Source organism: Streptomyces sp. NRRL F-525, from assembly GCF_000716605.1.
In the GTDB taxonomy this organism is placed as follows: domain Bacteria; phylum Actinomycetota; class Actinomycetes; order Streptomycetales; family Streptomycetaceae; genus Streptomyces.
The window spans coordinates 1-57,671 of sequence record NZ_JNXE01000010.1; the positions used below are offsets into that span (position 1 = coordinate 1).

Here is a 57,671-nt window from a genome sequence, read left to right on the forward strand (position 1 = left end):
GTGTATAAGAGACAGCCCCCGTACTCCCCGAGCACCACCGCCAACGCCTCCGACCCCCCACCCCCGGCCTACGAGGCAATCCCCGCAGGCCAGTTCGACCCCCGAGACCTCACCGACTTCCAGCTCGACGAACTCGTGCACCGGATCATCGGCCGCATCACCCGCCTGATCCGCACGGAACTCCGCCTGGACCGCGAACGGATCGGCAAACTCCGCGACCCCCGCCACTGACCGGAACCGGACCCAGAACCAAAACCACACCCCGACGCGACAACAGAAAGGCCCACCCCCGATGTCCCGCCTCGACCCGGGCTCCACCATCTGGTTCACCCTCAGCATCGACGGCGAGAGCCTCGGCTACTTCAACGGGTGCGACGGGCTGTCGTCGACGGTGGAGATCGAGCACCGACAGGAGGGCGGCAACAACGGCTTCGTCTGGCAACTCCCCACCCGTGTCACCTTCTCCACCATCCGGCTGACCCGACCGCTCACCCCGGACACCGCGAAGGTCGCCAAGTGGATCTCCTCCGTGCAGACCGGGATCAAGCGCCCCACCGGCCAGATCGCGGCCCTGCGCGCGGACGGTTCGGAGGTCGCGCACTGGGGGCTGATCGACGTGCTGCCCGTCAGCTGGCAGGGCCCCTCCCTCGACCCGTCCGGACCGGCGGTCGCCACCGAGGTTCTGGAGATCGCGCACCACGGATTCACGGACTGAGCGCGGCGGCGGAGGAAGGGAGAGCAAGACCATGGCCACCACCAGCAGGGGCGCCGGCAAGAGCCTTGTCCGGGCCGGCCTCGCGATACATGAGCCACCCGTCGGGGGCAGCACCACCCCGGGCGGGCTCATCAAGACCTTCGCCTTCGACTTCAACCCCGCGCAACTGTCCCTCACCCGCCGCGCCCAGTGGAAGACGACCCCCGCACAGATCGAACGGGACGGCTCCCTCCCGGAGTTCATGGGTTCGCAGCCGCGCGAGATGGGCGTGGAGATCTTCCTCGACTCCTCCGACGAGCCGACCAGCAACTCCGTACTGAAGAAGGTCGAGTCGCTCCTCGCGTGCTGCGACGTGACCACCAAGTCCATTGCGGCCAAACAGCCTTCACCGCCGTGGGTCGTGTTCCAGTGGGGTTCCTTCTCCACCGCCCGCTTCACCGCCTACGTCTCCTCCGTCGAAGCCGCCTACTCGCTCTTCGGGACCACAGGCGTACCCATCCGCGCCACCTGCCGACTCCAACTGCACGAGATCCCGAGCAACACCAAGGGCCAGAACCCGACTTCGGGCGCGCTCACCGCGCAGCGCGTCCACCGGGTCGTAGCAGGGGACTCCTTGCAGTCGCTGGCCTGGCGGGAGTACGGCGACTCCGCCGCGTGGCGGGCGATCGCCGAGGCCAACGGGATCGACGACCCGACGCGGCTCGCGAACGGTGTCGAACTCGTGCTGCCGTCCGCCGAGGAGGTGCGTTCCTGATGGTGAAGTCCGCGTTCTCGAACGTCGTCGAGGTGAAGATCGGCGGCGCCAAGATCCCTTCCGAGTACGCCCGTTACCTCGTCGACAGCTACGTCGACCAGGGCGTCGGCGTCCCGGCCGCGTTCCGGCTCACCTTCCGGGACCCGTACCGGCTCATCCTCGGCAAGCTCGGTGTCACCTTCGGCACGAAGATCGTCATCGCGCCGGTCGCCGACGGACAGGGCGCCTCCGATCCGCTGCTGACCGGTGAGGTCACGGGACTTGAGGCCGACTACGACGGCACCGGCACCTTCACCGTCGTACGCGGCTACGACTTCGGGCACCGGCTGCTGCGCCAGCGCCGGGTCGCCGCCTACCGCAACCAGAGCGCGTCCGACATCGCCCGCAAACTCGCCGCCCAGGACGGGGTGCCGATCGGGAAGATCACGTCCACGCGGACCGTGTATGAGTTCATCTCCCAGTCCAACGTGACCGATTGGGACTTCCTCGCCCGGCTCGCCGACGAGAACGAGATGGTGATGTCGGTCGACGCGGACGGCAAGTTCCAGTTCGTGGAGCCGAAGCCGTCGTCCGGTGCGCCGTCGCCCGAAACCGACGGCGACAAGAGCCCGTTCGTGCTCCAGGCCGGGCACGACATCCTGCGGCTGCGGGCCGCCGTGACCGCCGCCGACCAGGTCGGCACGGTCGAGGCGCGCGGCTGGGACGTCACCACGAAGAAGAAGCTCACCGCCACCTCGCCCGGGGCCTCCAATCCGTCAATCGGTATCGGGACCACCCCGGGCGCGGCGGCCGGCAAGTTCAAGACGGCCAAGCTGGTCGAGACGGGCACGCCCTACGACAAGCAGAACGAGGTGAAGTTCGCCGCCGCCGCGCTCGCCGACGACGTGACGTCCTCCTTCGCCGAGCTGGAGGTCGTCGCGCGCGGAAATCCCAAACTGCGCCCGGGAGTTCCGGTCGCGCTCGCGGACGTGGGCCCACCCTTCGAGGGCAAGTACACGGCCACCTCCGTACGGCACGTCTTCGGCGACGGCAAGCACTACGAGACCTGGGTGACGGTCAGCGGACGGCAGTGGCGTTCGCTGTACGGGCTCGCCTCGGGCGGCTCGGAGACCGCGCCCCGGCTGCCCGGTGTCGCCAACGCCCTGGTCACGGACGTCAATGACCCGCTGAAGCAGGGGCGGGTGAGGTTGCAGTTCCCCTGGCTCGACGACACATACGTCAGCGACTGGACCCGAACTGTCCAGTGGGGCGGGCTCGGTGGGGGCGGGATCTTCCCCATGGACGTCAACGACGAAGTGCTGGTCGCCTTCGACCGGGGGGCACTTGACCACCCGTTCGTGATCGGCGGGCTCTACAACGGCAAGGACAAACCGACCGTGGTCGGTGACGTTCCGCTGCACGACGCCGTACGGAAGAAGGCGAGCCGGCACACCGTCTCCGACCGGGACGGCAACCGGATGGACCTGCTCAGCCAGAAGACCGGCGGACGTAAGCAAGGCGTCCGACTGGCCTCCGGGGACAAGCAGTTGACCATCACCCTGGACCGCACGAACACCGAGATCGTGGTGGACAGCAAGGGCGCGGTCACCATCAAGGGCAGCCGCGCGGTGTCGGTCGAGGCCGGTACCGATCTCACCCTCAGCGCCCGGCGCAGTCTCACGATCAAGAGCGGCGGCCCGCTGAACATCGAGGGACGCGGGCTGATCAACGTCAAGTCGGCCACCGGAGCGATCACGTTGGACGCGATGGGCGCCCTCAACATGAAGGCGCTCGGCAACGCGATGCTCACCGCGGGCGGGAGCGTGCAGGTCAACTCCATCGGCAACGTGGGCATTCGGGCCATCACCGTGCCGATCATGGGCGTGGTCACCCTCAACGGCCTTGTCCCGGTGGTGCTTCCGGCATGAGCGGCCCAACGGGCAAGGACAAGAGCGGCTCAACGGGCAGGGCCATGCGTGGCCCAACGGGCAAGGAACGGGCGGGTGTTGTCTGATGGCCGAACAATTCGTGGGCTCCGGCTGGTCGTTCCCGCTGCGCATCGGACCGACCGGCGGCATCGCGCTGGTCAGCGGGGAACGCGAGGTCGAGGAGGCGATCCGGCTCGTCCTGTCGACGGCGCCGGGCGAGCGGCCGATGCGGCCCGACTTCGGCTGCGCGATCCACGACCTGGTGTTCGCGCCGGTCAACGAGCAGACGGCGGGCCGGATCCAGCACGAGGTGCACGTCAGCCTCGACCGCTGGGAGCCGCGCATCGAGGTCGACGACGTCGAGGTCACCGCGGGCACCGAGCAGAGCGTGCTGTACATCGACGTCCGCTACTCGATCCGCGGCACCAACAACCCGCGCAGCCTCGTCTTCCCCTTCTACGTCATCCCGTCCCACGACGAGCCGGACACCTCCGGTACGCCCGGCACGGCTGCTGAAAGCGACAACTGACCGATGGCCCTGCCCTCCCCGAACCTCGACGACCGCCGCTTCCAGCAGTTCGTCGACGACGCCAAGCGCTACATCCAGCAGCGCGCCCCGGAGTGGACCGACCACAACGTCTCCGACCCCGGCGTCACCCTCGTCGAGACGGTCGCGCACATGGCCGACCAGATCGTCTACCGCCTCAACCGGGTACCGGACAAGAACCACTTGGCGTTTCTCGACCTGGTCGGCATCACCCTCTTCCCGCCGTCCGCGGCCCGCACCGACGTCACGTTCTGGCTGTCGGCGCCCCAGGAGGAAGCGGTGCAGGTGCCGCTCGGCACCGAGGTCGCGACGATGCGCACCGAGGGCGAGGAGGCGGTCGTCTTCGCCACCGAGCGCGAACTCGCCGTCGTACCCAGCGCGTTGAGGCATCTCGTCGTGCAGCACCGGGGCAAGCAGGTCGTCGACCGCACGCACGACCTGGCCGAGGGCAACCACGTCATGTGCTTCGCCGAGTCGCCCGACCCCGGCGACTCGATGCTGTTCGGGCTGACCGCCGCCGTCCCGCACTGCGCCCTCGCCCTCGAACTCGACAGCCGCGTAGACGGAGTTGGCGTCGACCCGCGCCAACCGCCCCTGGTGTGGGAGGCGTGGACCGCCGACGGCTGGCAGGCGTGCGAGGTGGACCGGGACGGCACCGGTGGCCTCAACCGCCCCGGCGCGGTCGTCCTGCACATCCCCGGTGGCCACACCCTGTCCCGCAACGGGGGCCAGGAAGCAGGCTGGTTGCGCTGCCGCGTCACCGAACCCCACTCCGACCAGCCCTTCTACACCACCTCGCCGACCGTCCGCTCCGCCGAGGCCTTCACCATCGGCGGCACCACCACCGTCGTCCACGCAGACACGGTCTACGACGAGGCCCTCGGGGAGTCCACCGGCCTGCCCGGACAACGCCTGCGGCTCTCCCACACACCGGTCGTCGGCGACGCCGTACCCCTCCTCCTCCAGACCGCCGAGCACGAGGGCTGGACCGACTGGCAGGTCGTCCCGCACTTCGCCGCCTCCGGCCCCGACGACCGCCACATCACCCTGGACGCGGCCACCGGCGAACTCGCCTTCGGACCCGCCGTCCGCGAACCCGACGGCTCCCTGCGCCAGTACGGCATGGTCGCCCCCAAGGGCTCGGTGATCCGCGCCCGCCGTTATCGCACCGGCGGCGGCCGGTCCGGCAACGTGGCACGCGGCGCGGTGCAGATCCTGCGCAGCTCCATCCCGTACGTCTCCGAGGTCGTCAACCGCGAGGCGGCACGCGGGGGAGTGGACGGCGAGACCGTCCAGGAGGCCAAGACTCGCGCACCGATCACCCTGCGCGCACAGGAACGGGCGGTCACCCTCCGGGACTACGAGGAACTCTCCCGCCGGGCCGCCCCCGAGACCGCGCGCATCACCTGCCTGGAGGGCGACGAGGAGGAGCACGGGGCTTACGCCGTACGGGTGTTGGTGGTCCCGCAGGCCGTGCCCGACCCGGGCGGCCGACTGCGCTTCGAGCAACTCGTGCCCGGAGACGCCCTGTTGGAGCGCATCACCCGGCATCTCGACGAACGGCGGCTCATCGGGACCCGGTTGGCGGTCGGGCCACCCTTCTATCAGGGCGTCACCGTCGTCGCCACGGTCCACGCCTTCCGGGGCGTCGACACCGACCGGGTTCGCCGCCAGGCCCACGACGCCCTCTACCGCCACCTCGACCCGCTCACCGGCGGATCGGACGGGAAGGGCTGGCCGTTCGGGCGCCCGGTGCAGTCCGGGGAGGTCTTCGCGGTGCTCCAGCGCGTACCCGGCGTTGAGTTGGTCGACGAGGTCGTCCTCCACCCCGCCGATCCGCTCACCGGCAAGCGCGGCGACCCCACCGACCGCATCGACCTGGAGCGGCCGTCACTGGTGTTCTCCTTCGACCACCGCGTCCGCGTGATCGGAGACGGCGCGTGAACACCATCAACTCCCGGTGGGGAGGCTTGCGTTGAGAGGGTCAGTTGACGGGCTCGGCTCGTCCGCGCCGATCGGCGCCATGCTGCCCGCCGTGTTCGCGGACGACGACCTCGCCCAGCGTTTCGTCGCCGGTCTCGACGAGGTCGTAGCGCCGATCCTGAGTGTGCTGGACTGCCTCGACACGTACTTCCGGCCGTCGCTCGCACCGCTCGACTTCGTTCAGTGGCTGGGGAGTTGGGTCGGTGCCGAGACCGACGGAAGCGAACCGGAGGAGCGGCTGCGGGCCGCCGTAGCCGCGGCGACGTACCTGCACCGCATCCGCGGTACCCGGCGCGGACTGGCCGAGGCCGTCCGGCTCGCGTTCGGGGCCGAACCGGAGATCACCGAGAGCGGCGCCGCCGACTGGAACGCCCGCCCGCTTGGACCGGTCCCAGGCGAGCGCAGCCCCCGGCTCCACGTCCATCTGCAGCTGCCCGCGCCGACCACCCTGGACACGCACCGCCTGGACGCCCTCGTGGCGGCCGCCCGTCCCGCCCATATGCCGTACACGGTCCAGGTGACCGCCACCGTGCTCGCCGAAAGGAACCCCGAGAGATGACGACCACCCAGAGCTGCGCCGAATGCGGAACCCGCGCGGAACCGGGCCAGTCGTTCTGCGACGCCTGCGGTGCCGTCCTGAGCTGGACGGACCGCGCGGGCGCCCGCACCGGGGCCCCGGCCGAGCGCGGCGAGGGCGCCGCCGGTGAACCGGGCTGGGACGCCTTCCCCCAGTCCGACAGCGCGGGCCTGCCCCGCACCCGCCGGGACACACGGGGCACGAACGAGCCGTCAGGGCAAGGGAGTTCGGGTTCGGAAGACCCCGCCGCCCGACTCGACGCCCTGTCCCTGCGCCTGGACGCCCTCGCCGCCGGCGGCTCGTACGACTCGGTCGGCGCGGGCTCCCGGCAGGAGCCGGCGAACGGCGGTTCTACGACCCCTCACGCATCCGGCGCCGCTACGACCCACCCGACCACGGACCCGACGCCCGCGCCCGACGCGCCGTACGCGAACCGCGGCGGCACCGCCCGCACCCCCTCACCGACCGACACCGCCCCCACCCAACCGGTCCCCGCCACCTCCCCGGAACCGGAACCGGGACCGGAACCGGAGTCCGAGGCCGAGCGCGCCCGGCGGCTCCTCGTCCCGGTCTCCGACCCGGAGCCCCGCCAGGCCCCGTCCGTGGCCCCGGTGCTGCCCGGCCGCCCGGTCGCCGCGCGCCCCCAGTCCGTACGGGCACCCGGTGTCGAACCCGGAGCCGCCGGCGGAGTCCCCTGCCCCTGGTGCGCCACGGCGAACCGCCCCGACCGGCACTACTGCGCCCGCTGCGCGATGCCCATGGCCGGAGAGGCGCACGCCCCCGGCCAACTGCCTTGGTGGCGGCGGTTGTTCGCGTTCCGGAACGGCGAGATCCCATGGGCGGGCGACCGGCCCCGGCTGCGCCGCACCTTCGACCGCGTGCTGACCTGGCTCGGTGCCGCGATCGTGCTGACGCTGCTGATCGTGCTGGCCGTCAACATCCCGCGTGCCGTGGACGCGACCAAGGACCACTTCGCCAAGCGGGCCCCCGTCTACCCGGACCGCGTCAGCGCCTCGCGCTCCTTCCCGGGTCACAAGCCGGAGCTGGCCTTCGACCGGCTGAACAACACCTGGTGGGGGCCGGGGGTGAGCCAGGCGGGCCAGGGTCAGTGGCTGGAGGCGCAGTTCGACGAGCCGACGCGGCTGCTCGACCTGATGATCACCCCGGGGGTTTCCACCCGCCCCGACCAGATCGGCCAGTCGGCGCTCCCGCACCGGATCGAGGCGGTGATCACCACGGCCAAGGGCAAGACGATCACCCGCCAGATCACCCTGGACCAGGGGGCGGGAGCCCAGCGCCGCTCCTTCCGCGTCGGCACGGTCACCTCGGTCCGCTTCACCATCGAGTCCGCCTACGGAACCTCCGGGAGCAAGCAAGTGGCCATCGCCGAGATCGAGTTCTTCGGCCCGTCGAACTCGGGCAGCTCCTGACGGGCAGTCAATGAAGCGGCGGGTGCGGTGATTTACGCGTAGTCGGTCGCGGGGACCGTGCCGTAGCGGCTCATCGTCTCGATCGTCGACTCGGTGTTGAACTCCCGGCCGCCCGCGATCATGTCCCGCAGATCGCGGAAGTACTGCACGAACACGTCGGGTGTGAAGGTGTTGACCATCACCGCGGGCTCGTCGCCGGGGTTGGCGAAGGTGTGCGGGGCACCCGGCGGGATCATCGCGAGGGTGCCCGCCGGGGCGATGTGCACGGTCTCGCCGATGGTGAAGTGCACGGTGCCGGAGACCACGTAGAACCCCTCGTCGTGCTGGGCGTGGCGGTGCTGCGGCGGGCCCTGGGTGTGCGGGGCGAGGGTGATCTCGCCGATGCCGAGCCGGTGGCCGGTGGTGCCGCCGTCCTCCAGGATGCGCATCGTGACCGGCCCCAGCTGGATCGACTCGCCGTCGTCCGGACCGACCACGGAAACCTCGTTCATCGCCGACTCCCTTGTGTGTGGCGCCAGTTGTGCGCTCGTCGCGGTGGCGCGCCCTACGGACGCTAGTCGGGCACCTCTCGTTATGCAAGCTCGCTCTTACAATGAGAGCTGAGCGTGATAATGTAGGGGTGACGGACGGCAGCGACGAGCGAATACGGGGAAGTGACGCACCGATGGCGACAGCACAGACGGACACGGGCCGCAGCAACCAGAAGAAGCGCACCCGTACGGCGATCGTCGAGGCGGCACGCGGGCTGATCGGCACGGGCAGCGAGGTGACGATGCCCGAGGTGGCCCGCGTCGCCCTGGTCTCCGAGGCCACCGCCTACCGCTACTTCCCCGACCTCCCGTCGCTGATCGGCGAGGCCCTGGCCGGCGTCTGGCCCGACCCCGTCGACGCGCTCGGCCCGGTCGCCGACTCCCGCGACCCGGTCGAACGGATCGCGTTCGCCTGCGAGTTCCTGCTGCGCGGCACCCTGGCCCGGCAGGGCGGGGTGCGCGCGATGATGGCCGCGACCATCGTCCGCCCCGACACGGCGAACATGCGCCCCGGCATCCGCTTCGGCCTCATCGACCACGCGCTCGCACCCCTGGCGGCCACCCTCGGCGAGACCGACCCGGACGCGTTCACCCAGCTCAAGCGGGGCCTCGCGGTGGTCATGGCCTCGGACGCCCTGTTCACCCTCACCGACCAGTGCGGCCTCACCCCCGACGAGGCGATCACCAGCGCCGTAGCCACCGCGAAGACCTTGACGGAGGCGGCGGTGCGCGCGGCGGAGAGTTAGAGGGGGCCTGCGCGCCGGGCTCTCAACTGTCCTTTGTCTCTACGGCGGTTGGGTCCGTCGCCAGCCAGTGGCCGTCCGTGCTCCAGCCGAGGAGACGGCGGGCGCGGCTTCCGTCCGCCGTGCCGTCGGGGGTGAAGGTGCCGCCGTCCGCGACCAGGCGCAGCCCTGCCAGCGCGGGCGCGAGGCGGGCCGTGACGTGGGCCGGGTGGCGGGCCGCCTCCGCATCCAACTCGTCGAGTACGCGGCGCTGTTCGGCGGGCGGGCAGAGGGACAGATGGAACACCAACTGCCGCCAGGCGTACGCCGCGTCCTTGATCGTGGGGTACGGCCACGGGTTGCGGTGCACCCGGGCCGCCAGCCGGCACACGGTGCCGAAGCAGCGGCGCGCGAGGTCGGCCCAGCCGGGCTCGGGGGCGATGCCGACGCGGTGGACAAGGGTGGCCAGGTTGTGCGTGGTCAGGATCTGGGACTGCTCGATCACCTTGCCGTTGGCCGCGACCCAGGACCCGGACGAGGAACCGGACTTGGACCGGTCCGGAGCCGAGGACGCCGCCGTGGCCCGCTCCGCGCACAGCCGCGCGAACCCCGGGGACGTACGGGGCCTGGCCCGGTCCGCGCGGCCCCGGCCGGCCGACTCGCTCGCTTCGGCGATCGCCAGTTCGCGGATCGCCGCGTAGTCGATGCCGTAGTACCGCTCGTACAGCGAACCGCCGAGCAACTCGCCCGCGATCCCCGCCGCCACAAGGAACTTGGGGCCGAAGGCGTCCATGAAGATGTCGGCGGCCAGCTCCTCCACCAGCGGGGCGCCCAGCTGTGACTGGCGGGCGAGCACGCCGAGTTCGCGCACGAGCGGGTTGGGCAGGATCGTGCCCGGGAACCCGCGCACGGCCAGCTCGCCCAACTGCCGTAGCAGCAGGGCCGCTTCGGCGGATCCGTCGCCGCGCTGCGCGGCCACCGCCCGCACCCAGGGCAGTTCCTCGATCCGGACCTGCCGTTCCAGGTTGAGCAGGAGCAGCGAACGGCGGTTGCGGAACGCGCGGTAGTTCGCGGCCATCAGGGTCCGCAGCGCCGGGTCGTCGTAGCTCCGTGCGGTGGTGACGGCGACCAACCGCGGTACCAGTGCTGCCAGTACCTCGGCCGAGGGGACGACTCCCCGCTCCACGAGGGTGGCTACCGGTGCGCTCAGCGCGCCCTCGATCACCCGCCGTAGCACGGGCGGGAGTTGAGCACCGGCGGGCAGGCCGGTCGCCTGCTCCTCCGGTTCGGAAACAGGGGCGAGTACGGGGGCGAGGTCGGCGAGGCCCGACTCCTGGGGCAGCCCGGCGAGGCGGCCCACCAGCACCTGCGCCAGGGCGTGGTGGGAGGGGAGCGCGGCCTGGGCCCGCTGCACCCGGCGCAGTTCCGTGTGCGGGGCGGAGCCTGGCAGACCGCGTCGCCGCACCATCGACGCGACGGCGTGCCGCAGCAGGCCGAGCCGCCGCGCGTCCAACGCCCGCCCGGCGACGGTCTCTTCCAGCACGCCGCGCAGAATGCCCAGGTTCTCCTTGGGGTTACGGTGCTTCCCGCAGTGGGTGTGCTCGTCGGCCAGCTGCCGGTACCGGCTCAACAGTGCGGAGCCGCGCGCCAACCAGCCGGCATCCGGGACGAGTTCGAGCACCCGACCACCCTCCCCGCCCGCCGTCTCCAGCCAGTGGACGAGCAACTCGTCCCCGAACGGCTGCCATACGGCGAGTGCCTCGCGCTGTGTCTCCACGGCCGCGTTGGGACGCCGCCGGACCAGCCGGTCCACGGTGTCGGAGACGGTACGGCGGTGCAGCGCGTCGGAGGCGTCCGACGCGGGCCGACCGGCCGACGGGCGTGGCAGGAACCGGAGTTGATCCGCGAACGGCTCCAACTCCGCGACCAGGTCCAGCGCGGCGGCCGTCTCCCCGTGCCGTACCAGCCAGGCCATGGTGAGCAGCGCGCCCTCCTCGGGCACGGTCACCTCGTAACGCCCGCTGTTCAACTGCCCCCACAGCCAGGCGAGTCCGGGGTCGGTGAGACAGTGCGCGAACAGCGCCCGCCGGTCCGCGGGCACGCCGAACCGCTCCGCGAGCCGCGTCTCGTACGGCTGGAGCGGGCCGCCCGCGCCCGGGGTGCCCGTGGCGAAGCCGCCGTGCACCGCCTCGGGGGTGACCCAGGCCGGGAGCCCGGCCACCGGGGTGCGCGAACCGATCGACAGCAGGCCGCCGGACATCCCTGCGAGCACGGCGCGCCAGCGCGTCACGCGGCCTTCCGCGCGACGGCGGGTGTCGGCGTCCTCGTGGGTCAGCGCGGTCGTGAAGGCCTTGGCCAACTGACCCTGGGCATAGCCGGGGTTGGCGGTGAGGTGCTGCTGGTCAGCGTCGTCGTTCATAAGCCGACGTGGCAGGTCCTGCCCCTGCGCCCTCCGGGATAAGAGCCCGGTGCTCTGCTGCTGAGCTACACGCCGATGAGCAGGGACGTTAGACGCGGAACGGGCCGTCGTACAAGGGGATTTCGGTCGTAGCCCCTCCCACTCACCGTAACGTCATACTCGGTGCGGTGCGGCTCCGTCCTGCCAGAGGTAGAGGTCGCGCAGCAGGGAGATCTCGGCGCCGTGAGCGATCAGCTCCCTGTTGACGTGCAGGACGATGCCCTCCATGGGAAACCGCTCGGGACCCACCGCGGGCGGATTCTCCAGGTCGGCGTCCGAGAGCTTGCGGACCCCGGCGTAGGCGAATGTCTCGGACTCCATGTCCTGGCCGCCGAAGTGCCATCCGACCCGGTAGCCGAGGCAGCTGACGACGATGTGCGCCAGCCGCCAGGCAATCGTCGTCACCGGTGACGGCACCGGGCCGGGGGACGCGAAGTCCCTCGTCCATTCCCCCGAACCTTCCGACATCGGCGTGTCCGACGTGCCCCGCGGACGGATGTTCCAGCAGCCGCGCACCGGCTCCCAGAAGTACTCCTCATCGGTGAGACCGTCCAGCCGGGGCCGCAGGTTTTTCTGCCAGTACCAGTCCAGCTGGTCCGCGAGCCGCTCGCTTCTCGTCATTTCGGCACACTACAGATGCCGATGGCGAACCTCGGTACAGCCTCGTCGGCGAATGCGCCGCTCGCGGCAAGGTCACAGCACCTTCCGATGGACCAGCGCCGACAGCATCAACGCCCCCGGCAGCAACGGCACCCACACCGTCAGCACCCGGTAGCCGATGACGCTCGCCGTGGCCAGGTCCATGGGGGCGCCGAACGCGACCATCGTGAAGACCGTCGCCGCGTCCACGGGGCCGATCCCGCCGGGTGCGGGCACCGCGCCGACCGCGGTGCTGGCGGCGAGGAACGCGAGGACGACCTGGGGCCAGGACAGCGGCATGCCGAGTGAGGCGCCGACCGAGAAGATCACGGTCGCCTGCAGTACCGGCGCGGCCGCCGCTCCGCCCCACAGGGCGAGGACGCGGCTGGGCATGGTATGCAGCTGGCGTACGTCGGTCAGGGCGGTGCGGAAGCAGCGGAGGACCGGGCGGCGCAGCGGGGGGACGAGGGCCAGGAGCAGGGCGGCCGTGCCGAACGCGATGCCCAGCCCGCCGAAGGCGAGGACCAACGACCAGCCCCGCGGGACGAGTTGGCCGAACCTCAGCATCTCGGGGAAGGTGATGAGGAAGGCGATCAGGACGATGGTCTTCGCGATCGGCCGGACGAGTGAGTACAGGGCGAGCGAGGCGGTGGCGCGGGCGAGGGGGATGCCGCGGCCCTGGAGGAAGCGCAGCGTCACGGCGTGGGCGCCGATGCTGGCCGGCAGCGCGTGGTTGGCGGCGCCCGCGGCGAACTGCGAGGCGATCAGCAGCCCGGTCGGCAGCCGCTCGGGCACCGCACCCTGGCGGACGAGGGCGGCGGTGCCCCAGCCGAGGCAGGTGAAGAAGAACGCGGCGAGCAGCCACCAGGGGTCGGCGGAGGCGAGCCGGGCCGTGCCGTCGTACATGGCACGCCAGTCGACCGCCGCCCACACCGCGATCAGCAGCAGGGGCAGCAGGGTCAGGATCCTGGTGGCGAGGCGCGCGGCGGAGGGGAGGCGGAAGGGGGCGGGGGCGGGAGCGGGGCCGGGGGTGGAGACGGGGAGCGGCCCGGGGATCTCTTCGAGCGGAAGCAGGGACACGTTGCGAAACGTTCCCGTCCGGTATGACGTCGTGGTGTCCGTCAGCGGAAGGGGCGCGGGCGGCTGGGCGACGCGGACGGCGTGAATGGCTTGAAGGGCCCGGGTGAACGCACCGGGCGCACCATCGGCATCATCCGTGACATCGCCCACTTCACCGCCCACTTCACCGCCCACTCCACCACCCCAGATCATTGCCTGAATCAACAATCCATCGGTTTGTTGACTTTAGGTTGAGCGAGCCATTTGAATTCCAGTATGACCCACGCCGAGCGTACGTCCGCCGCCGTCACCGCCCTGCCCGTCGACCTCGACGAGGCGGCCCACCGCTGTCTGGTTGCCGGGTTCGAGGGCGCGACGACCGTGCCGGACCCGCTCAAGCGGCTCATCGACCGCGGCCTCGGCGGCGTCATCCTGTTCACCCGCAATGTCCGCGACGCCGAGCAGGTGCGCCGGCTCACCGACCAACTCCGCTCCATCCGGCCGGACTTGCTCGTGGCCATCGACAACGAGGGCGGCGGAATCGGCCACTTGGTGAGCGCGGACGCCCCGGACGCTCCCGGCTCCTACGCCCTCGGAGTCGTCGACGACCCGGCCCTGACCGCCCGTTGCGCCGACGCGCTCGCGGGTCACCTCGCCACACTGGGCATCACCGCCTCGTACGCACCCGTCGCCGACCTTCAGCACCAACCGCGCAACCCGATCGTGCGCACCCGCTCCTTCGGCGCCGATCCCGCTCTGGCCGCCCGCCATCTGCGCGCCTGGATCACCGCCACCGACGGACGCGGCATCGCCTCCTGTGCCAAGCATTTCCCGGGCCACGGCGGCACAATCACCGACAGCCATCACGGTGTCGCCACGGACCCGCGCCCGTACGACGAACTCCTCGTCGACCTCGCGCCGTTCCGCGCCGCCATCGACGCGGGCGTACCGATGCTGATGAGCGCCCACGTCGTCTTCCCGGCCCTGGACGCCAACCGCCCCGCCACCCTCAGCCGCCGCATCCTCGGCGATCTGCTCCGCCTGGAACTCGGCTTCGACGGCGTCCTCGTCAGCGACGCCCTGGAGATGAAGGCGATAGCCGACGCGTACGGCGAGGCCGCCGGAGCCCGTATCGCCCTCGCCGCCGGAGCGGACCAAGTCATCGTCGCCGTACCGGACTTGGACGTCACCCTGGCGTGCCGGGACGCCGTGCTCGACGCGCTGCACTCGGGCCTGCTGCCCGAGGAGCGGGTGTGGGAGGCCGCCGGTCGCGTACGACGGCTCGCCGAGCGGTACGCGACCCCGCGCCGTACGGTCACCGCCTGGGACGCGGACGCCGGCCTGGAGGCGGCCCGCCGCGCCGTACGCACCCGGACCCTGCCCCCGCCCCTGCGCGGCGCCCACGTCGTCGACCTGTTCCCGGCCCCGCACCCCGCCCTGAACTGGGGCGGCGAGGACCTCCTCACCGAACTCCGCGCGATCGACCCCACGGCCACCGGCACCGCGCTCAACACGGAACCGGCCGACCCCGCCGCCCTCGTCGACGGGATCGTACGGGCGGGCGCGCCGCTGGTCGTCGCCACGTCCGACGCCGGTCTGCACCCCTGGCAGGCCCGGCTGCGCGACACGCTCGCGGCCTGGCGACCCGACGCCGTCCTGGTCGACACGGGGTTGCCGGAGGGCGGCGCCCTCTGCTCCTACGGCCGCGGGCGGGTCAACCTGCGCGCGGTCGCGGAGGTACTCGCGGGCGCCTGACGGTCACGTCGGCCGTACGACTTCCTTGATGCCCCGCGCCGCCAAGTACCCCGCGTCCTCCGCGCGTTCGGCCAGGACGACAGCCGGGCGGACGCCTTCCGTCCGCAGCCGCGTCCACTCCTCGAAGTACGCCCCTCCCGGCCCGGACACCGAGCGGGTGCCCGGGGTGCAGTCCAACACCAGCGCGGTCTCCCGGAGTTGGACGGTGTGCGGCTCCGCGATCGCTTCGGCGAAGGCCTCGGCGATGGGCTTGGGACGGCCCGCCGAGTCGAACAGGCCCAGCGTGTACTCGAGTTCGGGGTAGTCGGCGAGCGAGCGGTCCACGTCGTGCGAGCACCACCAGGTCACGCCCCAGAGGCCCGCGCACTCGGCCGCGTTGCGCACGGTCGCCCGCGCGAACTCCGGGGCGTCGGCCGCCGGGATGTGCGGTTCGGGCGCGCCGGTCTCCTGGACCCAGACCGGGCGGGCCGGGTCGGTGGCGTACGCCTTGGCCAACTCCGTTCCGTACTCGGCGAGATGGAGCACCTGCGGGGAGCGCGGCCCGTAACGGCGGGCACAGTCACCCGAGAACACCCACGGGTGGACGGTGGTCAGATCACCCTTGCGGGCCGAGGCCTCCGGGGTGAACGGGTGGTCGTCGCCGTACCAGGCCGCGTCGTACGCGGAGTGCGTGACCAGGCGATCGGCGGGGAGATTCTCCCGCGCGGCGGCCAGCAGGGTGTCGAGATAGTGGTCCACCTCGGCCACCGTCACCGGGTTGTGCTCCACCAAGTTGTTGAGCTCGTTGCCGAGTTGGAGCCCGATCAGGTTCTGGCGGTCGGCCAGCGCGCTGCCCAGCGTGCGCATCAGCTCCGCCTGGGCGGTGATCGTCTCCGGGTCGGTGAACACGTTGCGGTGGTGCCAGCTGCGGGTCCACTCCGGGTAGAAGTCGAAGCTCGACAGATGGCCCTGGACGCCGTCGACGAGGACGTCGAGGCCCGCCTCGCCCGCCAGGTCGACGAGGTGCACCAACTGATCCACGGCGGTCCGGCGGATCAGCGTGCGGTTGGGCTGGAGCAGCGGCCAGAGATGGAAGATCCGGACGTGGTCCAGGCCGAGCCCGGCTATCTGGGCCAGATCCTCGCGGGCGTGCGCCGGGTCGAAGTCGTGCCAGGAGTGGAACCAGCCGCGGCGCGGCGTGTAGTTGACGCCGAAGCGGAGCGTAGGAATGGGATCCTCCCCAGGTCCGGTCTTGCCCTGTCTGTGTCATCTGTGTCGTCGGCTCTTGTTCCGCGCGAATGTATCAACCACCATAGTCAGTGATGAGCAATGATTTGAACCAAGAATTCACCGGGGACCTCGTCGTCGGCCTCGACGCCGGCGGCACCCGTACCCGCGCCGTCCTCGCCGCCGCCGAGGACGGGCGCGCGTTCGGCGAGGGCGCGGCCGGCCCCGGCAACGCCCTGACCGTCCCGGTCCCGCGCCTCACCGACCACCTGGTCGAGGCGATCGGACAGGCCGTCCCCGAGGAGGCACGCGCCCGTGTTGTCGCCGTGTCCGGCGGCTTCGCCGGCGCCACGGCCGCCTCCACCGAGGACCCGGGACACGTCAACGCCCGCACCGCCCTCACCGCCGCGCTGCGACGCCTCGGCATCCCCGCCGACCGGATCCGCGTCTGCAGCGACATCGAGGCGGCCTTCGCCTCCGCCCCCGGCACCCCGGCCGACGGCCTCGCCCTGGTCGCAGGCACCGGCGCGGTCGCCCTGCGCATCACCGACCGCCGCACCACGACCAGCGTGGACGGCGACGGCTGGCTCCTCGGCGACGACGGCAGCGGCTTCTGGATCGGCCGGAGCGCGGTACGCGCGGCCCTGCGCATGGCGGACGGACGCGGCCCTACGACCGTGCTGGCCGGGTCCGTCGGCCAGGCACTCGGGGTGCCGGACGAGGTCCTGCCCGCCGACGGCGACTGGTCCCGCGCCCGCCGCGAGGCCTACCGCATGCACGTACTCCCCGCCGTGATGGCCGAACTCCCCATCCGCCTCGCCCGGTTCGCCCCACTGGTGGTCGAGGCGGCGGGGGAGAAGGACACCGTGGCGGAAGGCATCCTCGACGAGGCGGCAGACCAACTGGCCGACACGGTAGGGGCGTTGGATCCGGGCCCCGGTGAGCGAATCGTCGCCACCGGCGGTCTGCTCGGCCCCGAAGGCCCGCTGACGACCCTCCTCACCGCCCGCCTCCGCACCCTCGGCCTCGCCCTCGACTGGGTACCCGACGGCTGCCGGGGCGCGGTCGCCCTCGCCCGACTCGCCTACGACGGTGACACCCGATGACCGACCCCACCACCCCCGTCTACCGCGACCCCAACGCCCCTATAGGCACGCGGGTTTCCGACCTCCTCGCCCGGATGACCCTGTGCGAGAAGGTCGGCCAGCTCAACCAGCGGATGTACGGCTGGAATGCCTACCGCGGCACGGCCGAGGGCTACGAACTCACCGACGCCCTCCGCGCCGAGACCGACCGCTTCGCCGGACTCGGCGCGCTCTACGGCCTGTTCCGCGCCGACGCCTGGTCCGGCGTCGACCACTCCAACGGCCCCGGCTCCCAAGACAGCGCCGCCCTGGCCGAGTTGGTGCAACGCCATGTCATCGCGAGCAGCCGACTCGGCATCCCGGCGCTGTTCGTCGAGGAGGTACCGCACGGCCACATGGCCCTGGACGGCACGGTCCTCCCGGTCAACCTGGCCGTCGGCGCCACCTGGGACCCCGACCTGTATGAGCGGGCCGCCGCCCACGCCGCCGCCGAACTCCGTGCCCGTGGCGGCCACCTGGCCCTTGTCTCCGCCCTGGACATCGCCCGCGACCCCCGCTGGGGCCGCACGGAGGAGTGCTTCGGCGAGGATCCGCACCTCGCCGCCCGCCTCACCGAGGCCCTCGTGAGGGGCATGCAGGGCGACATGGCGGCGGGGTCCGCGACCGACCAAGTCCCCGTCGCACACGCGGGGTTCGCGCCGGACAAGGGACCGGTCATCGGAGCCCGCTTCGCTCCCGACAAAGCCCCCGTCGTCCTCAAGCACTTCGCCGGCCAGGGCGCCACAGTCGGCGGCCGCAACTCCGCCGAGTCCGAGCTCGGCCTCCGCGAACTCCACGAGATCCACCTCCCCGCCGCCCGCGCCGGAGTCCGCGCAGGTGCCGCCGCCCTCATGTCGGCGTACAACGAGGTCGACGGCCTGCCCTGCTCCGGCAACCGCGCCCTGCTGACCCAACTCCTGCGCGACAACTGGGGTTTCGAGGGCCTGGTCATGGCCGACGGCCTCGCCGTGGACCGCCTGGCCCGCATCACCGGCGACAAGGTCTCGGCGGGCGCACTCGCCCTCAACGCCGGTGTCGACCTGAGCCTGTGGGACGAGGGCTTCACGCATCTGGAGGAGGCGGTCGAGCGGGGGCTGGTGAGCGAGGAGACCGTCGACGCGGCCGTGGCCCGCGTGCTCCGCCTGAAGTTCCAACTCGGCCTCTTCGAACAGCCCTACGCCACAACCGAGTTGCCGCCCCCGAACCGAGGCCGGGAACTGAGCACCGCCCTCGCCCGAGCCGCCGTCACCCTCCTCCACAACGACGGCGGAGTCCTGCCCATCCCGGCAACCACCTCCCGGATCGCGGTCATCGGCCCCCAATCGGCCACCACCGCACACCAGTTGGGCGACTACACCGCACCCCAGCACCCCGGCACGGGGACCAGCGTCCTCGACGGCCTACGCCAACTCGCCCCGCCCGGCACCGACATCCGCCACGCCCCCGGCTGCTCCCTCACCGGCGGCGACCTCTCCGGCATCCCCGAGGCGGTCGCCGCAGCCGCCGCCTCCGACCTGGCGGTGCTGGTGCTGGGCGGCAGCAGCGCCCGGACCCCCGACACGGACTTCGACGCCAACGGGGCGGCACGGAACGCCGTTTCGGAGATGACCTGCGGCGAGGGGGTGGACCTCGCGGGCCTGAGCCTCGGCCGCGCCCAACTCGCCCTCCTGGACGCGGTCACCGCCACCGGCACACCCACGGCGCTCGTCCTGATCCAGGGCCGCCCGCATGTCGTCCCCGAACATGCCGGTGCCCTGCTCACCGCCTGGTACCCCGGCCCGTGGGGCGGCGAGGCCATCGCCGAGGTCCTGCTCGGCCGAGCCGAACCGACCGGCCGCCTGCCCGTCTCCATCCCTCACTCGGTGGCCCAACTCCCCATCTACTACAACCACAAGGACACCGAGTACGGCGGTTACGTGGACGCCGATGCCGAGCCGCGCTACTCCTTCGGGCACGGGCTGTCGTACACGAGCTTCGAGTACGGGCCGCCGCGCGTCGCGGGGAACGCGATCGAGGTCGACGTCACCAACACCGGGAAGCGCCACGGCCGTTCGGTCGTCCAGGTGTACATCCGGCGGCTGCTCACCCCGGTCTGGCCGCGCACGCTCGAACTGCACGCCTTCCAGGCAGTCGAGTTGGCCCCGGGAGAGGGTCGTAGGGTCGAAATCCCCTTCGGCACCGACCAGTTGGGGCAGGTCGGTGCCGTGGAGGTGCGGGTCGCGCAATCCGCGCGGGCGGCGCTCGCCGTCGAGCCCGTCGTCGTACGGCTCAGAGCTTGACGGTTCGAAGCCTGACGCTCAGAGTTTGACCGCTCCCGCCGACACGCCCTTGTAGAACCAGCGTTGGGTGATGACGAACAGCACCAGCACCGGGATCACGGAGATCACCGAACCCGCCATCACCACCCGCTGGTCGTAGCCGAACGACGAGCTCTGCAGCCGCGAAAGGCCCAGCGTCAGCGTCATGTGGTCCTCGGAGCGGAGGACGATCAGGGGCCAGAGGAAGTCGTCCCAGGCGCTGATGAAGGTGTTGATGGTGACCACCATGATCGCGCCCCACGCGGACGGGAGATAGAGGTAGCGGAAGCGCTGCCACTCGCTCGCGCCGTCCAGCATCCCGGAGTCCTCGATCTCGCGCGGTACCGCGAGGAACGCGCCGCGCATCAGCAGGACGTTGATCGCGCCGACGAAGCCGGGCAGCCACACGCCCACCACGTTGTCGACCAGACCCAGGTCGCGGATGCTCAGGAAGAGCGACACCATGATCGACTCGAAGGGGAACATCATCGAGGCGACGAGGAGGATCCAGACCGCCCTGCGGCCCTTCCATGCGGGCTTGGAGAGCATGTAGCCGGCGGTGGTGGAGAACAGCAACTGGCTTGCCACCGACAGGAGTACGACGATCAGGCTGTTCCTGATGTACGTCACCACCGGGACCTGGCTGAAGACCTCGCGGTAGGCGTGCAGGGTCGGGTGGTGGGGCAGCAGGGAGGCGTTCGCGCCGAAGACGTCCTCACCGGTGCCCTTGAGCGAGGCCAGGAGCTGCCAGATCAGGGGGCCGACCGTGAGGCCCAGGACCATGAGCAACAGCAGGTAGCGGACGAGGAGTTCGCGGGGGCGGCCGTAGTCGCGCCAACGCGGTGTCAGGCGGCGGGACTTGGGGCGCACGGCGGTCGTCGTCATGACTCGTCCTCCTTCGTGAGGCGCTGCGCCAGCAGGGTCAGGCCCAGGGTCAGGACGAACAGCGCCACGCTCACCGCCGAGCCGTAGCCCGCGTTGCCGGTGATGGGGTCCAGGCCGACGTCACGGATGTAGAAGGGCAGCGTGCGGTCGGCGCCGCCGGGGCCGCCGGTGGAGCTGCCGAGCATGTAGATCTCGGTGAACACGCGCAGCGAACCGATGCCGGTGAGGGTGCCGACCAGCATCATCGCCTGGCGTACGCCGGGCACGGTGATGTGCCAGAAGCGGCGGGCGGCACCGGCGCCGTCCATGGAGGCGGCCTCGTGCAGCTCTTTTGGAACGTTCCCGAGGGCGGCCAGGTAGAAGACCATGTACCAGCCGAGGCCCTTCCACAGGGTCAGCCCCATCGCGGAGAGCAGGATCAGCCACGAGTCGGAGAGGAAGGGGATCGCCGACCGGATCAAGTGGGCTCTCTCCAGCCAGGTGTTGACCAGTCCGTCGTCCGCCAGCAGCCACTGCCAGCTCAGTCCGACGACCACGCTGGAGGCGAGCACCGGGGTGTAGAAGGCGGAGCGGAAGAAGCCGATGCCGGGCAGGTTCTTCTCCACCAGGACGGCCAGCAGGAGGGGCAGCAGCACCATCAGGGGGACGACGATCACGGCGTACAGGACGCTGTTGCGGGTCGCCAGCCAGAAGTCCGAATCACCCATCATCCGGGTGTAGTTGGAGAGCCCGACGAAGCCCGCGGCGCCGCCGAGCGGCTTGGCGTCCGTGAACGACAGCAGCAGCGTGTTGAGGAACGGGAACACCCCGAACACCGCCGCGCAGACGATCGCCGGCGCGGTCCAGAGCCAGGGCAGCCACCAACGGCGGTACAGTGCCGCCCCGTTGGCGCCGGGGGCGGGACCGGGGAGGGCGGCCCGGGCGAGCTTACGTATGCGGGACGTGCCCGGTGCGGAGACGACGGCCTCCGTACCGGGCACGGTCACCGGCTTCGCGGTCTGCGTCGCCACCGTCAACCAGCCTGCTTCAGCAGCTCGTTGGCCTTCGCCTGGGCGTCCTTCACGGCCTGCGCAGCGCTCTTCTTGCCCTGCATGGCCAGCTGCACCTGGGAGACGATCGCGGTCTGCACGGCCGGGGAGATGACGGTCTGGTAGGCCGTGGTCGTCTTGAGCTGGTCGGCGACCAGCTTGCGAGCCTGCGAGAACGGGTCGTCGCCGCTGACCTTCTGGAAGAACGGGTCGTTCAGCGAGGTGGTCGTGGTCGGGAAGATCACCACGTCCGGGTCCTTGGCCCACGCCGTCTGGTTCTCGGCGTTGGTGAGGTACTCCGCGAACGCCAGTGCCACGGGGGCGTGTTTGCTGGTCGCGGCGACCGAGATGTACTGCGGGGCGCCGGTGGTGTGCCCGAGCGCGTCGAAGGGCTGCTGCCCGACCGCCGTCTTGGCGTAGACCGAGGGGCTGTTCTGCTTCACGAACCGCACATAGCTCGGGTTGGTCGAACCGTAGGCGACCTTGCCCTGCGTGTACGGCGTGGACGGGTCGTTGCTGGAGGACAGCGAGTCCTTCGGCATCGCGCCCTCCTTGTACAGCTTCGCCATCCAGGCGACCCACTGCGTGGTGCGCGGATCGTCGGCGAACACGGCCGATTTCCCGTCGCTGGAAAGGGTCTTGATGTTCATCTGGTCGAAGTCCGCCGGGATCCGCCAGATCGGATTGGCCATCGTCGCGTAGTACTTGCCCTTCGCCGACTTGGCGATCTTCTCGTAGTCGGCGAACAGCCCGAAGATCGTCGTCGGCGGCTTCGCGGGATCGATACCGGCCTTCTTCAACAGGTCGGTGTTGTACGTCAGGACGATGCCGCCGGTGTACCAGGGGAGCACGGTGTGCAGCGCGGAGCCCGAGGCGTCCTTGAAGGTGCTGGACTTCCAGAACGCGGGGACGAACGGCTTGCCGACCGAGGGGTCCTTGACGCCCAGGTTGAGCAGATAGCCGGCCTTCGTCAGTGACGTCGCCGTCTCCGCGTTGAGGTTGAGGACGTCCGGCAGCGTGCAGGCCTGGGCGTCGGCCACGGTGCGCTGGGTGAAGGTGCTGTCGCCCGGATCGTCGATCCACTTCACCGACGTACCGAGGTGCGCCTTCTCGAAGGACTTGATGACCCCGTTGAAGAAACTCTCGAAGTCCTTCTTCAAGTTGGTGGTCTGGAAGGTGATGCCGCCCTTCACGTCGCCGGTGAGCTTCCCGGCCCCGACGTTGCCCTTGTCCACATTGCAGCCGCCCGCGGTGGAGTCGCTGTCGCCCGAGCTGCCGGACAGCCCGCAGCCGGCGGCCGTCAGGGTCAGGACGATGATCCCCACCATCGATCCGGTCAGTCTTCCTGTGCGCATCGCTGCCCTCCTGAGCATCAGCCAACAGCTGGTTCAATTAACCAACTTCGACTCCGATTGATGAAAAGGTGGACCAGAATTCATCGGAGGTCAATGGGTTCCCGTGTTGCTTTTAGGTTCCGGGAGAGATCAGTGCCGGTGCTCGTGGTCCGGGTGCGCCGGATCGCCAGGGTGCTCATGCCCCACGGCGTACACAACGCCGGCCTTGGCCTGGTCCAACCAACCGAAGAAAGCCCGTCGTCCGGCGGCTAGCCGCAACTCCCGCGCGACACCCGCACGGGCCTGCTCGTACGGCACGAAGTCCTCCGATGACGCCCCGCCGAACGGGTCGACACCGCGCCGCAGTGCCTCGGCGGTGAGGAAGCGGTCCCGGTTCCGGTCGTAGTAGTCCCGTACGTCCGCCTCCGCGACCTCCTGCTCGCCCTCCAACTCGGCCAGCAGCAGCCGGGCGGCCGGGGAGTGCGCGAGGGCCGCCGCGACGATGCTGCCGAGATCGGCTACGTCCGTCTCGGCGACGGCGAGCACCCGATCCGGCGCCACTTCGTCGGGAGGCTCCAACCCCCGCTCGGCGCACGCCCGTTGGGCCAGCTCGTCGATGACCACCACCTGGGTCGCCCACCGCCGCCGCTGCCGCTCGGCCCGCGCGAGCGCCTCGGGCCGGGTGCCCTCCCGGTCCCGCGCCGGTACGGCGGCCAGCAGTGTGTCCACCCGCCTCTTTGGAACGGTCCTGCCGCGCACCACGGCCGCGTGCTCCGTCACGGCGTCACCTCCAGCGCGACGGCCTCCGTGTAGGCGACACACCCGTTCCAGGCGACCTTCGCGAGCAGCCAGTACGACCCCGGCGGCACCGCCGAGCCGTCCACCTCGATGAGGCACTCCAGTTCCGCGCCCCCGGCGACCGTGAACCCCTGGCAGCCGGGTGCGACTCCGGCCCAGGTGCCCCACGAGGAGACGGCCCAGAGGGTGCCGTTGATGGGTCCCAGGGTGGTGTTGCGGACGGTCACGGGCACCTGGACCCGCTCGCCGGTTCGCACGGTGATCCGATCAACTCCCAGACCGGACACGAGCGTTGGGCCATGCTGTCCGCCCGCCACGTCCAGCGCCACCACGTCCTCGTACGTCTGCCCGCCGTACGTCAGCCGGGCCGCGAGCCAGTGCCGGCCGGGCTCCGGTTCCGGCGGCGGCGTGACGGTCACCTCGGCCAGCGTGAAGCCGCCGGGGCCCAACGCGTAGGGCAGTTCGGCGGGTTGGGCGGTCCAGCCGGGCGGGGCCTCGATGCTCACCGTGCCCGACACCGGCGCATCGGTGAGTTCCGAGCCGACCCGGACGGTCGCTGTGACGGGGCCGGAGACGGTCAGGGTGCCGGGGGAGAGGTACACCGACACCGGCATGTTTCCCCGGGGCGCGGGGCCGGAGTTGTGGAGCCAGTAGCGGGTGTGGACGGGTTGGGCGGGCTCATGTGCCGCTGTTCCGGGTTGAGTTGATGGCTCGGAGGCTTCGTGGCGAGTCGCCAACACCGTCGCGACCTCGAAGCCGGTCAGATCGACGGCGAGCCCGCCGTCCCGTTCCGGCGCCAACTCCTCGCCGGGTGCCTCCAGTACGTCGGCCCGCGCACCCTCGGCCCAGTCGCGCGGCCCGCGTATCCGGGCCCGCACCGGCCGACCGTTCGCCTCGTGCATCCGTACGACGACACCGCGCCCTGGGTCGACCGGCACCGCGCTGCCCCGGGCGAGCGGGGAGCCGAGCGGCTTGAGGGCGTCGAGGACGACCTCGCCCGCCGGTTCCAGGGCGAGCAGGGCGAACTTCCTTGGCAGGGTGCCCTGTTCGGCAGGGGCAGGGGCGGAGGTCCGCAAGCGTGCCGTAAGGGGGTGGTTGAACTCATGTCCGGCCTGGGGCAAGCGCGCCTCACGCCAGTCACCGACCCCCGCGACCACCGCGTACTCGAACTCATGCGTCCAGCGCTGGAGTTGGAAGGCGGAACCGTCGGGTGCCGTGCGGCGCGGCGGGTCGACCCAGATGCCAGAGGGCCAGCCCGTGCAGGAGCGCATGAGGGACATGTAGAGATCGCCGGAGGACGTGACGACACAGCCGGGCGTGCCCCGGTTGAGGACGGCGAAGCTGCGGCCGTCCCACGCGTCGCCCGGTGGCAACGCCTCGCAGCCGCCCGCCGCCGTGGCCGTGAGGACCGCGTCGTCGAGGTCGGCGATCAGCGCGTCGACCGCCTTGGCGTCGTCCTCGGGGCGGGCGCCCGCGACCACGAGCAGCGGCAGCCGTTCGAGGTCGCGCAGATCGGCCCCGGGCACCCACTCCTCGCGCAGCCCGGCACGCGGCGCGACCCACACCGTGGCCACCCCCCGCTCGGAGAGCTGCCTACGCAACTCACGCCCCGCCGCTGGGTCCCAGCCAAGAGCCTCGGCGACCACGGAGTTGCGCTCGGGAGCGCCCACGGCGATGCGGAAGTCCGGGAGATTGGAGTCGACTTCGAGGTCGCCGTAGCGCGGGCCACCGGCGATCGTCGAGGTCGCGGTGACCCCGGCGCGGACGAGCGCGGCCGCGAGCGGGGCGCCGAGTTCACCGGCCTCGTCCCAGTCGGCGTAGACGAGTTCGGCGACCCCGATGGACCGGTGTCCGAGCAGCCGCCCCGACTCGTCCCGCACCGCGACCCGCGCGGTGGATCCCAGCCCGAACCACGTGTTCGCCGGGTTGTCGAGCGTCCACGGGAACTCCTCGCTGTCCACCTCCACGAACCCGAACCCGCGCCCGATCACCGCGTCCGCGACCTCGTGCACGGGCAGGCCGCCGGTCACGTCGGACGGCCAGCGCACCCGGATCAGCCGGTCGGCGCCGTCGTACCCGTCGATGGTCGTCGTCAGATCGAGGCGCGGGACTCCGGCCCACAGCGTCAACTGCTGGGTGTACCGGAACAGTCCGAGATCGGCGGTGACAGTGATCCGTGAACCGGCGGGCGAGTGCCGGACGTTGACGTCGGCGACGACATCCCGACTGCGCGCGGCGGTGGTCCCGGTCGGCGTGAGATGCCAGGGCCCCTCACCGAAACGCGGGTGGCGCGCGTACTCCTCCTGTACGACGAGTTCGTTTCCGATGTCACCGTCGCGCAGCAACTCCCGCCCGTCCTCGGCCAGTTCGCGCAGGCTGCTGACGCCACCGCCGCGCGCGGGGTCGACCGTGACCTCGTAGAACTCGTTGCGGATGGTGAGGCCCTCGCCGGGTGTCCACTCGGGCACCGAACCCTCGGCGAGCGGGAGGGCCTTGAGGCCCATGCCGGGGATCTCCGGTAGGACGAGGTGGAGTTGGTCGCCGTCGCGTACGGCGGGGAGGGGCAGCCCGGTGTCGTCCAGGGGGATCAGGCCCGGGTCGGTGACCGTCAGCACGTCCCGGCGCTCCCAGGTCGCCGCGTTGAACACCACCAAGTCGTCGGTGGCACCCGGCAGTTGGGCCACCTTCCCGGCCAGGGCGTCCGTCGCGTCGGCGTGCACCGTCTCGGCCAGGTCGTACAGCTCGCGCCAGCCGGTCATCAGGTCGATGTACACCTGGTCCGACTCGGAGCCGGTGATGGCGTCGTGGTGGGCGCCGTAGATGAGCTGTCGCCAGGCCTTGTCCAACGCCGCGTCGGGGTAGGGGTGTTGGGTGACGAGCGAGGCCAGGGTCGCCCAGGCCTCGGCGTCGGCGAGGAGGGTCTCGCCGTAGCGCTGGGCCTGCTTGGTGTCGATGTAGGAGACGTCTTTGCCGGTGTAGACCGGGTTCATGTCCCGGGTCTGCGGGGACGCCTTGCGGCCCTCCTCGGCCAACTCGGCCCGGACGGTGGCGAAGAAGTCTCGGGGGATCGCGCTGACGAAGCGCGGCCAGACGTAACGGGCGTTCCAGTCACGGTGGATGTCCATCACCCAGCGGCACGGGGGTGCGTAGTCACCGCCGACCGGGAGCAGCACGTTGCGGGTGAGCGCGACCTTCTTCAGCCCTCGGAAGAGCTTCAGCGCCGCCGCCTCGGCCTCGGGGAGTGTGGGGGCGTTGTCGATCGCCCAGCCGGCGCCGTAGTGGTTGACCATGTAGGCCGTGAGCAGACCGCGTCCGGAGGGGGCGATCCAGCTGAACTCGGCCGGGAACTGCATGCGTTGGGGGTCGCGCGGCTCCTCGCCGAACACGGACAGGGTCGGGCCCCACTGGTGGAACGGTCCACGCGCCCATGAGCTGGAGGTGACCCCCGCGTCCGCCATCAACCCGGGGAACTGCGGATCGTGCCCGAACGCGTCCAGCTGCCAGGCGGTTTCAGGGGTCGCGCCCAGGATGCCGCGCTGGAAGCCGTCCCCGTACAGGGCGTTGCGGACGGTCGCCTCGGCGCCGGTGAGATTGGTGTTGGGCTCGTTGTAGGTGCCGCCCATGATCTCGACGCGGCCGGTGCGGATCAACTGCCGTAGAAACGACCGTTCTTCGGGGAAGGCGTCCCAGTACGGCTTGAGGTAGTCGACCTCCGCCAGGACGAAGGTGTACGCGGGGTCGCGGCGGGCCAGGTCGCAGTGGGCGCGGACGAGGCTCATGCCGGACTGGCCGCGGGAGTCGAAGGTGCGGGCCGGGAGGCCGGTGGTGGCCGGGTCGTCGGCCACGTCCCAGGTCTCGGTGTAGGCGCCCTGGGTGTTCCACCAGACGGGGTCGTAGTGGAAGTGGCTGACCATGAACATGGTCCAGCCGGGTTCGGTGGCCGTGAACTCGGCGGTGAGCGTGGCCAGTTGGTCGCCGTCGGCCGCCGTCACCTCGATCGCGCACCGCTCGCCGGGCGCGAGGTCCGTGGCCACGGGTATCTCGACGTGCGCGGTGCCGTCCTCGCCCACGACCGTCTCCGCGGTGCCGTGCAGGCCGGGTCCCTCGACCGTGAGGCGGACCGGCCGGCCGGGGACATGGGCGAGTCCGGCGGCCACCACCTGGAGCGGATGCTCGGCGGTGCCGACGAACAGCTCGGTCGACAGGGCAGCGGTGACGCGCATGGGTCTCCTACCAGAGGCTCGGCGGAGCGCCCATCCTGACACCGCGAAGATGATTCAAACAACCATCCCCGCGTAACTTCGGTGGTTCATCCATGCAGACTCGGCCGAGATCACGGCCGGGTCTCGGCTGGGATCACCGGCCCCTGCGTGCCTTCACCATGTGCTCACCGGCGATGTGGTCGGTGAGGGCCAGCGAGGCGCTCGCGCGCTGGTAGGAGAGCTGCGCGATGCGGACGTAGAGACAGTCGATGAGGACCAGGACGGAGTGGCGGGCGCCGATGATGCCGGTGGGGAAACTCGTCGCGGAGGACGAGGAGATGAGCCGGATGTCGGCGGCGCGGGCGAGCGGGGAGCGCGGGTCGGAGGTGAGGGCGATGGTGGTGGCGCCGCGCTCCTTGGCGAGTTCGAAGGGCTCGATGGTCTCGCGGGTCGAACCGGACTGGGAGATGCCGATGGCCACGTCCGCCGGGGTGAGCAGGGCGGCGGAGGTCGTGGCCGCGTGCACCTCGGTCCAGCCGCGCACCGCGCAGCCGATGCGGAACAGCCGGGTTTCGGTCTCCTGCGCGACCGCTCCGCTGCCGCCGATGCCGTAGACGTCGATGCGCCGGGCGCGGGCGGCGGCGGTGGCCGCGCGCTCCACCGCGTCGAGGTCGATCCGGTCGATCGTCTGTTGGACCGCTCTAAGGTCCGCGCTGCCCACGACCTGCACGACCCGTTCGAGATCGTCGTCCGGGGAGATGTCCGGGCCGATCTCCGCGGTGCCCCAGTCGGAGACCTCGCCGCGACCGCGCTCCTGGGCCAGTTCGATCAGCAGGTGCTGGTACGAGTCGAGGCCGACCGCCCGGCAGAACCGGGTCACCGTCGCCTGTGACGTGCCGGTGCGGCGGCCCAGTTCGGCGGCCGAGCAGTGGGTGACGGCGGCCGGATCCTCCAGGATCAGCTCGCCGACCTTCCTCAGTGAGCCGGCCAGCCGGGGCAGCTCGGTGCGGATGAGGGTGGTGACGTCTGTCGGGGGCATGTGCAGAAGGTATCAGCCACCCCAGAGGCCATCGATTGAATACCAGGACCGCATGTGATTTATTGATTCATTGATCTAGAAAGAATAGGTGGTTTGATCCACCGGTGGGGAGAATCGCGTGTCCGCCGAGTCCGTAAGCGCCGAGACCTTCGCGCGCGAGAGCCTGGCCGTCCTCCAGCGCATCACCGAGTCCAGCCGCGACACCGTGTCCCGCGCCGCCGAACTGATCGCGGACTGCGTCCGCACGGACGGCGTCATCCAGGCCTTCGGCACCGGCCACTCCCAGGCCATGGTCCTCGAACTCGCGGGCCGCGCCGGGGGTTTGGTGCCCACCAACCGCCTCAGCATCGCCGACCTCGTCCTCTACGGCGGTGACGCCCCGAGTGTTCTCGACGATCCGCTGCTGGAGCGCCAGGCCGGGGTCGCCGACCGCCTCTACGACCTCGCCGCGCCCCGCCCCGAGGACCTGTTCGTCATCATCTCCAACTCCGGTGTGAACAAGGTGATCGTGGAGATGGCCCTGCGGGTGAAGGAGCGTGGCCACCGTCTTCTGGCCATCACCTCGCTCGCCCACACCCGTGCCGTCCCGGCCGGACACCCGAGCGGCAAGAAGCTCGTCGACCTCGCCGACGTGGTCCTCGACAACGCGGCCCCGCGCGGCGACGCCCTCCTCGAACTCCCCACGGGTGGCGCCGTTTGCGCCCTGTCCACACTCACCGGCGCGATGCTCGTACAGCTGTCGGTCGCGGAGGCGGCGGCGCAGCTGCTCGCCTCGGGGGAGCGCCCGCCGGTGTACGTCTCGGCCAATGTGCCCGGCGGCTTCGAGGGCAACCTGGAGCTGGAGAAGCGGTACGAGGGGCGAATTCGCCGTACCGCGAGCTGAGTTGACGTAGAGGACGTACAGGACGTAGAGGCGGAGTGGGACGAGCGGCCGGAGCCCCCGGAACCGGGCCGCGGCCGCTCGTCGTCGTCACGTCCCCCGTCGACACGTCTCCCCGTCAACGCGCAGGAGTCAGACGGGAATTGCTGGAATCACCGAGTGATGCTAGACGCGGTGAATGCATCATTCAATGGGGGCCAGCCGGTACTCGGCCAGTGCGGAGCACAGCGCTCAGCCCGTGCGGAGCACCGCCGGGCCCTCCTCCGCGATGCGGTCGACCACCGCTGACGGCAGGCCCTCGTCGGTCACAACGGTGTCGAGCCGGTCCAGCCTCGTCACGTTGAACCGCTCCACCGCCCCCCACTTCGTGCTGTCGGCGAGCAGTGCGACCGAGCCGGCCGCCTCCATCACCGCCTGCTTGAGCAGCACCTTGTCCATCGAGAAGCTCGTGATGCCGTGGGCCAGGTCCCAGGAGCCGGCGCTCAGGAAGGCGAGGTCCAGATTGATCGCGCCGACCGTCCTGGCCGCGAGGGGGCCACTGCTCGAACCGCTCGACACATCGACCTCGCCGCCGGTGTGGACCGTGTGCACGGACGGCAGTTCGCACAGCGCCAGTACGGCGTGAAAGTCGTTGGTGACGACGGTGAGGTCCTTGCGGCCGACCAGGAACGGTACGACCGACTGGCAGGTCGTCCCCGCGTCGAGGAACACCACCATGCCGTCCTCGACGAGCTCCGCCGCCCGCCCGGCGATCGCCTGCTTGCGGGGCATCTCCAGCGCCGCGCGTGAGGCCCGCTCGCGCGGCGGTACGTGACCGGTCCAATCCGTGAGCCGCACCCCGCCCTGCACCGAGACCACCTGACCGCTCTTCTCCAGCGCGGTGATGTCCCGGCGCACCGTCATGTGCGAGACGTTCAGCGCCGCGGTCAGGTCGTGGATGCTCAGCACCCCGCTGCCCCTCAGCAGGCGCAGCAGCTCCTGATGGCGTTGCTCGGGGATCAGGGGTGCCCTGCTCAATGCGTCTCCTCGAAGCCTGGATGCCGTGGCGGTGGATCGGGGTCAGCCTAACTTCGTGTGACAAGGGGCGTGACAACGTGTGAATTCATGTTCTAACGTGTGCTCTCATGGTAACAAAGTTTAACGCCCTGGAATCAATCACCGGCACGGGCGCACTGCTCATCGTCCGCCTGGAGAGCGCCGAGGAAGCCCTCGCCGTCTCGGAAGCAGCGATAGAGGGCGGCATCCGGGCCCTGGAGATCACCCTCTCCGTGCCCGGAGCGCTGGACGTCATCAACAAGCTCGCCGAGCGCTACGGCGACGACGGCATCCTCATCGGTGCGGGCACGGTCCTGGACGAGCACTCCGCCTACGAATGCCTCTCGGCCGGCGCCCGCCTCCTGGTCAGCCCCAACCTGAACCCGGCGATGCTGACCACCGCCAACCGCTACCAGGCCGTCACGGTCAGCGGCGCCTACACCCCGACCGAGATCGTCGACACCATGCAGGCCGGCGCCGACATAGTGAAGCTCTTCCCCGCGGAGTTCGTCGGCCCGTCCTACGTCCGCACGGTCCGCGCCCCGCTCCCGCAGGCCCCGCTCATGCCCGCGGGCGGCGTCACCGCCGACAACGTCAAGGAGTGGTTCGACGCCGGAGTCGTCGCGGTCGGCGTCGGCAGCTTCGTCACCAAGGCGGCCCGCGCGGACGGCAATTACCGCCACGTCACCGATGCCGCTACGACGATGCTGCGGGCCATCGAGGGAGCGCGGGCGTAACTCCCGCTCCCCGTAGGGCATTTCCCGCACCGCTCATCCCCGCCCCACCCCGTCCCCAACTCCCCAGCACCCGCACGGTGGTTCACCGAGGAGCTCACCATGGCTCAGCAGTCCCTCACTCCCGACTCCCTCGACCTGGGCGGCACCGCCCCGCGGACCTCGGTCCGTATCCGCTGGGTCCTGGTCGCCCTCCTGGTGATCGGCGGGGTCGTCAACTACCTCGACCGCGCCACGCTGAGCGTCGCCAACACGACCATTGCCGGTCAATTCGGTCTGAACGCAACGGAGATGGGCCTGCTGCTCGCCGCCTTCTCCTGGCCGTACGCCATCGCCAACCTCCCCGCCGGCTACCTCGTCGACCGCTTCGGCCCCAAGCGGATGTACGCCTGGGCCGCCGGACTCTGGTCCCTGATGACGATGGTCACGGCAGCCGCGCACTCCTTCGGCCTGCTCTACGCCGCCCGGGTCGCGCTCGGGGTCGCCGAGTCCCCGTTCTTCACGGCCAGCCTCAAGGTCAACGAGCGCTGGTTCAACAAGGACGAGCGGGCCCTGCCCATATCGATCGTCAACACCGGCTCCCAGATCGCCAACGCCATCGCCCCGCCGATCCTCACCGGCCTTCTCCTGACGGTCGGCTGGCGCGGCATGTTCGTCGCCGTGGGCGCGCTCGGCATCCTCGTCATGCTGGTGTGGCTGCGCGTGTACCGGGACCCCACCCTGCGCGAGCAGGCGATCATCCGGGGCGAGGAGCTGGCGGAGGCACGCGCCAACGAGCAGGCAAGGCCCGCGAGTTGGGGCGCGCTGTTCCAGCAGCGCAACACCTACTTCATGATCCTCGGCGCCTTCGGCATCTTCTACACGGTGTGGGTCTACCTGACCTGGCTGCCGAGCTACCTCCAGACCTCCCGCGGCCTCAGCCTCTCCGAGACCGGCTGGCTGTCCTCCCTGCCCTACCTCTGCGGCATCCTCGGCGTCCTCTTCGGCGGCTGGCTCTCCGGCCGGCTGATCCGCCGGGGCCACTCCGCGGTCGTCTCCCGCAAGGTCCCGATCGTCGGCGGCGCCGTACTGGCGGCAGCCGCGGTCCTCCCAGTGGCGTACGTCCACAGCACACCGGTCGCGCTCACCCTGCTCTCCCTCGGCTACTTCGCCGCCCAGGTCCCGATGGGCTGCCTGTGGACGCTGGCCTCGGACATCGCCGAGTCCCACCAGGTGGCCTCACTTGGAGCGATCCAGAACTTCGGCGGCTTCCTCGGTGCCGCGATGGCGCCCATCGTCACCGGTGCCATCCTGGACGCGACCGGCAACAACTACACGTACGTCTTCCTCGTCGGCGGAGCACTCCTGCTGCTCGGCGGGATGTCGTACCTCTTCTTCGTGAAGGACCGCCGCGCATGAGCACCGCCCCACGCGTCCACGTCGTGATCGGCCCCGCCGGGTCGGGCAAGACCGGCGTGGCCCGGCTGATCGCCGGGCTGAGCGGCGCCGCGTACGTCGACAAGGACACCGCCTGCACCCGCCTCACCGAGGCGCTCCTCGAACTCGCCGGCACGGACCCGAACGAGCGCGATCTCAACCCGTACTACCAGTCCGTGGTGATGGACCTCGAATACGCGACCATCCTCGACCTGGCCGCCGACAATCTGAGGTTGGGCCGCCCGGTCGTCCTGGACGCGCCGTTCGGCCGCTACTTCCAACAGCCGGACTATCTGGCCGAAGTGACATACCGTCACAACTGGCCGTCCGACGTCGAGTTGGTCGTCGTCCAGGTCCAGGTCGACAAGGACACCGCCCGCGAACGCGTCCGCGCCCGGGGCTGCGCCCGGGACCGGTCCAAGCTCGCCGACTGGGACACGTTCTGGAAGACGGCCGAGGCCAACGAGTGCCTGTGGGCGGACGGGCGGCGGCTGGTGTTCGACAACCGCGCCGACGGTGTCACGGCGGACGCGGTCGCCCGTGCGCTGGAGGGTCTGTCCTGACCGTCCGCGTCATGGCTCAGTCCCGGCGCGCCACCAGCCGGTAGGCGTTCGACACCCGCAGCCGGTGCGACAGCCGCTTCACGACGAACCGGTCCAGGACCGTTCCAAGGATCAGCGCCGGGATCCCCGCGATCAGCACCGCCGCACGACCAGCACGGGCCGGCCCTGACGGCGGCTTCGGCAGCCACGGCAGGTCGTCGCGCGGTGCGGCCGTGTCCAGGGCCAGCCAGGTGCCGGCGAGGAGGTCGACCGGGTCGTGGGGCTCCGCGTGCTGTTCGGCTACGACCGTGAAGCCCAGGTCGGTGAGGCGGGCGCGGAGGTTCTCGACCGGGATGAAGTGCAGGTGCTGCGGCTGGAGCCACGGCAGCCACCAGCGGCCCAGCAGGCGGGAGTAGCGGCTGTCGGGGTCCGGGACCTCGATCAGGAGGTGGCCGCCGGGGCGCACGGCCTGGTGCGCGGCGGCCAGTTCACGCTCGGGCTCCGTGCTGTGCTCCAGGTAGTGGAACATGCTGACGACGTCGTAGTGGCCCGAGAGCCCCGGGGCCAACTCGGGGAAGCTGCCCCGGTATCCGCGTTCCACCCGCCCCGCCTGCTCGGCGAGTTCGGCGCCGTCCGTGAAGTCGAGGCCGTCGAAGGTGGTGTCCGGGTACACCGTGCGGGCCGACTCGCAGAAGTGACCGTGACCGGTGCCGACATCCAGCCAGTTCTTGGGAGTTGGCGAGTGCGGGAGCAGTGACTGCGCGCGCTGCTCGTACATCTTCGTACGGGCCGCGAACGTGTTGCCCAACTGCTTCTCGCCCAGGCCGTCGTAGAAGTCCCGGTAGTAGAACTCCAGCCCGGCCGGGCTCAGTCGGGGGTTCTGGAAGGTGTGCCGGCAGTCCTCGCACTGGTCCAGCTCGAACGTGCCCGGCTTGTGCTGGATCAGGTCCTTCGTGCGCAGCCGGGTCCGGAGGCGGGGTGATTCGCACCAGGGGCAGGTCTCGCGCCGGGGTTCGAAGAAGCGGTCCAGGCCGTCGGCCAAGTCGGCCTGGTAGGTGGGGCGTAGGGCCGCCACCTGGTCGGTGCGGCTCGGGGGCTTGGGGTCGTCCTCGTTGCTCACGGGGTCTCCTTGAGGGACGCGCCGGTGGCCAGTCGCTCCAGGTGGGTCGCCGCCGCGCGGGTGCCTCCGGCCGCGCGGAACGCCGTACGGATGCGGCCGGCCGCGGCGCGGTGGTCGGGTTCGTGGAGTACGGCGTCGATCGCCGCGCCCAGCTTGGGGGCGGTGACCCGGCCGAAGCGGACGCGGATTCCGGCGCCCGCGCCGGTGACCTGCCCGGCGATCACCGGCTGGTCGTCGCGGATGGGGGCGACGACGAGGGGGACGCCGTGCCACAGCGCCTCGCACACCGTGTTGTGCCCGGCGTGTGAGATCACCGCGTCCGCCCTTTCCAGCAGGGGGAGTTGGGGGATCGACGGCAGGATCAGCAGGTCCTTGTCCTGTTCGTCGGACGTGCCCAGCGCGTGGCCGGGGTCCGCGATCACCGCCTGTACGCGGTCCGTCCGTGCCCGCAGCGCCGTCACGCACTCGGTGAGGAAACGGGCGCCCACGTCGGTGTTGGCGGTGCCGAGGCTGACCAGGACCAGGGACCGGGCCGGGTCCAGCCAGTCCCAGGGGAAGTCCGGCGCCGCCGGGCGGGGCGCGATCGACGGGCCGACCCAGCGGATCTGCTCGCCCTGCCGCGCCTCGGGGCCGACGAGTTCCGGGGTGCTGAACGCGAGGACGAGGTGCGGGGAGAAGCGGGGGTCGGCGGTGCCCGTCGGGTCGCCGATCCCGGCGCGCAGCCCGCCCAGCAACTCGTCCAGCCACAGGGCGACTTTGGGCATGCCCGCCAGTACGTCCGTGAACTCGGCCGAGGTGGTCGCCGAGGTCGCCCACGGTACGCCGAGGCGTTCCGCCACCAAGCCACCGGCCAGGGCCTGTTGATCGGCTACGACCGCGTCCGGCCCGAACTCCTCGACGGCAGCCGCGACTCCGGGCGCCATCTGCTCGGCGAGCGGCGCGAGGAAGGCCTCCCACAGGAACTTCAGCGCCTCGGGGCCACGGATGTCGGGCGGGCGTACGCCCTCGCCCTCACCCGGGACCGGTCCGGCACAGGGGAACACCCGCGCCGGCTCTCCCGCGAGTCGCCGTACGAGAGCGGGGTCGGCGCAGACCCACGCCAACTCGTGTCCCTGTGACGCCAGTTCGGCCGCCACGCCCACCGCCGGGTTGATGTGGCCGACCAGCGGCGGGACGACGAACAGGAACCGGCTCACCGGACCGCCACCTCGGCGGCGGCCTCCGCCGTGCTCGCCTCCTGGAAGCTCGCCTCTTGGATGCTTGCCTTTTGGATCAGGGAGAGGATGTGCCCGCCGACCGTGCCCGCAGCCTCGACCAGCACGGAGTGCTCGTGGCCGGGGACGACCACGGTCCGGCAGTCGGGCAGCACGGACTCCAGCCAGGGTGCGAGCAGGGCGAGGTCCGAGTCGCCGCCGTAGACGCCGAGCACCGGGCAGTACACCGCGCGGATCTGATCCTCCGTCAATACACCGCTGGCCGGGATGTCTTGGGAGAGGGAGGTCTCGCGGGCCAGGCGGGCGGCGCCCTTCGCGAGGCGGGCGGTGTTGTGGCCGCGGTTCTCGCTGATCCAGGCGATCGCGTCGTCCTCGTTGTGCGCCAGCTGGTGCAGCACGCGGTCCAGGATGTCGCCGAGCTTCGGTGCCCAGGCCGTGGTCGCCGGTTCCGACTCGATGAGCGAGACGCTGGCGGCCCGCTCCGGATGGCGGGCCGCGTAGCCGAACGCGACAGTTCCGCCATAGGAGTTGCCGACCAGATGGACCGGTCCAGTCACCTCCAGCTGGTCCAGCAGCGCCTCCAGATCGTCGATGTTGTCGTCGAGGGTGTAACCGGTGGCCGGGCGCGCGCTGCGGCCGTGGCCGCGCAGGTCGTACATGACGACGTCGATGCCGGCCAGCGCGAACGGCGGCGCGATGGTGAAGTAGTAGCTGGCCAGGCTGTCGGTGAGCAGACCGTGCACGAGCACCGCCGTGGCGGTCACCGGGCGGTCGTCGGGCGGGCTCATCCGCTGTACGTGCAACCGGAGTTGACCGGTGTCGACCATCGCCATGGCTCAGCCCGCCTCGGCTGCCTTGAGGCTCTGCACGACATACTCGACGAGCCGGCCGACGGTGAGTTCGATGATATCGTCGAACTCCATCCCGGCCAGGAACTCGGCGAAGTTGACCTTCGTCCCGTAGTGCTCCTGGAGCAGACCGGCCAGGGTCACCAGGTCGATGCTCTCCAGCTCCAGGTCGCGGTTGAAGGTCGTCGTCATGGTGATCTCGACGTCGTCGACGCCGTACTCGTCCTCCAGCAACGTGGTGAGCATGCCGGTGAGATCGGCGAGGACGGTGTCCTCGGTGGTGGGGGTCATCGGTCGTACTCCTCTTCGTGCGCGGGTCCCGTCGTCCAGGCCACGACGTAGGTCCTGTCCGGCAGATTGGGGGGATTGCCGGCCGGCTCGTAGTGCACGGTGTAGGCGCGTTCCAGGCGCCCCGACACCAACAGCCGTGAGCCGGGGGCCACTTGGAAGACGGCGAAGTCGCGCGGCCGTCCCCGGAAGCCGGTGCCCTCCGCCTTGGCGACCGCCTCCTTCGCCGCCCAGAAGCGGGCGAACCACAGCGCCTCGGACTCGCCGGTCGCCGCCAACTGGGCACGCAGCAGCGCCAGTTCCTCCTCGCCGAGGGCGGTGGTGAGGGTGCTCGGGGGGCGTTCCACGACCTCCTCGATGTCGATCCCGGGGCCGGGACCGGGCGCGTGCGGCCGGACGATCGCGACCGCCGCCTCGGCGCGGTGAGCGAGCGAGACGTCCAGCGGGGGCAGGGTCCGGCCGTGCAGGCCGGTGACGTACGGGCGGCCCGACTCGTCGTTGTGGACCCGGATCTCGGCCGGGAAGACGGGTCCCTCGCCGTGGCCCCACAGCCACTGTCGTACCGCGTCCTTCACCGCGATCCGGCCCAACAGCCACTGTCGGCGCCCGCGCGGCGGATGCTCGGCGTACTGCGAACGCTCCACACTGCTCAGGGAGTTGCGCATGATCAGGTCGCGCGAGGCGAGGTCGGGCCAGCGCTCGTTGAGCAGGGTCCGGCCGCCGGGGCGGGCCTCGGAGAGGGTGTTGCGCTCCGGGAACCGCTCGACCGGCTTGGTCTGCGGATCGTTGTCGAAACGCCGGTCCTGCCAGCCGGTCAGCTCCGCCCACACCTCGCCGTTCACCGTGAGTTGTACGTCGGCTTCGAGCGCGGTGTCGGTCAGCGAGGTGATCCGCACCAGGCACTCCACCTCCGTACCGGGGCGCGGATGGGGGCCGTAGAAACGCATCTCGCGCATGCCGACCGGGAAGACGACGGTCCGCTCGGTGCGGGTCGCCATGATCCAATACCCCAGGATCTGGCCGACGTTGTCGAGCAGGGCGCCGGGGGCGGGCGGTGTGGTGATCACGCCGCGTACGTGGCGGTCGCCGATCGCGGTGAGTTCGGTGACCCCTTGGAACGCCGGGCCGTGGAACATCCAGCGCTCGTCGTAGAGATGGGCCGCGGTGTGGTCGGGGACGCGTTCGGCGGCGGGGTCCGGGCGGGGGCGCGGTGGGGGCGATACGGCGTGGGCGGGGGCCAGTTCGACCACACCGCGGGCGTGCGGGCCGAAGGAGACGGCGAGGCGGTCGGGTGTCTGGGTGACCACCTTCACCGGTACGTCCACCGACGGCGTGGCCGTCAGCCATCGGTCGAAGCGCGCGTCGTGCACGGCGACCGCGCGCATGCCCGGGGCGGCCCGTTCCGCGGCCTCGATGATGTGCTGGACGATCGTGGTCGCGGGGACGACAGGCCAACGGTCCGCCACGTCCGGCCAATTGGGGCGTTGCGGGAAGAAGCAGTGGTCCATGAGGTAGGGCATGGACTCGGGGGAGACGTGGACCGTGGTCTGCCACTCCCGTGGGGGAGCGGGCGGCGCGGTGGCCACGATTCGGGGTGCGGGGGCGGTTGTTGCGGTACGACGGCTGCCCGCGCTGATGAGTTGGGCGGCCGTGTCGGCGGTGTCGCGCATGAGGGCGTGCAGTTCGGCGGCGGCCGGGAAGCGGTCGGTGAGCGCGTCCAGGGGCGAAAGGGCTGCCAGGGTCGGGGTGTTGGTGGCGGCCGGTGTGCGTAGTTCCGCCCGGAGCTTCACCAAGGTCGGGGCGTCGAGGGACACGAGTGCGCCGTCCATGTCCAGCCGCACCGGGGGCCGTTCCCGTCGTGGAGCCGGTTTCTGGGGGGCCAGTGTCACCGGGTCCGTCGTTCCGCCCGCTGCCCACAACGCCATTGCCACGCGCCTGAGTTGGGCCAGTCCGGAGCGGTGGGGCGAGTTGGCGGCGACGACGAGGTGATCGCGTCCGCTGAGGGTCGCGTCGATGAGGGAGCCGAGTTGGCCCGTGCCGACCTGGACGAACGCGCGGTGGCCGGCCGCGTACATGGCCTCGATGAGCTGGCGGAAGCGCACGGGCTCCAACAGGTGCCGGATGAAGAGTGCGCGGACCGCCTTCTCGTCCGAGGGGTACGGCGAGGCAGTGGTCCCGGACCAGAGGGGGACCGTCGGCGGGTGGAGGCGGAAGCGGTTCGTGGCCTCTTCGATCGGGGCGAGGTAGGGCTTCAACATCGGTGTGTGGAAGCCGGATTGGAACGGGAGGACCTGGCTCAGGACGCCCTGCGCGCGGAAGGACCGCACGAACTCGTCCACGGCCTTGTCCGGTCCGCACACCATCGACTGGCCCGGCGCGTTGTCGTGGGAGAGCACGATTCCGGCGTCTGGCCAGTCGGCGGCGAGCGCCGCGAGCACGCGTTCGGCCGGGGCTCCGATCGCCCCGAAGGCGAGACCGGGAACCGTCACCGAGTCGGGGTCGAACGCCTCCATGAAGTCGCTGACCTCGTCCGGCGAGTACACCCCGGCGGCCGTCATCGCGGTCCACTCGCCGACGCTGTGCCCGGCGACCGCGTCCGGGACGACGCCCATCTTCCGCAACGCGGCGTCCAGCAACCGCCCGACGCCGACCACATCGAAGCCGTGGCGGCCAACATCCCCTACCTGTGCGGGGGTTGCGGACCGGTTCTCGCGCAGTCCGAAGTGCGCCGCGATGTCCTCGACCCGGGGCGTGAAGTCGCCCTCCAGGCCCGGGAAGACGAACGCCAGCTTTCCGGCGTCGGGCCCGATCAGCGGGCTCGGCGTGAACCACACATCGCTACGGCCCTGCCAGGGCCGGCCCTTGGCGACCGCCCGGCGGGCCAGCGCGAGCCGCTTTGTGTCCGGGGCGACGATACCGAGCCGTGAACGGCCCGTGGTGGAGGGGGAGTTGTGTACAGCCAAGAGGGAGGAGTCGTCCGCGTCCAGCAGCGCGGCCAGCGCCTCGGGGCTGTCGGCGGCGAGCATCAGCACGCGCTCCGGTTCGGCCACGGAGATTGTGCGAGTGGGGGCGTTCGTGCGTTCCGGTTGGTCAGCCGCACCCGCCGAACGTGACGCGCGCGCTCCCGGCGCCTCCTCCAGCACCACATGCGCGTTGATGCCGCCGAACCCGAACGCGTTGACTGCCGCCCGTCGCACGGGCTGTTCGGGAGTTGTCTCCCAGGGCGCGGCCTGCTCCAGCGGACGGAACCGGGTCGCCGCGAGCGCGGGGTGCGGGTCGTCGCAGTGCAGGGTCGGCAGGAGCATGCCGTGGTGGACGGCGAGGGCGGCCTTGACCAGGCCTGCGACTCCGGCGGCCGGCATCGTGTGGCCGATCATCGACTTCACCGAGCCGATCACCGCACGGCCGTCGGAGGTGCCCGTGTCCCCGAACACCTCTGCCAGCGTGGCGAGTTCGGCCCCGTCACCGGCGGGCGTCGCTGTGCCGTGTGCCTCCAGTAGGCCGATCGAGCCGGGCAGCGCGGGATCCAGACCCGCCGCCTCCCATGCCTGGCGTACGGCGTGGGTCTGGCCGGTCGAGTCGGGGTTGACGAGGCTCGCGGCGCGGCCGTCGCTGGACACGCCGGTGCCGCGGATGACGGCGTAGATGCGGTCGCCGTCGCGTTCGGCGTCGGCGAGGCGTTTGAGGACGACGATTCCGGTGCCCTCGCCGATCAGGATGCCGTCGGCGTCGCGGTGGAAGGGGCGGATGCGCTGGCTCGGGGAGAGCGCGCGCAGTTGGGAGAACACGCTCCACAGCGTGATGTCGTGGCAGTGGTGGACACCGCCCGCGAGCATCAAGTCACAGCGTCCGGCGGCGAGTTCGGTGACCGCCTGGTCGACGGCGATCAGTGAGGACGCGCAGGCCGCGTCCACCGTGTACGCCGGGCCGCGCAGATCGAGGCGGTTCGCGACGCGGGACGCCGCGAGGTTGGGGACCAGGCCGATGACCGACTCGGGGCTGTCGGGGCCGAGTCGTTCGGTGAACGCGGTGCGGATGCGGTCGAGTTGGCCGGGGTCCAGGTCGGGCAGCAACTCGCCCAGGGTGCGGACGAGTTGGCCCGCCGTACGGACCCGTTGGTCGAGGCGGACCAGACCCGGGGTGAGATAGCCGCCCCGGCCGAGGACGACGCCTACGCGTTGCCGGTCGGGCAGGCGGCTCTCCCCGCCCGCGTCGGCGAGGGCGGCGGCGGCCACGTGGAGGGCGATGAGCTGGTCGGGTTCGGTGCCGGGCACCGAGTTCGGCATGATGCCGAACCGGGTGACCTCGACCTCGGCCAACTCGTCCACGAAACCGCCGCGTCGGCAGTACACCTGGTCGGCCACGGCCGGACCGCTCGCGGAGTCCGGCCGGTAGTAGTCCGCGTCCCAACGCCCGTCCGGCACCTCGCTGATGGCGTCCGTGCCGCCCAGCAGATTCCGCCAGTACGCGTCGAGGTCGGCGGCGCCGGGGAGCAGCACCGACATTCCCACGATGGCGACCGGCACTTGACGGTCCGTCATGGCTACCAGCCCGAAGCGGTGTAGACGACGGCCCTTGCTGACTCGTCGCCCCAGGCGAGTTCGCGCAGCAGGGCCGCGGTGCCCTCCTCGGGGTCGATCAGCGAGATACCGCGCCGGGCGTACTCGCGTCCCAACTCCGGTGTGACCATGCCGTGGTGACCACCGGTGGGCGCCCAGGGACCCCAGTGCACGGTGAGCGCGCGGTGCCCGGTCCGGGCGGCCCAGGCGGTGCCGAGGCTCTGGAGCGCGTCGTTGGCGGCGGCGTAGTCGACCTGGCCCCGGTTGCCGAGGACGGCCGAGATGGAGCCGAACAGGACGGCGAAAGCAGGGCCGTTGGGGAGTTCCTCCAGCGCCGACAGCAGGGTCTCGGCGCCGTGCGTCTTCGTGCCGTAGACCCGCTGGAAGGACTCGGTGGTCTTCTCGGCGATCAGCCGGTCCTCGATGACCCCGGCCGCGTAGACGACACCGTCGAGGCGGCCGTGTTCGGCGTGGATCTCCTTGACCGCCTGGAGCGCGGCGTCGGGCTCGCGGAAGTCGACGGAGTGGTAGCGGGCCTGGCTGCCGAGGGCGGTGAGTTCGTCGAGTGTCGCGGTGATCTCCCTTTGGGCGAGCAGGAGTTCGGCGGTGCGGTTGATCTCGGCGGGGGTGAGTCCACCGCTGTTGCGGGCGAGGGCGGCGCGCAGTTCGGCCGGGGTGCGGGCGCCCGCCGTCGCCGGGTCCTCGGGGCCGGCCGGGGCGGCCGTCCTGCCGAGGAGTTCGATACGGCAGCGGGAGGCTGCGGCGAGTGCGACGGCGAACTTGGCGGTGATGCCGCGCGCTCCGCCCACCAGGAGCACGACCGAGTCCCGGTCGAGCCCGATCGCGGAGGCTTCGGCGACCCCGTCACCGGCCGGTCCGGCGCCGTTGGTCGCGAGTGCGCCGAGCGGTGTCTCGGTCAGCTCAAGTCCGTGGCGCCCAGCGGCAGTTCGCAGGACGACCGGCTCGGTGTCGGGTGCCAGCAGTTCGGCGATCAGTGCGTCGGCGACGGCGTCCGGTGCGGTGTCCGTCAGCTCGACGACCCGGGCGACGGTGTCCGGGTACTCGCGGGCGACCGTACGGAACAGTCCGTGCAGGCCCGCCGCTCCGCCGTCCGCGCCCTGTACCGCGAGGAGTTGACGGGGGTTGCGGCGCAGGGCGGCCTGGAACACGGGGAAGGCGTCGGGCAGCGGCGGGGCCGATGCCGTGAGCGGGGCGAGGTACAGGATGCCGTCCACCTGGCCGTCGGCTTCGGTGAGTTGGTGCTCGGGGCCTACGGTCACCGTGTCGGCGCCGTACGAGGAGAGCCTTGCCGCGACCGCCTCCGAGGGGCCCCTGTCGCCGTCGCCGTAGAGGACGAACCGTCGCCCGCTCAGCACGGATGCCGGGTCCGTCGGATTGTCGCCGTCCTGGTGTGCCAGCAGTACCGGGCGGAGTTGGAGGCGCTTCGGCGCGGTGCCGGTGACCTCGTCCTGCGGGGCGGGGGCGCTGTCCGGCACCGTGGGTTCGGCGGGTTCCGTCAGCCGTGCCGACAGCCAGCCCGTGACCGAGGCCGCCGTACGGGCCTTCGCCAGGTCCTCCAGCTCGGCGTCGTCGAGCGTGGCGACGTCCATCCCGCCGCCGATGCCGAGGCGTTGGGCCAGTTCGCCGGCGATCTCGGCGCGCTTGATGGAGTCGATGCTGAGGTCCGCCTCCAGGTCGAGGTCGGGCTCGATCATGTCGACGGGGTAGCCGGTGCGTTCGCTGATGATCTCCAGGACGACACGGAGCACGTCGGCTTCGGTGACGGTCTCGGGTGCCTGGGGGGCGGCCAACTCCGTTACCGGAGTGGGCTGTTGCGGTATGGGTGCTGCGGCCGCAGGCAGAGCGGGTATCTGCGGCAGCGCCTCGACCACCGCGGGCGCCGGTGCCGGAACCCATGTTCCCTGCGGTACTGGTCCCTGCGTCGCGCCGAAGTACGTCAGCAGCACATCCCGTTGCGCGGCCACCATCTCCCGGCTGGTGCGCAGGAATTCGGAGATGAGCGCGTCCCTGTTCGCCTCGACGGGGGCACCGCCTTGAGGGTTCGTCGTCACAGTCGTCTCCACAACGCGTCGGGCCGGTGCGAGGGCACCGGGCAGGAGTGCTCCGGCGGCGGTACGGACGAGCTGTCCGTCGACCGTCCAGCCGGGTCGCGAGGGCACGGGGGTCCGGGCCGCGTCGACGGCGTCGCGCCCGTTGAAGAGCCAGCCGGTGCGCACCGGCAGCCCGGCGACGGCCAGTTGGGCCAGCGCGTCGAGCCAGCCGCGCAGCCCGCTGTTCTGGTTGGGCTCGCAGGCGACCGTGCGGTGCGGGCGGTCGCCGAGGATCTGGTCGACCAGCCGGGTCAGCACGGAACCGGGACCGGCCTCGACGAAGATCCGCGCCCCCGCCTCGTACATCGCCTCGATCTCCGCGACGAAGCCGACCGGGGAGCCTATCTGCGCGGCGAGTTCGGCCCTGACCGCGTCGGCGTCCTCGCCGTAGGGCGCCGCCGTGCGGTTGGACCACACCGGGAACTCGGGCGTGAGCACCGGCCGTTGGGCGAGAGCCTCCGCGAACCGTTCGCCCGCCCCCGCCACCAGCGGGCTGTGGAAGGCGCAGGCCACGGGGATGCGCTTGGCGCCGAGACCGGCGTCGCGCAGGAGCCGTACGGCTGTGGCGACTGCCTCCGTCGGGCCCGAAATCACCGTCTGGCGGGGGGAGTTGTGGTTGGCGACGACGACGGAGTCGGGGGCGTCCGCCGCCTTCAGGGCCTGTTCGACGTCCTCGGCACCGGCGGCCACCGCGGCCATGGTTCCGGGGTCGTCCGTGCCCGTGGCTTCGAGGATCGCCGCCGCGCGCTCGGCGCTCAGCTCCAGCAGTGCCTCCGGCGCGATCGCACCGGCCGCGCAGAGGGCGACCAGCTCGCCGTAACTGTGTCCGGCCGCCATGTCGGGCCGCACGCCCGCCTCGGTGAGCAGGGCGTGGGCGGCCAACCCGGCGATGCCCAGGGCGGGTTGCGCGACCCGGGTGTCGGTGAGACCGGCCTGCTGGCGGTCGCGGGCGGTGTCGTCGAAGGCGGTGGGCGGGTAGAGCGCGTCGGCATGGGCGCGGCCGAGGTGCAGATAGTGCTGCAGCTCGGGGAACGCGATGAACACGTCGGCGAGCATGCCGGGGCGCTGACTGCCTTGACCGGGGAAGAGGAACGCGACTTCGCCGGAGTCGGTACTCGCGTCGGCGAGGTGAATTCCGGCTACCGGATCATGCTCACCCGCCAACGCCCGCCGCAGTTGCCCGACCAGCCCCTCGACATCCTCGGCCACGACGGCCACCTGCACGGGTTCCTGCCGGGCGTCCGAGCGGCGCGACGCACTCAACGCCAGGTCCCGCAGCTTCCAGTGACCCGTCTCCGCGAGTTTCAGGGTCTCCTCGATGCCCCGCTGTGTCGCCGCCTGGCTAGCGCCTCGGAACAAGAACAGCTCGGCGGGCCACGCGTCCAGACCCTGCGCGGGCGGAACCGCCTCGCCGTAGGCCCCGATCACCGCATGGAAGTTGGTGCCGCCGAAGCCGAACGCGCTGAGCCCCGCGACGCGTTCCTCGGCCGGTGCCGCCCAGGGGCGCGGCCGGGCGTGGAAGACGAACGGGCTGCTGTCCTCTTTCCACGCCGAGTTGGGCTGCTTCATGTGCAGGGTCGGCGGCTTCACGCCGGTGTAGAGGGACAGCACGGTCTTGATGAGACCGGCGAGTCCCGCGGCGCACTTCGTATGCCCGATCTGGGACTTGACCGAGCCGAGCGCGCAACTGCCCGTTTCCGCACCGGACTCGGTGAACACCTCGCTGAGGATGGAGAGTTCGGTGCGGTCGCCGACGACCGTCCCGGTGCCGTGCGCCTCGACCAGGCCGACCTCGGACGGGGAGACGCCCGCGTTGCGGTACGCCCGCTCCAGCGCGGCCCGCTGGCCCTCGGGGCGGGGTGCCGTCAGGCCGAGCGAGCGGCCGTCGCTGGAACTCCCAACTCCCTTGATCACGCCGTAGATCCGGTCGCCGTCCCGCTCCGCGTCCGCGAGCCGCTTGAGGACCACGCAGGCGACGCCCTCGCCGAGCGCGATGCCGTCGGCCGAGCTGTCGAAGGCGCGGGAGCGGCCCGTGGGGGAGAGGGCGTGCACGGAGGAGAAGAGGACGTAGTCGTTGATGCCGTTGTGGAGGTCGGCGCCCCCGCACAGGACCACATCGCTGGTGCCGCCCACGAGTTCCTTGCAGGCGACGTCGACGGCGGCCAGCGAGGACGCGCAGGCCGCGTCGACCGTGAAGTTGGCGCCGCCGAGGTCGAGCCGGTTGGCGATGCGGCCCGAGATGACGTTGGAGAGCATGCCGGGGAAGGAGTCCTCGGTGAGCGTGGGGAGTTGCTCCTCGATGCCCTGAGGGATCTTCCCGTAGTAGGAGGGGAGTACGGCGCGCAGCGTGGTCGCGTTGGACAGGTCGCTGCCCGCCTCAGCGCCGAACACCACGGAGGTGCGCGCGCGGTCGAACTCCCGCCCCCGGTCGCCGTATCCGGCGTCCTCCAGCGAGCGCCGGGCCGCTTCGAGGGCCAGCAGCTGCACCGGTTCGATGCTGCCGAGGGAGGTCGGCGGGATGCCGTAGCGCAGCGGGTCGAAGGGGATGCGCGGGAGGAAGCCGCCCCACTTCGAGGGGGTGGCGCCGTCCTTGTCGGCGGAGTAGTGGACGGCGGGGTCCCAGCGGTCGGGCGGGACCTCGTCGACGGAGTCGCGGCCGCCGAGGATGTTCGCCCAGAACGTGGGGAGGTCGGGTGCCTGCGGGAACATGCACGCCATGCCGATGACAGCGATGTCCAGGGGGGCCGGGGCCTCCGGCTCGGCCGTTTCCTCAACTCCCAGGAGGGAGCGGGCGGTTCGCGCGCTGTCGGCCAGGAAGTCGGCGGCCTCCTCGGTCACCGAGCGGTGCAGGGCGTCGATCGTGGTGGTCGCCGAACGCAGCACGGCGACCTCGCCGGCCATGAACATCCCCTCGGCGAGCTGGCGTTGCTCGTCCACGGCGGTCAGCGTGCCGGCCGCGTCCCGCTCCACGCCCTTGCTGGCGATGCGGAGCCGGCCGACGTTGAGCCGCTCCAGCTTCTCCCAGATCTGCCGGTCGGGTACGCCCTGCTCGCGCAACTGGGCCTCGAAATCGAGGTAGTTGTCGCTGAACGGGCTCGGCACGCAGCGGGTGGCGTGGCCCGGCGCGGTCTCCAGCAACGCGGTGCGGGTCGCCAGGACGACCTGCTCCTGGAACAGGGGCTGGACCGCGCCGCGCGTCACCGCCTCCTCCGTGAACAGATAGGCGGTGCCCATCAGGACGCCGACGGCGGCACCGTGTGCGGTGAGCGGTGCGGCGAGCGCGGCCACCATCGCCGCCGAGCGCTCGTCGTGGACGCCGCCCGCGAAGAACACCTCGATGGTCTCGGCCGTACCGGGGTCGGCCTTCTCCAAGAAGTCGTCCAGGACGGCGAGTTGGGCCTCCCAGAGGGGGAAGCTGCCGCGCGGGCCGACATGGCCGCCGCACTCGGAGCCCTCGAACACGAACTTGCGCATCCCCGCGTCCAGGAACTGCCGCAGCAGCCCCGGCGAGGGCACGTGCAGGAAGGTGGAGATACCGGCCCGCTCCAGCGCCTCGGCCTGGGAGGGGCGGCCGCCCGCGATGATCGCATGCGTGGGCTCCAACTCCCGTACGGCTTCGAGCTGGGCGTTGCGCATCTCCTCGGGTGCGAAGCCGAGCACCCCGACACCCCAGGGGCGGTCGCCCACGGCGGCGCGGGTCTCGGCCAGGACCGTTCGCGACTGTTCGCCGCTCGACAGAGCCAGCGCGACGAACGGCAGGGCACCGCCCTCGGCGACGGCCGCGGCGAACTCCGCCTGGTCGCTGACGCGGGTCATCGGGCCCTGGGCGATGGGGAGTCGGGTGCCGAGGGTCCGGCTCATCGGGGAACCGGCGCGCAGCGCGGCGGCCGGTGCCTCGTCCCGTACGGACTCCCGTATGGCGGCGGTCAGTTCGCGGACCGTGCGGCCCGCGTCGCCCCAGCGTTCCGCGAAGCGCGCGGCGAGGAAACCGTCCTGGCCGACCGGGAGGAGCTGGGTGCGCGGGTCGCGGGCGCCGAGCAGTTCGGACACGCGGTCGGCGGGTACCCGCGGGGCGTCCGGACCGCGTCGTAGGAGCACGCGGTGTCCGGCCACCAGCGTGGTCTCGGAGCCGTCCATCGAGCGGAGTGCGGCGGCGGCCGTCTCCGGGAGGACCGACTCGGCGAGCAGGGCCAGTTGGCTGTCGAGGACGATCCCGGCCGCGCCACCGGCCACGGCCGCGGCGGCCGTACGGGGGCCGATGCCGCCGCAGGCCCAGACAGGGACGACCACGGCGGGGTCGGCGAGCAGGCGCTGGAGTAACACGAACGTGCTCAACTCGCCCACCCGGCCGCCGCTTTCGGCGCCCCGGGCGATCAGCCCGTGCGCACCGGCGCGGACCGCGGCCGACGCCTGGTCCGGGTCGGTGACCTCGACCAGCACCCGGTGCGACGCGACGACCTCGTCGACCCGCCAGGGAGCGTCCACGGCCAGGACGACGGTGTGCGGGGCGGCGCCGGTGCCCGTCGTGAGGTCACCGGGGCCGATCCGGCAGTGCGGTCCGACCCGTACCCCGAAAGGGCCAGGGGACCAGCGGCGGATTCGCGCCAGGGCCTCTCTGGATCTTCGGTCGCCATTTCCCAGGTCCAGTACGCCCAACCCGCCGGCACGGCTGACGGCCGCCGCGAGTCGGGCATCCGGCTCATGGAACGGGGTGATTCCAATGATCATGTCTTCGGCGCGCGCGACAGACGTCATGATTCTCCGAATAAACGGTGAAACTGCACGGTGGGGGGTTTCGGCGGGGGTGCGCCGAATGTAATCGCAGAGGCGCAAGAGGGCTGATGGAAAGCTAGCCCCCCGGTTACTCGTCGGTCAACAACGCCAAGGTAAGCAACTGGTTGACGGAGGTGATCCAGCCAGCCGGAACCGGCCCCCAAACAACCGAAAACCCTGCCAATTTCCTTCAGAGGGCACACCACTCGGACCGCAGTGGCGCAAGCGGTCCAAAAGCCCCCGCTATTCATCCGAGGCTCACAGTCCCGAAACACCACTGACGGCGGGAAGGAATTATGTAAACGTTGGGTGTCGATGCCTCCTCGCATAAGCCGCGCTAGGTTGGCACCCATGAGCACACCGCGGGACCTGATGATCGTCGCCATGGATGTCGCACCCGACCGCCCCGTCGAGACGGGTGATCTTTCGCTCGCGCTCGCCGGAGCGGAGGTGGTCGACCTCCTGGCCGCCGAAGCCGTCGTGCTGGACGGCGACCTGATCGTGCCGAACCCCCAACTTCCCTTGGAGGACGGGCTGTTGGACGAGGCCGCGGCCGCGCTCGTGCGGGAGACGCCGTACGAGTCGGTCGAGGACTGGCTGTGGCGGCGCGGGCGTCGCCTGTCCTCCGCCTATCTCGCCGCGCTGGAGGCGGAGGGGCTGGTCGAGCGGCAGCGCGGGCGCTGGATCCCGGTCCGCACCGGCCGCACGGCCCTGGTCGACTCCCCGGCCCGCAGCCGCGCGGCGGACCGCTGGGCCCAGGGCGAACCAGTCCTCGCCCAGCTCGCCGCGGCCGCCGGGATCCGCGAGGTCTCGGACGAGGACTCCGCGAAGGTCACCGACGAGTCGCTGGACACGGTCATCGCCGTAGTGCATGACGCGGTGACGGAGCTGGAGGCCGTACGGCAGCGGAAGAGTGTCGAGGACGCGGCCTACGACAACGTGTGGCGCGGTATGTGACGGCGACCGCTCGGCCTCGAAGCACGACAACTGCCGATAAAACAGAGCCAGTTGATGGTCCTGAGCCTCAGGTGACGACACGTCACCCATGGTAGGCACAAGGCCGTCGCTGAGCTAGAGCGAGCGGGGGCGCGCGCTACCCGCGTTCACCGGGACGAAGCCGCCGCGCCCGGCGGGATCCTCACCGGGACGAGGGCGCCCCCAGCGGGATCGTCACCGTGAAGACCGTCGCGCCGGGCTCGGACGTCAGCTCCACGGTGCCGCCGTGCGCCTTCGCCAGCGACCGGGCCACCGCGAGGCCCAGCCCGCTGCCGCCCCGGTCCCGGGTGCGGGCCTTGTCGACCCGGTAGAAGCGGTCGAAGACCCGGGCCCGGTCGTCCTCCGGGATACCGGGGCCCGCGTCGGCGATCCGTACGGATGCCAGGCCGGCGGCGACCGACAGCGACACCGAGACCTCCGTGCCGGCCGGGGTGTGCACGGCCGCGTTGGCCAGGAGGTTGTCCAGCACCTGCCGGATGCGCACCGGGTCGACGCGCAGCCGGACCGGGGACTCGGGCACCGACACCGTCAGCGGGTGGTCCCGGTGCCCGGCGCGGAAGGCGTCCGCCGCCTGCCCCACCAGGTCCACCAGGTCCGCGTCCTCCGGCCGTAGCGGAGTTTCCACGTCCGCCGCGTCGAGACGGGCCAGCAACAGGAGATCGTCGAGGAGGACGCCCATGCGGGCCGCCTCGGCGCGGAGGCGGGCCAGGTGTTTGTCGCGCTCCTCGGGGACGTTCGCGGCCGCGTACTGGAACAGGTCCGCGTAGCCGCGCACCGACATCAGCGGGGTGCGCAGCTCGTGCGAGGCGTCCGCGACGAACCGGCGCAGCCGCTGCTCGGCCTCCGCGCGCACCGCGAGGGAGTCGTCGATGTGCTCCAGCATCGTGTTGAACGCGGTGCGCAGCTCCTCCACCTCGGGCCCGCCGTCGCCCCGCTCGGCGCGCAGTGGCAGCCGGGCCGCCGACTCGGTGAGGTCGTGCGAGGCGATGCCGTGGGCCGTGGTCGCCATGTCGCTCAGCGGCCGCAGCCCGCGCCGCAGCAGGTTCCGCCCTATGACCACCAGCACCAGCAGTGCCAGCGCGAACGCCACCACTTGGACCGTGACAAGTTGCCGCACGGTGCCCTGCACGTCCGCCAGCGGGGCCGCGCTCACCAGGACGACACCGGGTTCGACCTCGCAGGCGCGCAGCCGGTAGGTGCCCTCGCCGTCGATCGTCACCGTGCGGGAGATCTCCGTGGTGGAGTGCGCCATCGTCTTCGCGAGGGCGGTGAGCGCGGTGGTGTCGTCCGGTACGTCGGAGGGCTCGCGCAGTTTCGGGGTTGTGCCCTTGACGTCGTAGACCGCCGTGTACCAGCCGTAGTACGGCTTGCGCTCGACGATGCCGTGCACCTGGGCGTCCTTGGACTGGACGGTCTGGACGAGCTTCATCTGGTCGCTGACCTGGCGCTGGAGGTAGTCCCGCATGTACATCGTCAGGGCTGTGCCGACGACCGCGAACACGATCAGGGACAGGACGCCGACGCCCAGTGCGAGGCGGGTGCCCAGGCGGACCCGGCGCCAGTTGTGGCGCAGTCGTCGGATCATTCGGCGGCCTGCCGGATCACATAGCCGAAGCCGCGCACGGTGTGGATCAGCGGATCGTGCCCCTCGTCCAGCTTGCGGCGCAGGCGGCTGACCACCAGCTCCACCACGTTCGAGCGGCCACCGAAGCCGTACTCCCACACATGGTCGAGGATCTGCGCCTTGGTGAGCACGGTCGGCGACTTGCGCATGAGGTAGCGCAGGACCTCGTATTCGGTCGGGGTGAGCGTGAGGAGGCGGTCGCCGCGGCGCACCTCCCGCGTGTCCTCGTCCATCGTGAGGTCCGCGACCTGGAGGACCGACCGCTGGAACCCGGGCCCGGCGCTGCGCCGCAGCACGGTCCGCAGCCGGGCCATCAGCTCCTCCACCGCGAACGGCTTGACCAGGTAGTCGTCACCGCCCCGGGTCAGCCCCGCGACCCGGTCGGCCACCGCGTCGCGCGCCGTGAGGAACACCACCGGCACCATCGTCCCCGACCGCCGCAGCCGGTCCAGCACACCGAAACCGTCCAGGCCGGGCAGCATCAGGTCGAGCACCACGATGTCCGGCTTGAACTCGGCGGCCACGGTCAGCGCCTCCTCACCGGAGTACGCGCACGCGGCCTCCCAGCCCTCGTACCGGGCGACCGTCGCGACAAGGTCGGCGATCGGCGGGTCGTCGTCCACGACGAGGAGTCGTACTTTGTCCACCCGCTCATACTGCGCCACACGCCTCCCGGCGCCAGACCCGCGGCACCGCCACACCCGTATCGATAACCACTTGAAAGGCGGCCGACAGGAAAACGACAGCCCCCCGAGGTCAAGCTCGTCTCCCAGGACCCGATCAAGGAGCTGCCGTCCGTGACGACCGTCCAATCACCCCCTGCGCCCCCCACGGCGATACGCCCCAGGGTGGTGGCCCGCACGGGCCTGTACGCCGTGCTGGCCGCGAACGTCGCCGTGGTGACCGTCTTCTTCGCCCAGGCCGGATTCGCCTCCAACGCGCTCATCGTCATCGGCCGCCTCCTCGGCCTCTACGGCGCGCTGGTCATGGCCTTCCAGCTGCTGCTGGTGGCCCGCCTGCCCTGGCTCGACCGCCGGATCGGCATGGACCGGCTCACCAACTGGCACCGCTGGACCGGCTTCGCGCTGCTCTGGACGCTGCTCGGGCACCTCGTGTTCATCGCCTTCGGCTACGCCCAGGGCACCGACACCGGCCCGGTCGGCGAGGTCGTCGACCTGGCCGAGACCACCGAGGGCATCCTGCGCGCGCTCGTCGCGTTCGCCCTGATCCTCGTCATCGGCGCGACCTCCGCGCGTTACGCGCGACGCCGACTCGCCTACGAGACCTGGCACTTCATCCACCTCTACACCTACGTCGCGGTGGTCCTCGCCTTCACCCACCAGGTCGCGGTCGGTACGACGTTCACCGCGTCGTCGGCCGCCACGACGTACTGGTACGCGGTCTGGGGCGTCGCGCTCGGCTCGGTCGCCCTGGGCCGCGTGATCCTCCCCCTGTGGCGCAACCTCCGCCACCAGCTCCGCGTGGAGGCGGTCGTCCCCGAGTCCGACAACGTCGTCTCGATCTACATCACCGGCCGCGACCTCCACCAACTCCCGGCCCAGGCAGGCCAGTTCTTCCTCTGGCGGTTCCTGACGAAGGACCGCTGGTGGCAGGCCAACCCCTTCTCCCTCTCGGCCGCCCCCGACGGCACCCGCCTCCGCCTCACCGCGAAGACGGCCGGTGCCGGTACGGCCGCCCTGCGCCACCTCAAGCCCGGCACCCGCGTCTTCGCCGAGGGCCCCTACGGCGCCTTCACCACCCTGCACCGCACGAAGCCGGAGTCCCTGCTCATCGCGGGGGGCGTCGGCGTCACCCCGATCCGCGCCCTGCTGGAGGACCTGGAGGGCCACGCGGTCGTCATCTACCGCGTCGCCACCGACCGCGACGCCGTCCTCTACGACGAGCTGGTCGAGCTCGCCCAGGCCAAGGGCGCCCAGCTCCACCTGGTCACCGGCCCGCCCGTCCCCGACAAGCTCGCCCCGCGCGAACTCGCCCGGCTGGTACCGGACATCGCCGACCGCGACGTCTTCCTCTGCGGACCGCCGCCGATGATGAACGCGGTGCTGCGCAGCCTCGGCGACTTGGGCGTGCCCAAGCAGCAGATCCACTTCGAACGCTTCAGCCTGGCGGGATGAGAGACATATCGTGAAGCGAGTCATACCTGTCCTGGTGCTGTCCGTCGCGGGGTTGATCCCCGTGTGGCGCTACGAGCCGTCCATCGGGACGACGACGAGTTCGGCGAGCACGCCGACCACGAAGGCGGTCTCGACACCGACTCCTACGGCCACCTCCTCGTCGTCGTCGGGCTCCGCGTCCACGCCGTCCACGTCCTCGAAGAAGGTCGTCCAGGGCACCGCGATCAACACCTCCAAGGGCACCGTGCAGGTCCAGGTGACCTTCGAGGGCGACAAGATCAGCTCCGTCAGCATGCTCCAGCAGCCGGACCACCCGCAGACCACGGCGGCCGTCCCGGTGCTGATCGAGGAGACCCTCAAGGCGCAGAGCTCGAAGATCGACACGGTGTCCGGCGCCACGATCACCAGCGACGCCTACGTCCAGTCGCTCCAGGCCGCGATCGACGCCAAGGGCGCGTGAGATGCGCCGAGTTGAGCACGTGATGGGGTTCCCGGTGTCGTTGCGCGTCGACGACGAAGGCATCGGAGACGAGGTGGCGGACGCGCTCTTCACCTGGCTGCGCGAGGTCGACGCCCGCTTCAGCCCGTTCCGCCCGGACAGCGAGGTCTGCCGCTACGACCGCGGCGAGCTCCGACTCCGGGACCTCAGCGCGGACTTGACCGAGGTGCTGGACCTATGTGAGCAGTACCGGGTCGCGACCGGCGGCGCCTTCGACGTCCGCTTGCCCGGTCGGCCCCTAGACCCCTGCGCGGTCGTTAAGGGCTGGTCGGTGCAGCGGGCGGCGGAACTCCTCACCGCCGCCGGTGCCCGGCGCTTCATCCTCAACGCCGGCGGCGACGTGGTCGTGGCCGGCGGTCCGTGGCGGGTGGGCGTACGGCACCCCGAACACGCCGATCAGCTGTGCACCGTACTGGAGTTGACCGACGGGGCGGTGGCGACCTCCGCGCGCTACGAGCGCGGCGACCACATCGTCGACGGCCGCACCGGCGAACCCGCGACCGGCCTCCTCAGCATCTCCGTCGTGGCCGCCTCCCTCACCGAGGCGGACGCCACGGCCACCGCGGCCTTCGCGATGGGCCCGGCGGGCGTCGACTGGGCCGCCGCCCGGCCCGGCTGCGAGGTGTTCGCGGTCGACGCGGAGCGCCGGGTCCGGCGTACACCGGGATTCCCCGTCGCCATGGCGACGGTCTGAGGAGCTTGGGGATACGACCGCTGCACCCACGACATGCGGAAGGGCCGCCGGGTTACTTGAGTTCTAGTGGTCGTCGCAACATCCCAGCTCAGGGGATGCGTTGGACTTCGAGATCCGGAAGCTGCGGACGCCGCAGGGCCCTGTGAAACTGGTCCGTGAGCGGGAGGCATACTCCCAGCTCGTGGATCAGGGGCTGAGCAGCCGGGAAGCGTGCGAGATCGTAGGGATTTCGGTCCGTACGGGCAGGAAATGGCTCTATGGGCGCAAGCCCAGTGGCAAGCAGAGGAAGGCGTTTCTGCCGCTCGGTGCGGTGGAGGCGCCTTCTGGGCCGTCCCGGTATCTCACCGAGGCCGACCGCATCCACATAGCGGACCGGCTACGGGAGAAGGCGTCCCTGCGAGAGATCGCTCGTGAGTTGGGCCGCAGTCCATCGACGGTCAGCAGATAGATACGCCGCAACGGCACGGCTCTGCGTGGGGGCCGCTCGCGCTGGGTCTACCGTCCGCACGCCGCCCAGCGCCGCGCGGAGCACCGGCGTCGCCGGCCCAAAGCCGGGAGGATCGGCCGGATCCCGGAACTGAGGGACTTCATCCAGATCCATCTGACCCTGCGGTGGAGTCCCGAGCAGGTCAGTCATGCGCTGCGCAGGCAGTTCCCCGGCCGGCCCGACATGCACGTGGTCCACGAGACGATCTACCAGGCGCTCTACAACCGGGGCCGCGGCGAACTCAGGCGGGAACTCGCCCGTTCGTTGCGCACAGGCCGCGCATTCCGCCGGCCACGCAAGGACTCCCACCGGCGCCGGCCGCGCGCTGTCCGGGACATGGTTCTCATCAGCGAGCGCCCTCAGGAGGCGGCCGGGCGAGCCGTTCCGGGGCACTGGGAGGGGGACCTGATCGTCGGCAAGGGCCACAAGTCGGCGATCGGCACGCTCGTCGAGCGCAGCAGCCGCTACCTCGTGCTCGTGCACCTGCCTCTCGGCTACACCTCCGGCCATACCCGCGACGGGCTGATCAACGCGATACAGACCTTCCCTCCGCAGCTTCGCCGCTCCCTCGCCTGGGACCAGGGCGCCGAGATGGCCATGCACAAGGCGGTCACCACGGCGACGGGCGTCCCGGTCTACTTCTGCAACCCGGGCAGTCCCTGGCAGCGCGGCAGCAATGAGAACACCAACGGTCTCCTGCGGCAGTACTTCCCCAAGGGCACAGACCTCTCCCGCCACGGTCACGAGGAGCTGGACGCCGTTGCCGCCGCCCTCAACAACCGTCCACGCAAGACGCTCGGCTGGGAAACCCCGGCCGAGCGTCTGTCTAAACTACTCGCCACCACACGTCAGTGATCACGTGTTGCGACGATCATTGGAATTCGCCTTACCGGCGGCCCTTCCTGTCGGGAGATGTGGTTCAGGGGAGGAGGTCAGCTGACGTCGGAGGCGTCCAGGCGGTACAGGCCGCTGCTCGTCGAGGAAGAGGAACTCGTTGAACTGGAGCTGTACGCCGAGGACTTGACCGCCGTGCCGTGGGCCTTGACCCAGGTGGCGATCGCGGAGTTGGTGCCCTGGCCGCCGTCGCTGCTGACGATGATGTAGTGCAACTTGCCTGACTTCACCAGGGACTTGAGCTTGGCGAGGGTCATCGCGTTGTCGCTGCCGGACCAGCCGCCCATGGAGATCACGGGCTGCCCCGACTCCAGGATGATCGAGGACGCCGTCTGGTCGGTGGAGACCGCCAGCAGCCAAGTCGCCCCGTCCTGGTGCTTCTTGAGGTAGGCGATCATCTCGGACGAGACCTGGGTGCCGCCGCCCATACCGCCGCCGCCACCGGCCTGCTGCGTACCGGACTCGGAACCGGACTCCGAGGAGGTGGAGGAGTTCGAGCTGGACGAAGGCGCCGAACCAGTGCCCGAAGGCCGGGTGCCGGACGGGGCCGAACCACTGGGCTTCGTACCGGACTTGGTGCCGCTCGGCGCGCCGCCCATACCGCCACCGCCGCCGCCCATGCCGCCACCGGTGCTGGGACCGGCCGTCGGGTTGGTGCCGTTGGTGGAGGAGGTCGCCGCCGAGACCGAGTAGGCCGCGGGACCGGCGAGCAGGGCGACGACGGCGGCCAGCGCCGCGAAGCCCATCAGGCGGTGGCGCTTGGTGAACCGGCCCACCAGCAGGCCGAGTACGGAGGCCACGCCTGCCACGGCGACCACGATCTCCGCGACCGTGTACACCGTGCCGGAGCCGGAGACCCGCTGGAGCAGGACGACTGCCCACACCGAGCTGGCCGCGATCGCCGCCGGGAGGACCCAGGCCCACTTGGCCGCCGAACCCTCACGGAAGGCGCGGTAGAGCAGCACCCCGCCCGCACCGGCCAGGGCCGCGATACCGGGTGCCATGGCGGTGACGTAGTACGGGTGGAACGTGCCCTCGGCCAGCGAGAACGTCAGGAAGTGGAGGACGAACCAGCCGCCCCAGAGCATCAGGGCCGCGCGCTTGGCGTCCGTGCGGGGAGCGCGGCCGCGCAGCACCAGACCACCGACGAGGGCGATCGCGGCGAAGGGGATGAGCCAGGAGATCTGGCCGCCCATGATCTCGTTGAACATCCGGTACAGGCCCGAACTGCCGCCGAACGAAGCCCCGTTGCCCTGCGAGCCGACCGAGGAGCTGGCGCCGAAGATGCGGCCGAAGCCGTTGTAGCCGATGACCAGGTCCCACACCGTGTTGTCGGTGGAGCCGCCGATGTAGGGGCGGGAGGAGGCGGGGATCAGGTCGACGATCACCATCCACCAGGCGCTGGAGACGACCAGCGCGACGGTGGCGACGGCGAGGTTGCGGATGCGCTTGCCGAGGGAGACGTTCGTCGCCCAGAGGTAGACGAGGAAGAACGCGGGCAGGACGACGTACGCCTGCATCATCTTGGTGTTGAACGCGAAGCCGATCGCGACCGCCGACCACACCAGCGGCATCAACTTGCCGTTGCGGACGGCCTTCATGAGGGCCGCGGCGCCGAGCATCATCAGCAGGACGAGGATCGGGTCCGGGTTGGTGTCCCGCGTGATGGCGACCGTGATCGGGGTGAGGGTGAGGACCACCGCCGAGATGGTGCCCGCCACCGCGCCGAAGTCACGCTTGACCTGGCGGTAGAGGAGGGCGACCGAACCCGTGCCCGCCGCGACCATCGGCAGCATCAACTGCCAGGTGCCGTAACCGAATACGCGGGCGGAG

The 57,671-nt window shown here is 71.1% G+C and carries 41 protein-coding genes, 1 tRNA gene and 2 pseudogenes (1 of these 44 running past the window's edge); 22 read left to right on the plus strand and 22 right to left on the minus strand.

Annotated elements, in window-relative coordinates:
* The 8 genes and pseudogenes from OO69_RS16545 to OO69_RS16580 form a co-directional block, all read left to right on the plus strand.
* Positions 1-231 (plus strand): annotated as a pseudogene (locus tag OO69_RS16545) (hypothetical protein); the annotation flags it as partial.
* A gap of 61 nt (positions 232-292) precedes the next feature.
* Positions 293-715, plus strand: coding sequence for a phage tail protein (locus OO69_RS16550; RefSeq protein ID WP_033281422.1), 423 nt, complete (start codon positions 293-295; stop codon positions 713-715).
* A 31-nt stretch (positions 716-746) separates the two neighbouring features.
* Positions 747-1,469, plus strand: coding sequence for a LysM peptidoglycan-binding domain-containing protein (locus OO69_RS16555; protein WP_033281423.1), 723 nt, complete (start codon positions 747-749; stop codon positions 1,467-1,469).
* Positions 1,469-3,376, plus strand: coding sequence for a VgrG-related protein (locus OO69_RS16560; protein ID WP_033281424.1), 1,908 nt, complete (start codon positions 1,469-1,471; stop codon positions 3,374-3,376). Before OO69_RS16555 ends, OO69_RS16560 begins: the two co-directional genes overlap by 1 nt.
* Before the next feature lie 85 nt (positions 3,377-3,461).
* Positions 3,462-3,905 (plus strand): GPW/gp25 family protein, encoded by a 444-nt coding sequence (locus tag OO69_RS16565; protein ID WP_019062855.1) that lies wholly within the window; start codon positions 3,462-3,464, stop codon positions 3,903-3,905.
* Between the two features lie 3 nt (positions 3,906-3,908).
* Positions 3,909-5,867, plus strand: a complete 1,959-nt coding sequence (locus OO69_RS16570; RefSeq protein ID WP_033281425.1) for a putative baseplate assembly protein — start codon at positions 3,909-3,911, stop codon at positions 5,865-5,867.
* 31 nt (positions 5,868-5,898) lie between these two features.
* The gene (locus tag OO69_RS16575; protein WP_033281426.1) at positions 5,899-6,465 is read left to right on the plus strand and encodes a phage tail protein; all 567 of its coding nucleotides are present in this window, start codon (positions 5,899-5,901) and stop codon (positions 6,463-6,465) included.
* Complete coding sequence (locus OO69_RS16580) at positions 6,462-7,913, plus strand: NADase-type glycan-binding domain-containing protein (protein WP_033281427.1); 1,452 nt, start codon at positions 6,462-6,464, stop codon at positions 7,911-7,913. Before OO69_RS16575 ends, OO69_RS16580 begins: the two co-directional genes overlap by 4 nt.
* A gap of 32 nt (positions 7,914-7,945) precedes the next feature.
* On the opposite strand, the gene OO69_RS16585 is transcribed toward OO69_RS16580, so the two are convergent.
* Entirely contained in the window at positions 7,946-8,404 is a 459-nt protein-coding gene (locus tag OO69_RS16585; RefSeq protein WP_033281428.1) for a cupin domain-containing protein, read from the minus strand.
* A gap of 173 nt (positions 8,405-8,577) precedes the next feature.
* Between OO69_RS16585 and OO69_RS16590 the strand changes: the two genes are divergently transcribed.
* On the plus strand, positions 8,578-9,189 hold the full coding sequence (locus tag OO69_RS16590) for a TetR/AcrR family transcriptional regulator (protein ID WP_033281429.1): 612 nt from the start codon (positions 8,578-8,580) through the stop codon (positions 9,187-9,189).
* Positions 9,190-9,211: 22 nt separating this feature from the next.
* Here the strand turns inward: OO69_RS16590 and OO69_RS16595 are convergent, their stop codons facing one another.
* From OO69_RS16595 to OO69_RS16610, 4 genes are all read right to left on the minus strand, one after another.
* Positions 9,212-11,584, minus strand: a complete 2,373-nt coding sequence (locus OO69_RS16595) for a hypothetical protein (RefSeq protein ID WP_033281430.1) — start codon at positions 11,582-11,584, stop codon at positions 9,212-9,214.
* A gap of 3 nt (positions 11,585-11,587) precedes the next feature.
* Positions 11,588-11,659: transfer RNA gene (locus OO69_RS16600), tRNA-Lys, on the minus strand.
* Positions 11,660-11,737: 78 nt separating this feature from the next.
* A complete protein-coding gene (locus OO69_RS16605) occupies positions 11,738-12,244 on the minus strand; it encodes a DinB family protein (RefSeq protein WP_033281431.1) in 507 nt (168 codons plus the stop codon).
* A gap of 72 nt (positions 12,245-12,316) precedes the next feature.
* Positions 12,317-13,342, minus strand: coding sequence for a lysylphosphatidylglycerol synthase transmembrane domain-containing protein (locus tag OO69_RS16610; protein ID WP_033281432.1), 1,026 nt, complete (start codon positions 13,340-13,342; stop codon positions 12,317-12,319).
* A gap of 81 nt (positions 13,343-13,423) precedes the next feature.
* Here OO69_RS16610 and OO69_RS51950 point away from each other — a divergent pair, with 81 nt between their 5' ends.
* Positions 13,424-13,576: a hypothetical protein gene (locus tag OO69_RS51950; RefSeq protein ID WP_158713398.1), complete on the plus strand. Its 153-nt coding sequence runs from the start codon at positions 13,424-13,426 to the stop codon at positions 13,574-13,576.
* A gap of 21 nt (positions 13,577-13,597) precedes the next feature.
* Positions 13,598-15,076, plus strand: a complete 1,479-nt coding sequence (locus tag OO69_RS16615) for a glycoside hydrolase family 3 N-terminal domain-containing protein (RefSeq protein ID WP_033281433.1) — start codon at positions 13,598-13,600, stop codon at positions 15,074-15,076.
* A gap of 3 nt (positions 15,077-15,079) precedes the next feature.
* Here the strand turns inward: OO69_RS16615 and OO69_RS16620 are convergent, their stop codons facing one another.
* On the minus strand, positions 15,080-16,285 hold the full coding sequence (locus OO69_RS16620) for a glycoside hydrolase 5 family protein (protein WP_051801066.1): 1,206 nt from the start codon (positions 16,283-16,285) through the stop codon (positions 15,080-15,082).
* 92 nt (positions 16,286-16,377) lie between these two features.
* Between OO69_RS16620 and OO69_RS16625 the strand changes: the two genes are divergently transcribed.
* Both OO69_RS16625 and OO69_RS48845 read left to right on the plus strand, forming a co-directional pair.
* Positions 16,378-17,388 (plus strand): N-acetylglucosamine kinase, encoded by a 1,011-nt coding sequence (locus OO69_RS16625; protein WP_051801067.1) that lies wholly within the window; start codon positions 16,378-16,380, stop codon positions 17,386-17,388.
* Positions 17,385-19,685, plus strand: a complete 2,301-nt coding sequence (locus OO69_RS48845) for a glycoside hydrolase family 3 N-terminal domain-containing protein (protein WP_051801068.1) — start codon at positions 17,385-17,387, stop codon at positions 19,683-19,685. Before OO69_RS16625 ends, OO69_RS48845 begins: the two co-directional genes overlap by 4 nt.
* 18 nt (positions 19,686-19,703) lie before the next feature.
* Here OO69_RS48845 and OO69_RS16635 read toward each other — a convergent pair whose 3' ends face one another.
* The 6 genes from OO69_RS16635 to OO69_RS16660 all read right to left on the minus strand — a co-directional run bounded on the left by OO69_RS16635 (position 19,704) and on the right by OO69_RS16660 (position 28,989).
* Complete coding sequence (locus tag OO69_RS16635; protein WP_033281435.1) at positions 19,704-20,588, minus strand: carbohydrate ABC transporter permease; 885 nt, start codon at positions 20,586-20,588, stop codon at positions 19,704-19,706.
* Positions 20,585-21,598 (minus strand): carbohydrate ABC transporter permease, encoded by a 1,014-nt coding sequence (locus OO69_RS16640; protein ID WP_051801069.1) that lies wholly within the window; start codon positions 21,596-21,598, stop codon positions 20,585-20,587. Before OO69_RS16640 ends, OO69_RS16635 begins: the two co-directional genes overlap by 4 nt.
* A gap of 2 nt (positions 21,599-21,600) precedes the next feature.
* A complete protein-coding gene (locus tag OO69_RS16645; protein ID WP_033281436.1) occupies positions 21,601-22,971 on the minus strand; it encodes an extracellular solute-binding protein in 1,371 nt (456 codons plus the stop codon).
* A 129-nt stretch (positions 22,972-23,100) separates the two neighbouring features.
* On the minus strand, positions 23,101-23,730 hold the full coding sequence (locus OO69_RS16650) for a hypothetical protein (RefSeq protein ID WP_033281437.1): 630 nt from the start codon (positions 23,728-23,730) through the stop codon (positions 23,101-23,103).
* The gene (locus tag OO69_RS16655; RefSeq protein ID WP_033281438.1) at positions 23,727-27,971 is read right to left on the minus strand and encodes an NEW3 domain-containing protein; all 4,245 of its coding nucleotides are present in this window, start codon (positions 27,969-27,971) and stop codon (positions 23,727-23,729) included. Before OO69_RS16655 ends, OO69_RS16650 begins: the two co-directional genes overlap by 4 nt.
* A gap of 133 nt (positions 27,972-28,104) precedes the next feature.
* Positions 28,105-28,989 (minus strand): MurR/RpiR family transcriptional regulator, encoded by an 885-nt coding sequence (locus tag OO69_RS16660; RefSeq protein WP_033281439.1) that lies wholly within the window; start codon positions 28,987-28,989, stop codon positions 28,105-28,107.
* A gap of 118 nt (positions 28,990-29,107) precedes the next feature.
* On the opposite strand from OO69_RS16660, the gene OO69_RS16665 reads away from it, so the two are divergent.
* Entirely contained in the window at positions 29,108-29,872 is a 765-nt protein-coding gene (locus tag OO69_RS16665; protein WP_033281440.1) for a sugar isomerase domain-containing protein, read from the plus strand.
* Positions 29,873-30,100: 228 nt separating this feature from the next.
* On the opposite strand, the gene OO69_RS16670 is transcribed toward OO69_RS16665, so the two are convergent.
* The gene (locus tag OO69_RS16670; protein ID WP_033281441.1) at positions 30,101-30,886 is read right to left on the minus strand and encodes a DeoR/GlpR family DNA-binding transcription regulator; all 786 of its coding nucleotides are present in this window, start codon (positions 30,884-30,886) and stop codon (positions 30,101-30,103) included.
* Between the two features lie 107 nt (positions 30,887-30,993).
* Between OO69_RS16670 and OO69_RS16675 the strand changes: the two genes are divergently transcribed.
* From OO69_RS16675 to OO69_RS16685, 3 genes are all read left to right on the plus strand, one after another.
* Complete coding sequence (locus OO69_RS16675) at positions 30,994-31,641, plus strand: bifunctional 4-hydroxy-2-oxoglutarate aldolase/2-dehydro-3-deoxy-phosphogluconate aldolase (RefSeq protein ID WP_033281442.1); 648 nt, start codon at positions 30,994-30,996, stop codon at positions 31,639-31,641.
* A gap of 99 nt (positions 31,642-31,740) precedes the next feature.
* Positions 31,741-33,036 (plus strand): MFS transporter, encoded by a 1,296-nt coding sequence (locus tag OO69_RS16680; RefSeq protein ID WP_033281443.1) that lies wholly within the window; start codon positions 31,741-31,743, stop codon positions 33,034-33,036.
* A complete protein-coding gene (locus OO69_RS16685) occupies positions 33,033-33,617 on the plus strand; it encodes an AAA family ATPase (protein WP_033281444.1) in 585 nt (194 codons plus the stop codon). Before OO69_RS16680 ends, OO69_RS16685 begins: the two co-directional genes overlap by 4 nt.
* Before the next feature lie 16 nt (positions 33,618-33,633).
* Here OO69_RS16685 and OO69_RS16690 read toward each other — a convergent pair whose 3' ends face one another.
* From OO69_RS16690 to OO69_RS16715, 6 genes are read right to left on the minus strand one after another with little or no spacing between them, the layout of a single operon-like run.
* Positions 33,634-34,716, minus strand: coding sequence for a class I SAM-dependent methyltransferase (locus OO69_RS16690; protein ID WP_199810961.1), 1,083 nt, complete (start codon positions 34,714-34,716; stop codon positions 33,634-33,636).
* On the minus strand, positions 34,713-35,912 hold the full coding sequence (locus OO69_RS16695) for a glycosyltransferase (protein WP_033281445.1): 1,200 nt from the start codon (positions 35,910-35,912) through the stop codon (positions 34,713-34,715). Before OO69_RS16695 ends, OO69_RS16690 begins: the two co-directional genes overlap by 4 nt.
* Positions 35,909-36,763 (minus strand): alpha/beta fold hydrolase, encoded by an 855-nt coding sequence (locus OO69_RS16700; RefSeq protein ID WP_033281446.1) that lies wholly within the window; start codon positions 36,761-36,763, stop codon positions 35,909-35,911. Before OO69_RS16700 ends, OO69_RS16695 begins: the two co-directional genes overlap by 4 nt.
* Positions 36,764-36,766: 3 nt before the next feature.
* Entirely contained in the window at positions 36,767-37,069 is a 303-nt protein-coding gene (locus OO69_RS16705; protein ID WP_033281447.1) for an acyl carrier protein, read from the minus strand.
* Positions 37,066-41,607: a type I polyketide synthase gene (locus tag OO69_RS16710; protein ID WP_033281448.1), complete on the minus strand. Its 4,542-nt coding sequence runs from the start codon at positions 41,605-41,607 to the stop codon at positions 37,066-37,068. Before OO69_RS16710 ends, OO69_RS16705 begins: the two co-directional genes overlap by 4 nt.
* A 2-nt stretch (positions 41,608-41,609) precedes the next feature.
* Positions 41,610-48,491, minus strand: a complete 6,882-nt coding sequence (locus OO69_RS16715) for a type I polyketide synthase (protein ID WP_033281449.1) — start codon at positions 48,489-48,491, stop codon at positions 41,610-41,612.
* A gap of 369 nt (positions 48,492-48,860) precedes the next feature.
* Between OO69_RS16715 and OO69_RS16720 the strand changes: the two genes are divergently transcribed.
* The gene (locus OO69_RS16720) at positions 48,861-49,466 is read left to right on the plus strand and encodes a GOLPH3/VPS74 family protein (protein ID WP_033281450.1); all 606 of its coding nucleotides are present in this window, start codon (positions 48,861-48,863) and stop codon (positions 49,464-49,466) included.
* Positions 49,467-49,647: 181 nt separating this feature from the next.
* Here OO69_RS16720 and OO69_RS16725 read toward each other — a convergent pair whose 3' ends face one another.
* Together OO69_RS16725 and OO69_RS16730 are read right to left on the minus strand one after the other, a co-directional pair.
* Entirely contained in the window at positions 49,648-51,090 is a 1,443-nt protein-coding gene (locus OO69_RS16725) for a sensor histidine kinase (protein WP_033281451.1), read from the minus strand.
* On the minus strand, positions 51,087-51,776 hold the full coding sequence (locus OO69_RS16730; protein WP_033281595.1) for a response regulator transcription factor: 690 nt from the start codon (positions 51,774-51,776) through the stop codon (positions 51,087-51,089). Before OO69_RS16730 ends, OO69_RS16725 begins: the two co-directional genes overlap by 4 nt.
* Positions 51,777-51,926: 150 nt before the next feature.
* Here OO69_RS16730 and OO69_RS16735 point away from each other — a divergent pair, with 150 nt between their 5' ends.
* The 4 genes and pseudogenes from OO69_RS16735 to OO69_RS48850 all read left to right on the plus strand — a co-directional run bounded on the left by OO69_RS16735 (position 51,927) and on the right by OO69_RS48850 (position 55,799).
* On the plus strand, positions 51,927-53,264 hold the full coding sequence (locus tag OO69_RS16735; protein WP_033281452.1) for a ferric reductase-like transmembrane domain-containing protein: 1,338 nt from the start codon (positions 51,927-51,929) through the stop codon (positions 53,262-53,264).
* 10 nt (positions 53,265-53,274) lie between these two features.
* Positions 53,275-53,724 (plus strand): FMN-binding protein, encoded by a 450-nt coding sequence (locus OO69_RS16740; protein WP_033281453.1) that lies wholly within the window; start codon positions 53,275-53,277, stop codon positions 53,722-53,724.
* 1 nt (position 53,725) lies between these two features.
* Entirely contained in the window at positions 53,726-54,457 is a 732-nt protein-coding gene (locus OO69_RS16745) for an FAD:protein FMN transferase (protein ID WP_033281454.1), read from the plus strand.
* Positions 54,458-54,557: 100 nt separating this feature from the next.
* Positions 54,558-55,799, plus strand: a pseudogene (locus OO69_RS48850) (IS30 family transposase).
* 77 nt (positions 55,800-55,876) lie between these two features.
* Here OO69_RS48850 and OO69_RS16755 read toward each other — a convergent pair.
* On the minus strand, positions 55,877-57,671 hold the 3' portion of the coding sequence (locus tag OO69_RS16755; RefSeq protein ID WP_033281455.1) for an ArnT family glycosyltransferase. The gene runs 335 nt beyond the window's last position; only the last 1,795 of its 2,130 coding nucleotides appear in the window; its start codon lies beyond the right edge, outside the window; its stop codon occupies positions 55,877-55,879.

What these genes read in the sequence shown, in the direction of transcription:
- OO69_RS16580 (WP_033281427.1), top strand. Translation starts at nt 6,462, where the DNA reads ATGACGACCACCCAGAGCTGCGCCGAATGCGGAACCCGCGCGGAACCG.
- OO69_RS16605 (WP_033281431.1), bottom strand. Translation starts at nt 12,244, where the DNA reads ATGACGAGAAGCGAGCGGCTCGCGGACCAGCTGGACTGGTACTGGCAG.
- OO69_RS16560 (WP_033281424.1), top strand. Translation starts at nt 1,469, where the DNA reads ATGGTGAAGTCCGCGTTCTCGAACGTCGTCGAGGTGAAGATCGGCGGC.
- OO69_RS16725 (WP_033281451.1), bottom strand. Translation starts at nt 51,090, where the DNA reads ATGATCCGACGACTGCGCCACAACTGGCGCCGGGTCCGCCTGGGCACC.
- OO69_RS16675 (WP_033281442.1), top strand. Translation starts at nt 30,994, where the DNA reads ATGGTAACAAAGTTTAACGCCCTGGAATCAATCACCGGCACGGGCGCA.
- OO69_RS16585 (WP_033281428.1), bottom strand. Translation starts at nt 8,404, where the DNA reads ATGAACGAGGTTTCCGTGGTCGGTCCGGACGACGGCGAGTCGATCCAG.
- OO69_RS16590 (WP_033281429.1), top strand. Translation starts at nt 8,578, where the DNA reads ATGGCGACAGCACAGACGGACACGGGCCGCAGCAACCAGAAGAAGCGC.
- OO69_RS16555 (WP_033281423.1), top strand. Translation starts at nt 747, where the DNA reads ATGGCCACCACCAGCAGGGGCGCCGGCAAGAGCCTTGTCCGGGCCGGC.
- OO69_RS16745 (WP_033281454.1), top strand. Translation starts at nt 53,726, where the DNA reads ATGCGCCGAGTTGAGCACGTGATGGGGTTCCCGGTGTCGTTGCGCGTC.
- OO69_RS48845 (WP_051801068.1), top strand. Translation starts at nt 17,385, where the DNA reads ATGACCGACCCCACCACCCCCGTCTACCGCGACCCCAACGCCCCTATA.
- OO69_RS16595 (WP_033281430.1), bottom strand. Translation starts at nt 11,584, where the DNA reads ATGAACGACGACGCTGACCAGCAGCACCTCACCGCCAACCCCGGCTAT.
- OO69_RS16715 (WP_033281449.1), bottom strand. Translation starts at nt 48,491, where the DNA reads ATGACGTCTGTCGCGCGCGCCGAAGACATGATCATTGGAATCACCCCG.
- OO69_RS16550 (WP_033281422.1), top strand. Translation starts at nt 293, where the DNA reads ATGTCCCGCCTCGACCCGGGCTCCACCATCTGGTTCACCCTCAGCATC.
- OO69_RS16710 (WP_033281448.1), bottom strand. Translation starts at nt 41,607, where the DNA reads ATGACGGACCGTCAAGTGCCGGTCGCCATCGTGGGAATGTCGGTGCTG.
- OO69_RS16705 (WP_033281447.1), bottom strand. Translation starts at nt 37,069, where the DNA reads ATGACCCCCACCACCGAGGACACCGTCCTCGCCGATCTCACCGGCATG.
- OO69_RS16635 (WP_033281435.1), bottom strand. Translation starts at nt 20,588, where the DNA reads ATGACGACGACCGCCGTGCGCCCCAAGTCCCGCCGCCTGACACCGCGT.
- OO69_RS16565 (WP_019062855.1), top strand. Translation starts at nt 3,462, where the DNA reads ATGGCCGAACAATTCGTGGGCTCCGGCTGGTCGTTCCCGCTGCGCATC.
- OO69_RS16680 (WP_033281443.1), top strand. Translation starts at nt 31,741, where the DNA reads ATGGCTCAGCAGTCCCTCACTCCCGACTCCCTCGACCTGGGCGGCACC.
- OO69_RS16615 (WP_033281433.1), top strand. Translation starts at nt 13,598, where the DNA reads ATGACCCACGCCGAGCGTACGTCCGCCGCCGTCACCGCCCTGCCCGTC.
- OO69_RS16645 (WP_033281436.1), bottom strand. Translation starts at nt 22,971, where the DNA reads ATGCGCACAGGAAGACTGACCGGATCGATGGTGGGGATCATCGTCCTG.
- OO69_RS16570 (WP_033281425.1), top strand. Translation starts at nt 3,909, where the DNA reads ATGGCCCTGCCCTCCCCGAACCTCGACGACCGCCGCTTCCAGCAGTTC.
- OO69_RS16720 (WP_033281450.1), top strand. Translation starts at nt 48,861, where the DNA reads ATGAGCACACCGCGGGACCTGATGATCGTCGCCATGGATGTCGCACCC.
- OO69_RS16660 (WP_033281439.1), bottom strand. Translation starts at nt 28,989, where the DNA reads ATGCCCCCGACAGACGTCACCACCCTCATCCGCACCGAGCTGCCCCGG.
- OO69_RS16700 (WP_033281446.1), bottom strand. Translation starts at nt 36,763, where the DNA reads ATGGCGATGGTCGACACCGGTCAACTCCGGTTGCACGTACAGCGGATG.
- OO69_RS16685 (WP_033281444.1), top strand. Translation starts at nt 33,033, where the DNA reads ATGAGCACCGCCCCACGCGTCCACGTCGTGATCGGCCCCGCCGGGTCG.
- OO69_RS16625 (WP_051801067.1), top strand. Translation starts at nt 16,378, where the DNA reads ATGAGCAATGATTTGAACCAAGAATTCACCGGGGACCTCGTCGTCGGC.
- OO69_RS16655 (WP_033281438.1), bottom strand. Translation starts at nt 27,971, where the DNA reads ATGCGCGTCACCGCTGCCCTGTCGACCGAGCTGTTCGTCGGCACCGCC.